The sequence below is a fragment of the Rhizobium sp. 9140 genome (genome assembly GCF_900067135.1).
Taxonomy (GTDB): Bacteria; Pseudomonadota; Alphaproteobacteria; order Rhizobiales; family Rhizobiaceae; genus Ferranicluibacter.
This window is the reverse complement of the sequence record NZ_FJUR01000001.1, coordinates 861,157-917,217: the sequence shown is the minus strand read 5'-3', so window position 1 is coordinate 917,217 and position 56,061 is coordinate 861,157. Positions and strand designations below refer to the sequence as shown.

At 64.7% G+C, this 56,061-nt stretch carries 55 protein-coding genes (1 of these 55 only partly in view); 22 read left to right on the top strand and 33 right to left on the bottom strand.

What is annotated here, in order from left to right; translation table 11 throughout:
* Positions 1-42: 42 nt before the first annotated feature.
* Positions 43-1,563, bottom strand: coding sequence for a glycosyltransferase family 39 protein (locus GA0004734_RS04150; RefSeq protein WP_175386214.1), 1,521 nt, complete (start codon positions 1,561-1,563; stop codon positions 43-45).
* A gap of 1 nt (position 1,564) precedes the next feature.
* Positions 1,565-2,548, bottom strand: coding sequence for a glycosyltransferase family 2 protein (locus GA0004734_RS04145; RefSeq protein ID WP_245292334.1), 984 nt, complete (start codon positions 2,546-2,548; stop codon positions 1,565-1,567).
* A gap of 163 nt (positions 2,549-2,711) precedes the next feature.
* On the opposite strand from GA0004734_RS04145, the gene GA0004734_RS04140 reads away from it, so the two are divergent.
* The 6 genes from GA0004734_RS04140 (at position 2,712) to pheT (ending at position 8,708) form a co-directional block, all read left to right on the top strand.
* Complete coding sequence (locus tag GA0004734_RS04140) at positions 2,712-3,656, top strand: lysylphosphatidylglycerol synthase domain-containing protein (RefSeq protein WP_092931428.1); 945 nt, start codon at positions 2,712-2,714, stop codon at positions 3,654-3,656.
* Between the two features lie 146 nt (positions 3,657-3,802).
* Positions 3,803-4,006 (top strand): 50S ribosomal protein L35, encoded by a 204-nt coding sequence (gene rpmI, locus GA0004734_RS04135; RefSeq protein ID WP_029620731.1) that lies wholly within the window; start codon positions 3,803-3,805, stop codon positions 4,004-4,006.
* A gap of 37 nt (positions 4,007-4,043) precedes the next feature.
* Positions 4,044-4,448 (top strand): 50S ribosomal protein L20, encoded by a 405-nt coding sequence (rplT, locus tag GA0004734_RS04130; RefSeq protein ID WP_062595423.1) that lies wholly within the window; start codon positions 4,044-4,046, stop codon positions 4,446-4,448.
* Between the two features lie 118 nt (positions 4,449-4,566).
* Positions 4,567-5,652, top strand: coding sequence for a phenylalanine--tRNA ligase subunit alpha (gene pheS / locus GA0004734_RS04125; RefSeq protein ID WP_092931426.1), 1,086 nt, complete (start codon positions 4,567-4,569; stop codon positions 5,650-5,652).
* Between the two features lie 269 nt (positions 5,653-5,921).
* Positions 5,922-6,239: a BrnA antitoxin family protein gene (locus GA0004734_RS04115; RefSeq protein WP_092931422.1), complete on the top strand. Its 318-nt coding sequence runs from the start codon at positions 5,922-5,924 to the stop codon at positions 6,237-6,239.
* A 36-nt stretch (positions 6,240-6,275) separates the two neighbouring features.
* Positions 6,276-8,708 (top strand): phenylalanine--tRNA ligase subunit beta, encoded by a 2,433-nt coding sequence (gene pheT, locus GA0004734_RS04110; RefSeq protein WP_092931420.1) that lies wholly within the window; start codon positions 6,276-6,278, stop codon positions 8,706-8,708.
* Between the two features lie 120 nt (positions 8,709-8,828).
* Here pheT and GA0004734_RS04105 read toward each other — a convergent pair whose 3' ends face one another.
* The 4 genes from GA0004734_RS04105 to GA0004734_RS04090 form a co-directional block, all read right to left on the bottom strand.
* Positions 8,829-9,866, bottom strand: coding sequence for a CobW family GTP-binding protein (locus GA0004734_RS04105; RefSeq protein WP_092931418.1), 1,038 nt, complete (start codon positions 9,864-9,866; stop codon positions 8,829-8,831).
* Positions 9,863-10,159 (bottom strand): hypothetical protein, encoded by a 297-nt coding sequence (locus GA0004734_RS04100; RefSeq protein WP_092931416.1) that lies wholly within the window; start codon positions 10,157-10,159, stop codon positions 9,863-9,865. The genes GA0004734_RS04105 and GA0004734_RS04100 overlap by 4 nt, the downstream gene beginning before the upstream one ends.
* 1 nt (position 10,160) lies before the next feature.
* A complete protein-coding gene (locus GA0004734_RS04095; RefSeq protein ID WP_092931414.1) occupies positions 10,161-11,060 on the bottom strand; it encodes a polysaccharide deacetylase family protein in 900 nt (299 codons plus the stop codon).
* 69 nt (positions 11,061-11,129) lie between these two features.
* Complete coding sequence (locus GA0004734_RS04090; RefSeq protein WP_092931412.1) at positions 11,130-12,080, bottom strand: aldo/keto reductase; 951 nt, start codon at positions 12,078-12,080, stop codon at positions 11,130-11,132.
* A 227-nt stretch (positions 12,081-12,307) separates the two neighbouring features.
* Between GA0004734_RS04090 and GA0004734_RS04085 the strand changes: the two genes are divergently transcribed.
* Positions 12,308-13,294, top strand: a complete 987-nt coding sequence (locus GA0004734_RS04085) for a Gfo/Idh/MocA family protein (RefSeq protein ID WP_092931410.1) — start codon at positions 12,308-12,310, stop codon at positions 13,292-13,294.
* Positions 13,295-13,502: 208 nt separating this feature from the next.
* Here GA0004734_RS04085 and GA0004734_RS04080 read toward each other — a convergent pair whose 3' ends face one another.
* The 6 genes from GA0004734_RS04080 to mepA all read right to left on the bottom strand — a co-directional run bounded on the left by GA0004734_RS04080 (position 13,503) and on the right by mepA (position 19,651).
* Complete coding sequence (locus tag GA0004734_RS04080; RefSeq protein WP_092931408.1) at positions 13,503-14,138, bottom strand: 2,3-bisphosphoglycerate-dependent phosphoglycerate mutase; 636 nt, start codon at positions 14,136-14,138, stop codon at positions 13,503-13,505.
* A gap of 64 nt (positions 14,139-14,202) precedes the next feature.
* Positions 14,203-15,024, bottom strand: coding sequence for a 4-hydroxy-tetrahydrodipicolinate reductase (gene dapB, locus GA0004734_RS04075; protein ID WP_092931406.1), 822 nt, complete (start codon positions 15,022-15,024; stop codon positions 14,203-14,205).
* 10 nt (positions 15,025-15,034) lie between these two features.
* Positions 15,035-16,858 carry an ABC transporter ATP-binding protein gene (locus GA0004734_RS04070; protein WP_092931404.1) on the bottom strand — a complete coding sequence of 608 codons (1,824 nt, stop codon included), beginning with the start codon at positions 16,856-16,858 and terminating at the stop codon, positions 15,035-15,037.
* A gap of 100 nt (positions 16,859-16,958) precedes the next feature.
* Positions 16,959-17,984 carry a glucokinase gene (locus GA0004734_RS04065; protein WP_092931402.1) on the bottom strand — a complete coding sequence of 342 codons (1,026 nt, stop codon included), beginning with the start codon at positions 17,982-17,984 and terminating at the stop codon, positions 16,959-16,961.
* Positions 17,985-18,088: 104 nt separating this feature from the next.
* Complete coding sequence (locus GA0004734_RS04060; RefSeq protein WP_092931400.1) at positions 18,089-18,469, bottom strand: methylglyoxal synthase; 381 nt, start codon at positions 18,467-18,469, stop codon at positions 18,089-18,091.
* A 75-nt stretch (positions 18,470-18,544) separates the two neighbouring features.
* A complete protein-coding gene (mepA, locus tag GA0004734_RS04055) occupies positions 18,545-19,651 on the bottom strand; it encodes a penicillin-insensitive murein endopeptidase (protein ID WP_092931398.1) in 1,107 nt (368 codons plus the stop codon).
* A 223-nt stretch (positions 19,652-19,874) separates the two neighbouring features.
* On the opposite strand from mepA, the gene GA0004734_RS04050 reads away from it, so the two are divergent.
* From GA0004734_RS04050 to GA0004734_RS04020, 7 genes are all read left to right on the top strand, one after another.
* The gene (locus GA0004734_RS04050) at positions 19,875-21,782 is read left to right on the top strand and encodes an extracellular solute-binding protein (RefSeq protein ID WP_092935892.1); all 1,908 of its coding nucleotides are present in this window, start codon (positions 19,875-19,877) and stop codon (positions 21,780-21,782) included.
* A gap of 160 nt (positions 21,783-21,942) precedes the next feature.
* On the top strand, positions 21,943-23,034 hold the full coding sequence (locus tag GA0004734_RS04045) for a microcin C ABC transporter permease YejB (RefSeq protein ID WP_092931396.1): 1,092 nt from the start codon (positions 21,943-21,945) through the stop codon (positions 23,032-23,034).
* Positions 23,034-24,176, top strand: a complete 1,143-nt coding sequence (locus GA0004734_RS04040) for an ABC transporter permease (protein WP_092931394.1) — start codon at positions 23,034-23,036, stop codon at positions 24,174-24,176. The genes GA0004734_RS04045 and GA0004734_RS04040 overlap by 1 nt, the downstream gene beginning before the upstream one ends.
* A gap of 94 nt (positions 24,177-24,270) precedes the next feature.
* Positions 24,271-24,510 (top strand): hypothetical protein, encoded by a 240-nt coding sequence (locus GA0004734_RS04035; RefSeq protein ID WP_092931392.1) that lies wholly within the window; start codon positions 24,271-24,273, stop codon positions 24,508-24,510.
* Positions 24,510-25,013, top strand: coding sequence for a type II toxin-antitoxin system VapC family toxin (locus GA0004734_RS04030; RefSeq protein WP_175386211.1), 504 nt, complete (start codon positions 24,510-24,512; stop codon positions 25,011-25,013). The genes GA0004734_RS04035 and GA0004734_RS04030 overlap by 1 nt, the downstream gene beginning before the upstream one ends.
* Complete coding sequence (locus tag GA0004734_RS04025; RefSeq protein ID WP_092931388.1) at positions 25,010-26,638, top strand: ABC transporter ATP-binding protein; 1,629 nt, start codon at positions 25,010-25,012, stop codon at positions 26,636-26,638. Before GA0004734_RS04030 ends, GA0004734_RS04025 begins: the two co-directional genes overlap by 4 nt.
* 33 nt (positions 26,639-26,671) lie before the next feature.
* Entirely contained in the window at positions 26,672-27,634 is a 963-nt protein-coding gene (locus GA0004734_RS04020) for a 2-hydroxyacid dehydrogenase (RefSeq protein WP_092931386.1), read from the top strand.
* Between the two features lie 10 nt (positions 27,635-27,644).
* Here the strand turns inward: GA0004734_RS04020 and GA0004734_RS04015 are convergent, their stop codons facing one another.
* From GA0004734_RS04015 to xseA, 4 genes are all read right to left on the bottom strand, one after another.
* Positions 27,645-28,526, bottom strand: a complete 882-nt coding sequence (locus GA0004734_RS04015; RefSeq protein WP_092931385.1) for a C40 family peptidase — start codon at positions 28,524-28,526, stop codon at positions 27,645-27,647.
* A 34-nt stretch (positions 28,527-28,560) separates the two neighbouring features.
* The gene (locus GA0004734_RS04010; protein WP_092931383.1) at positions 28,561-28,911 is read right to left on the bottom strand and encodes a MarR family transcriptional regulator; all 351 of its coding nucleotides are present in this window, start codon (positions 28,909-28,911) and stop codon (positions 28,561-28,563) included.
* 81 nt (positions 28,912-28,992) lie between these two features.
* A complete protein-coding gene (locus GA0004734_RS04005) occupies positions 28,993-29,589 on the bottom strand; it encodes an NAD(P)H-dependent oxidoreductase (protein WP_092931381.1) in 597 nt (198 codons plus the stop codon).
* Between the two features lie 70 nt (positions 29,590-29,659).
* Positions 29,660-31,228, bottom strand: a complete 1,569-nt coding sequence (gene xseA, locus GA0004734_RS04000) for an exodeoxyribonuclease VII large subunit (RefSeq protein WP_092935890.1) — start codon at positions 31,226-31,228, stop codon at positions 29,660-29,662.
* 161 nt (positions 31,229-31,389) lie between these two features.
* Here xseA and GA0004734_RS03995 point away from each other — a divergent pair, with 161 nt between their 5' ends.
* The gene (locus GA0004734_RS03995; RefSeq protein ID WP_092931379.1) at positions 31,390-31,653 is read left to right on the top strand and encodes a spike base protein, RCAP_Rcc01079 family; all 264 of its coding nucleotides are present in this window, start codon (positions 31,390-31,392) and stop codon (positions 31,651-31,653) included.
* 136 nt (positions 31,654-31,789) lie between these two features.
* On the opposite strand, the gene GA0004734_RS03990 is transcribed toward GA0004734_RS03995, so the two are convergent.
* Entirely contained in the window at positions 31,790-32,662 is an 873-nt protein-coding gene (locus GA0004734_RS03990) for a methylated-DNA--[protein]-cysteine S-methyltransferase (protein ID WP_092931378.1), read from the bottom strand.
* Between the two features lie 112 nt (positions 32,663-32,774).
* The gene (locus tag GA0004734_RS03985) at positions 32,775-33,275 is read right to left on the bottom strand and encodes a DUF2244 domain-containing protein (protein ID WP_092931376.1); all 501 of its coding nucleotides are present in this window, start codon (positions 33,273-33,275) and stop codon (positions 32,775-32,777) included.
* On the opposite strand from GA0004734_RS03985, the gene nth reads away from it, so the two are divergent.
* Positions 33,274-34,104, top strand: a complete 831-nt coding sequence (gene nth, locus GA0004734_RS03980) for an endonuclease III (RefSeq protein ID WP_092931374.1) — start codon at positions 33,274-33,276, stop codon at positions 34,102-34,104. The genes GA0004734_RS03985 and nth overlap by 2 nt on opposite strands.
* Before the next feature lie 3 nt (positions 34,105-34,107).
* Here nth and GA0004734_RS03975 read toward each other — a convergent pair whose 3' ends face one another.
* Positions 34,108-35,319: an MFS transporter gene (locus GA0004734_RS03975; protein WP_092931372.1), complete on the bottom strand. Its 1,212-nt coding sequence runs from the start codon at positions 35,317-35,319 to the stop codon at positions 34,108-34,110.
* A 264-nt stretch (positions 35,320-35,583) separates the two neighbouring features.
* On the opposite strand from GA0004734_RS03975, the gene GA0004734_RS03970 reads away from it, so the two are divergent.
* The gene (locus tag GA0004734_RS03970; RefSeq protein WP_092931370.1) at positions 35,584-36,576 is read left to right on the top strand and encodes an adenosine kinase; all 993 of its coding nucleotides are present in this window, start codon (positions 35,584-35,586) and stop codon (positions 36,574-36,576) included.
* A gap of 9 nt (positions 36,577-36,585) precedes the next feature.
* Here the strand turns inward: GA0004734_RS03970 and GA0004734_RS03965 are convergent, their stop codons facing one another.
* Entirely contained in the window at positions 36,586-37,098 is a 513-nt protein-coding gene (locus GA0004734_RS03965) for an SH3 domain-containing protein (RefSeq protein WP_245292333.1), read from the bottom strand.
* A 299-nt stretch (positions 37,099-37,397) separates the two neighbouring features.
* Between GA0004734_RS03965 and GA0004734_RS03960 the strand changes: the two genes are divergently transcribed.
* A complete protein-coding gene (locus GA0004734_RS03960; RefSeq protein ID WP_092931368.1) occupies positions 37,398-38,402 on the top strand; it encodes a 2-hydroxyacid dehydrogenase in 1,005 nt (334 codons plus the stop codon).
* A 24-nt stretch (positions 38,403-38,426) separates the two neighbouring features.
* On the opposite strand, the gene moeB is transcribed toward GA0004734_RS03960, so the two are convergent.
* The 6 genes from moeB to GA0004734_RS03930 all read right to left on the bottom strand — a co-directional run bounded on the left by moeB (position 38,427) and on the right by GA0004734_RS03930 (position 47,072).
* Positions 38,427-39,191 carry a molybdopterin-synthase adenylyltransferase MoeB gene (gene moeB, locus GA0004734_RS03955; protein ID WP_092931366.1) on the bottom strand — a complete coding sequence of 255 codons (765 nt, stop codon included), beginning with the start codon at positions 39,189-39,191 and terminating at the stop codon, positions 38,427-38,429.
* A 10-nt stretch (positions 39,192-39,201) separates the two neighbouring features.
* A complete protein-coding gene (recF, locus tag GA0004734_RS03950; RefSeq protein ID WP_092931364.1) occupies positions 39,202-40,326 on the bottom strand; it encodes a DNA replication/repair protein RecF in 1,125 nt (374 codons plus the stop codon).
* A 52-nt stretch (positions 40,327-40,378) separates the two neighbouring features.
* On the bottom strand, positions 40,379-41,113 hold the full coding sequence (locus GA0004734_RS03945; protein ID WP_092935886.1) for a glutathione S-transferase: 735 nt from the start codon (positions 41,111-41,113) through the stop codon (positions 40,379-40,381).
* A gap of 145 nt (positions 41,114-41,258) precedes the next feature.
* Entirely contained in the window at positions 41,259-42,392 is a 1,134-nt protein-coding gene (gene dnaJ / locus GA0004734_RS03940) for a molecular chaperone DnaJ (protein ID WP_092931363.1), read from the bottom strand.
* Positions 42,393-42,647: 255 nt separating this feature from the next.
* A complete protein-coding gene (dnaK, locus tag GA0004734_RS03935) occupies positions 42,648-44,567 on the bottom strand; it encodes a molecular chaperone DnaK (RefSeq protein WP_062595454.1) in 1,920 nt (639 codons plus the stop codon).
* 231 nt (positions 44,568-44,798) lie between these two features.
* Positions 44,799-47,072: a transglycosylase domain-containing protein gene (locus tag GA0004734_RS03930; RefSeq protein WP_092931361.1), complete on the bottom strand. Its 2,274-nt coding sequence runs from the start codon at positions 47,070-47,072 to the stop codon at positions 44,799-44,801.
* Between the two features lie 160 nt (positions 47,073-47,232).
* Here GA0004734_RS03930 and GA0004734_RS03925 point away from each other — a divergent pair, with 160 nt between their 5' ends.
* The 3 genes from GA0004734_RS03925 to GA0004734_RS03915 all read left to right on the top strand — a co-directional run bounded on the left by GA0004734_RS03925 (position 47,233) and on the right by GA0004734_RS03915 (position 48,307).
* On the top strand, positions 47,233-47,415 hold the full coding sequence (locus tag GA0004734_RS03925; protein ID WP_139056228.1) for a hypothetical protein: 183 nt from the start codon (positions 47,233-47,235) through the stop codon (positions 47,413-47,415).
* A 267-nt stretch (positions 47,416-47,682) separates the two neighbouring features.
* Positions 47,683-47,946 carry a hypothetical protein gene (locus GA0004734_RS03920; protein ID WP_092931357.1) on the top strand — a complete coding sequence of 88 codons (264 nt, stop codon included), beginning with the start codon at positions 47,683-47,685 and terminating at the stop codon, positions 47,944-47,946.
* Between the two features lie 91 nt (positions 47,947-48,037).
* Positions 48,038-48,307, top strand: a complete 270-nt coding sequence (locus GA0004734_RS03915) for a hypothetical protein (RefSeq protein WP_092931355.1) — start codon at positions 48,038-48,040, stop codon at positions 48,305-48,307.
* 122 nt (positions 48,308-48,429) lie between these two features.
* Here GA0004734_RS03915 and queC read toward each other — a convergent pair whose 3' ends face one another.
* The 4 genes from queC to GA0004734_RS03895 all read right to left on the bottom strand — a co-directional run bounded on the left by queC (position 48,430) and on the right by GA0004734_RS03895 (position 52,626).
* Entirely contained in the window at positions 48,430-49,146 is a 717-nt protein-coding gene (gene queC / locus GA0004734_RS03910) for a 7-cyano-7-deazaguanine synthase QueC (RefSeq protein ID WP_092935884.1), read from the bottom strand.
* Between the two features lie 197 nt (positions 49,147-49,343).
* On the bottom strand, positions 49,344-50,876 hold the full coding sequence (locus GA0004734_RS03905; protein WP_092931353.1) for a YifB family Mg chelatase-like AAA ATPase: 1,533 nt from the start codon (positions 50,874-50,876) through the stop codon (positions 49,344-49,346).
* A 138-nt stretch (positions 50,877-51,014) separates the two neighbouring features.
* Positions 51,015-51,974, bottom strand: coding sequence for a glutathione synthase (gene gshB, locus GA0004734_RS03900; RefSeq protein WP_092931351.1), 960 nt, complete (start codon positions 51,972-51,974; stop codon positions 51,015-51,017).
* Between the two features lie 127 nt (positions 51,975-52,101).
* Positions 52,102-52,626 (bottom strand): cupin domain-containing protein, encoded by a 525-nt coding sequence (locus tag GA0004734_RS03895; protein WP_092931349.1) that lies wholly within the window; start codon positions 52,624-52,626, stop codon positions 52,102-52,104.
* Between the two features lie 184 nt (positions 52,627-52,810).
* On the opposite strand from GA0004734_RS03895, the gene GA0004734_RS03890 reads away from it, so the two are divergent.
* Positions 52,811-53,317 (top strand): hypothetical protein, encoded by a 507-nt coding sequence (locus tag GA0004734_RS03890; protein WP_092931346.1) that lies wholly within the window; start codon positions 52,811-52,813, stop codon positions 53,315-53,317.
* A gap of 72 nt (positions 53,318-53,389) precedes the next feature.
* Here GA0004734_RS03890 and GA0004734_RS03885 read toward each other — a convergent pair whose 3' ends face one another.
* The 3 genes from GA0004734_RS03885 to GA0004734_RS03875 all read right to left on the bottom strand — a co-directional run.
* The gene (locus tag GA0004734_RS03885; protein ID WP_092931344.1) at positions 53,390-54,334 is read right to left on the bottom strand and encodes a lysylphosphatidylglycerol synthase domain-containing protein; all 945 of its coding nucleotides are present in this window, start codon (positions 54,332-54,334) and stop codon (positions 53,390-53,392) included.
* A 147-nt stretch (positions 54,335-54,481) separates the two neighbouring features.
* Positions 54,482-55,900, bottom strand: coding sequence for a dipeptidase (locus tag GA0004734_RS03880; protein WP_092931342.1), 1,419 nt, complete (start codon positions 55,898-55,900; stop codon positions 54,482-54,484).
* A gap of 63 nt (positions 55,901-55,963) precedes the next feature.
* Positions 55,964-56,061 carry the final stretch of a MarR family winged helix-turn-helix transcriptional regulator gene (locus GA0004734_RS03875; protein WP_092931340.1) on the bottom strand. It continues 406 nt past the right edge of the window, so only the last 98 of its 504 coding nucleotides appear in the window; the start codon falls outside the window, past its right edge — the gene reads right to left on this strand; the stop codon is at positions 55,964-55,966.

Genomic DNA, 56,061 nt, shown 5'->3' with positions numbered 1-56,061 from the left:
CGTGCCGGACGGCTTTTTCGTGCCGTTCTTCCGGGCGTGCCCTCATGGCGCCGGCGGATACACCCACGCATAGCGGAAATGATAGAGGTCGCCCGGCCGGCCGTAATGGTAGGGCAGCGCGATGTCATGCGCCTCGATCGGGTTCGGGGTGGCGCCGCCCGCGACGGTGCGGATATAGGCGTCGTGCCAGTCCTGCAACAGCGGCTCCATCGGCGCATCGGCCTTGCCCTCGTCGCGCCAGATCAACAGCAGCGGATGCCCGGCATCGAAGGCCACCGGCTGCTGGAAGGCCTCGTAGCCGGGGATCATGACCGGAATACCCGGCGCGTTGAGACGAAGGTTGCCGGCCATCTGCTGTTCGACGGTCGCGATCAGTGTCGGGCGGTGGCGCCCGGTCGCAAGGATAGCCTCGATCGCCGGCTGATAGGGAACGTTGATCTTCTTGTAGTCGCCGGTCAGCCGGGCCGCCGGCACGCGCGCGAAGAGAATCAGGGGAACGACGACCATGACGAGAAGGGCGATCCGGCCGAACTGTTTCGGCCCTGAACCGAGCGGCTGATCCAGAAGATCGATCTTCAGCGCGAGATAGACCGGCAGCAGGAAGAAGAACGGCGTCAGCCACCGATCCTTGATGTGGGAGGCACCGCCCACCACGACGAGCAGCACGAGCGCGGCGACGAGAATGAGAAGCATATGGCCGATCAGCCGCGACCAGGCGCTTTGCGTGCGCCAGGCGGCGCGCATCTGCCGGCCGAACACGGCGGCGAACACGCCGATCGTGACGAACGAAAAGGCGATCAGCGCCTGCGCAAGCGAGAGCAGACCGTCGCCGATCTGCTCCAGGCGGCTGATGTCGCGGTCCTGCATCAGCTTGCCGAGCGTCCGGTCCGTCGCCGTCTGGAGATGCTCGATGAACCACAGCCCATGCGGTGTCACGATGGCCACGGCGATCACGACCGTCAGAACCAGCCGCACATCGAACAGGCGGCGGCGAAACACGGGATCGCAGAGCACGGCGAGAAGGGCCGCAACGGGAAGCAGAACGAAATTATACTTAGCGATGACGCCAAGCCCGATCGCGAGCCCCGTCAGCGCATAATGGCCGGCGGTCGGCCGCTGCAAGGTCGCAACCAGCGCATAGACGAAAAGACAGGCGGCGAAGAGCACCGCCACCGTATGCGTCAGGTCGCGCTGCGCCTCGAAGACGATCTGCGGCACGGTCAGGAGCCCGAGCACAGCAATGACGACCAGAACAGGATTGCGGATGATCCGCGCTGCCGTCAGGCCCACCAGCCCGTAGCAGGCAAACAGCATCGCATTCTTGAGAAGCGACAGCGCCAGCACGCTATCCCCGAGCAGCTGGACGACACCATATTGCAGCCAGTTGTAGAACGGCGGCTGGCTGTCATAGCCGACGGCCAGCCACTGCGCGAGAAACAGCTGCTGCCCCTCGTCGAGTTCCAGCGAGGACGGCAGGGCCAGCCGGAGCGCGATATTGACGAGGAAATAGAGCGCAAGTAGCCCATAGAGCAGCCCGCGACGGCCCGACAATGCTTCGATCACCTCAGTCGTCCCGGCCGTGAATGCTGCGCACGATATAGTTGGTCTCCCCGACCTGCATCCGCGCCAGCATTTCCGCCACGATGCCGGTGGTGATCATCTGCACGGACGCGATGAAGAGCATGACGGCGGTGATAAACATCGGCCGGGTGCCGATATCCTGCCCCAGCACGAATTTCGCCCAGGCGAGATAGAGGAACATGAGACTGCAGACGGCACCGAAGACGAGGCCGATGGAGCCGAAGAACTGCGCCGGGCGCTGGCGAAAGCGCATGAAGAACAGCACCGACAGGAGATCGAGGAAGACGCGGAACGTACGCGATATCCCGTATTTGGATTCGCCGAACTGGCGCGGATAGTGGTTCACCACCATCTCGCCGATGCGCGATGTCGGTACGACGGTCGCGATCCAGGCGGGAATGAAGCGGTGCATGCCGCCGAGAATGCGGATCTGCCGGAGAATGTCGGTGCGATAGAGCTTCAGGCCGCAGCCGTAATCGTGAATGTGCACGCCGGTGATCTTGCGGATGAGGCGGTTTGCGAACCAGGACGGGATCAGCCGCAGGACCAGCCCGTCCTGACGCGCCTTGCGCCAGCCGCAGAGAAGATCGAGGCCGCGCTCTTCCAGAACGGCGACCATCCGCGGAATATCGTAAGGGTCGTTCTGAAGGTCGCCGTCGAGCGTGACAAGCAGGCGGCCACGCGCCACATCGATGCCCGCCTGCAGGCCTGCGGCCTTGCCGAAATTGCGCTGGAACTCGACGATCCTCAGATCGAGTCCCGGCCGGGCAAATTCCTTGCGGACATTGACGAGCGTCGCATCCGTTGAGCCGTCATCGACGATGATCAACTCCCAGGGCTTGCCGAAATCCTGCATCGCATCGCAGATCTTGTCGAAAAGCGGCGCAATGCTCTCTTCTTCGTTGCAGACCGGAATGAGGATCGACAGCTCGAGCTTGCCTGCGGCCTCGGCATCGCTCTCTGTCACTGACGTGGGTTCCCGCACCTGGCGCTCCGGATATATCTGGTTTTTCCCGCGCTTCCGTTATAGCAGGCGCACGCAGGGAGCAATCCAAAGCGCGCGGCGGCATGTTGCCGCTAAAACGGCCTTGGGGGACGAGAGCGTGCAAACGTCAGGAAAATACAACCCCATGCTGGTGACCACCCTTGGTGTCGTCGGTCTCTATGTCGCCTTTCTCCAGTGGTTTCTGGGATGGGGCGAGATCCTCTCGCGGTGGCGGACCGTCGGGCCTGGGACGGGCACGATGGCACTGGCGCTGCTCGTCGCGACCTATTTCATTCGCACCCACCGCATGCAGGACTATTTTCGCCACGAGACCCGCGGCCGCTTTCTCGCGCTGTTCCGCGTGACGCAGATCCACAATCTCCTCAACATCATGATGCCGCTGCGCACCGGCGAGACCAGCTTTCCCCTGTTGATGCGCTCCGAATTCGGCGTGCCGCTGGCACGCGGTGCCTCGGCGCTCCTCGTCCTGCGCCTGCTCGATCTTCATGCCCTCCTTGCCGCCGGCGGCATGGGGCTGGTCGCGACGTCCGGGCGACCCCTCGTCGCGGGGACGCTATGGGCGCTCTTTCTCGTGCTGCCCCTTCTCCTGTTTCCCTTGCGCAAAAGTGTCGTCAGGCTGGCGAAACGGTATCTTCCGGCAAAACTTGCACGGGTGCCGGCAAAACTTGCACGGGTCATCGACGAGATCGATGCCGGCATCCCCGCCGATCTCGGCGCTTTCGGCCGCGCCTGGTTTCTCACCGTCGTCAACTGGGGCATCAAGGTGGCCGTGCTCGCCTGGGTTCTCGCGCTGATGGGCGTGTGGCCGCTTTCGGCAAGCGTCGGAGGTGCGCTGGGCGGCGAGATCTCCTCGGTTTTGCCCGTCCACGCGCCCGCAGGGGTGGGCACCTACCCGGCGGGCATCGCGGCCGGTGCCGCCGCGCTCGGCGCATCCCGGGCGCCGGATGCGCTGGCGACGCTCGCCAGCGCCAGCGTCAACACGCACCTGTTGATCGTCGTCTCCGCCCTCGTCGGCACCGGGCTCTCGCTGATCCTGCCGTTTCTGGCGGGCGGGCGCCCCCGCGGATGAGAATCCCATGGCCGGACTGTTGCTCTTTGCCCGTCCTGCGGTTATAAGCCGCCGTCCGAACGGTCCGGCAGGGCATGCCGTGGCCGTTCTTTTACGCTCGAGGCGACCTCGTCAGTCACCTCACATAATCAGAATGGAGTAGCAAAATGCCCAAGATGAAGACGAAGTCCTCTGCCAAGAAGCGGTTCAAGATCACCGCGACCGGCAAGGTCGTAGCAGCTGCCGCCGGCAAGCGCCACGGCATGATCAAGCGGTCCAACAAGTTCATTCGCGACGCCCGCGGCACGATGGTTCTGGCCGAGCCCGATGGCAAGAAGGTCATCAAGAACTACCTGCCCAACGGTCTCTGAGACGTCTGGCACTATTGGATTTTAAGGAGATCATACCATGGCACGTGTAAAGCGCGGCGTAGCCGCTCACGCAAAGCATAAAAAAGTCCTCAAGGCAGCCAAGGGTTTCTACGGCCGCCGCAAGAACACGATCCGTGCAGCCAAGGCTGCCGTCGATCGTTCCAAGCAGTTCGCTTACCGCGACCGCAAGGTCAACAAGCGCAATTTCCGCGCGCTCTGGATCCAGCGTATCAACGCTGCCGTCCGCGAGCATGGCTTGACCTACGGCCGCTTCATCGACGGCCTGAACAAGGCCGGTATCGAAGTCGACCGCAAGGTCCTGTCGGACATGGCCATCCATGAAGCCGCCGCTTTCGGCGCGCTCATCGAAGCCTCCAAGAACGCCCTGTCCTACCTCAAGGACGCCGGCACGAAGAACGAGTTTGAAAGCGCGGTCAAGTAAGCCAGCGCTTCCCTGACGACTGAAGACTTTGGGAAACCCGCGCTGGCAGGCTAGCGCGGGTTTTTTCCGTTTTTGAACACGCCCCATCGACAAGCCAGAAGACGAAGGCAGAAGACGAATGAGCGACCTCGACACTTTGCAAAGCACTCTTCTCGGCGAGATCGCCTCTGCCGGCAGCGAGGCCGCGATCGAGGCGGTGCGCCTCTCCGCGCTCGGCAAGAAGGGCTCGATTTCCGAACTGCTGAAGACGCTGGGTACGATGACGCCGGAGGAGCGCCAGACGCGCGGCGCGGCCATCAACGCGCTGAAGGGCGTGATCGGCGAGGCGATCTCGGCCCGCAAGGCGGACCTCAAGGATGCGGCGATTGCCGAGCGTCTCGCCCGCGAAACCGTGGATGTGACCCTGCCGGTGCGCGCTTCGCCTGCCGAGCGCGGCCGGATCCATCCGATCAGCCAGATCACCGACGAGATCACCGCGATCTTCGCCGATATGGGTTTCTCGATTGCCGAAGGACCCGATATCGAGACGGACTATTACAATTTCACCGCGCTGAATTTCCCGGAAGGCCATCCCGCCCGCGAAATGCACGACACGTTCTTCTTCCCCCCGGATGAAACCGGTGCGCGAAAAGTGCTGCGCACGCATACCTCGCCCGTGCAGGTGCGCACGATGGAGGCGCAAAAGCCGCCGATCCGGATCATCATTCCCGGCAAGACCTACCGTCAGGATTCCGACGCGACCCATTCGCCGATGTTCCATCAGGTCGAAGGCCTCGTGGTCGACACCAAGGCGAACGTCGCCAACCTGCGCTGGGTGCTGGAGGAGTTCTGCAAGGCCTTCTTCGAGGTCGACAGCGTCACCATGCGCTTCCGCCCCTCCTTCTTCCCCTTCACCGAGCCGAGCTTCGAGGTCGATATCCAGTGCGACCGTTCGTCGGGGCCGATCGTCAAGTTCGGCGAGGGCACCGACTGGATGGAAATCCTCGGCTGCGGCATGGTGCATCCGAACGTGCTGCGCGCGGGCGGTCTCGATCCCGACGTCTACCAGGGCTTTGCCTGGGGCATGGGCCTCGACCGCATCGCCATGCTGAAATACGGCATGCCCGACCTGCGCAACTTCTTCGACGCCGACGTCCGCTGGATGTCCCATTACGGCTTCCGCCCGCTCGACATGCCGACGCTGTTCGGCGGGTTAAGCGGCTGATTTAATCGTGGCCACAAACTGATATGTGTGATAAGATATGGAACTGGAGTGGGACGAGGAAAAGCGACAGAAGAACCTGCGGGAGCGGGGAATCGATTTCGCGTCCGCGGCTGCGATGGATCCGTCATCGGCTCTTACCGCCATCGACAGCCGCTCCGATTACGGCGAGATGCGCTTCCTCGTCTTTGGGTTCATCGAGGCGCGCCTTCATGTTCTCTGCTGGACGCCGAGAGACGGCAGGATGCGGGTCATATCTTTAAGGAAAGCCAATGAGCGTGAACAGAAAGCCTATTTCGACGCTTCCGGACCACCTTCCGCCTCTCACTGACAAAGACGGCGAGGTTCGCGAGATCACGGCCGAAGACCTGCAGCATTTCCGCCCCATGAAGGACGCCTTACCGGACATTCTCGATGCTCTGGAACGATCTCGCGGCCATCGGGGACCGCAGAAGGAGCCGGTAAAGGAACGTATCGGGCTCAGGCTCGATCACGCTGTGGTCGAGCATTTTCGCCGGACCGGACCGGGCTGGCAGAGCCGGATCAATGCCGTGCTGGCGGCGCATGTGAAGGCAGACAAGAATTCTTGATATCCGGGCCGGGACCGGCCGCGAAGGAAACATGGCATGAAATTCACACTCTCCTGGCTCAAGGACCACCTTGATACCGACGCCTCGCTCGACGAGATCTGCACGCGGCTGACGGCCATCGGGCTTGAGGTCGAGGATATCGATGACAAGGCGGCGTTCCGGCCCTTCGTCATCGCCAGGGTCCTGTCGGCCGAAAAGCATCCCCAAGCCGACAAGCTGAAGGTGCTGATGGTCGATATCGGCACGGAAAAGCCCGTGCAGGTCGTCTGCGGCGCGCCGAATGCGCGCGAGGGGCTCATCGGGGCTTTCGCAGCACCCGGCGCCTATGTTCCCGGCATCGACGTGACGCTGTCCGTCGGTAATATTCGCGGCGTGGAAAGCCGGGGCATGATGTGCTCGGAGCGTGAGTTGCAGATGTCCGACAGTCATGACGGCATCATCGATCTGCCGGCGGATGCGCCGGTCGGCTCGAGCTTTGCCGCCTATGCCGGGCTCGACGATCCGGTCATCGAGATCAACCTGACGCCCAACCGGCCGGATTGCACCAGCATTCACGGCATCGCCCGCGATCTCGCAGCGTCGGGCCTCGGCACGCTCAAAGCTCGGCCGGCACCCACCTTTTCTACCGATGGCGAAACGCCGGTCGAGGTCCGCCTCGACCTCGGCGCGGACGCCCATCTCTGCCCCGGCTTCTCGCTGCGGCTCGTGCGCGGCTTGAAGAACGGGCCGAGCCCGGCCTGGATGCAGAAGCGGCTGCTCGCCATCGGCCTGCGCCCCATCAACGCGCTGGTCGATATCACCAACTACATGACCTTCGACATGGGCCGGCCGATGCACGTCTTCGATGCCGCCAAGGTGAAGGGCGATCTCGTGGTGCGTCGCGCGGTGGAGGGCGAGACCATTCTCGCGCTCGACCAGCGGACCTATACGCTGACGCCGAACACGGTCGTCATTGCCGACGAGAACGGTCTGGAATCCATCGGCGGCATCATGGGCGGCGAGCATTCCGGCTGCGACGAGACCACCACGGACGTGCTGATCGAGTCGGCCCTCTGGGACCCGATGAACATCGCCCGCACCGGCCGTAGCCTCGGGATCATCACCGATGCGCGCTATCGTTTCGAGCGCGGCGTCGATCCGGCCTATATGGTGCCGGGGCTCGACCGCACGACGGAACTGGTGCTGGAACTGTGCGGCGGCACGCCGGCAGAGGCGCGTATCGTCGAGGGGTCGAAAACGGCTCCGAAGACCATCGATTTCCCGGTGTCCGAGGTCAAGCGCCTGACGGGGCTGGATGTCGGCACGCAGGAGAGCGTCGCCATCCTGCGCGGCCTCGGCTTCACCGTCGAGACCGGCGCGGAAGACGGACGGTTCAGCGTGACGGTTCCCTCCTGGCGTCCCGATGTGGATGGCAAGGCGGATCTGGTCGAGGAGGTCATGCGCATCCACGGGGTCGATCATATCAAGCCAGTCCCGCTCGAACGCGACGTCTCGGTCAACACGCGCATCCTCACCCCGTTGCAGATCCGCACGCGGCTGGCCAAGCGGGCGCTGGCCGCCCGCGGCATGCTGGAGGCCGTCACGTGGTCGTTCATTCCGAAGGCGCAGGCGACCCTGTTCGGCGGCGGCGCTCCGGCGCTCGCCCTGTCGAACCCGATTGCGGCGGATATGTCGGACATGCGGCCCTCGCTGCTGCCCGGCCTGCTGACGGCGGCCCAGCGCAATGCCGACAAGGGCTATGGCGACGTCGCGATCTTCGAGGTGTCCGGCACCTATGAAAACGACCGGCCCGAGGGGCAGCGTCGCGTGGCGGGCGGCATTCGTCGCGGCACGGCGAGCCTTGCCGGTGCCGGCCGCGCCTGGTCGAATGCCGGCCGCGGCGGCGGCAAGCCGGTGGATGTCTACGACGCCAAGGCCGATGCGCTGGCGGTGCTCGAAGCCTGCGGCGTGCCGATGGCCAATGTGCAGATCGAGGCGGGCGCACCCGGCTGGTTCCATCCGGGCCGCTCCGGCACCATCAAGTATGGCCCGAAGATCACGCTCGGCCACTTCGGCGAATTCCACCCGAAGACGCTGGAAGCGCTGGATGTCTCAGGCGCGCTCGCCGGCTTCGAGGTGTTCGTGGATGCCCTGCCCGAGCCGAAGAAGAAGGCGACCCGCACCAAGCCCGCGCTCGAACTGTCGCCGTTTCAGGCCGTAAAGCGCGACTTCGCCTTCGTGGTGGATCGCACGGTCGAGGCGGCGTCTATCGTGAAGGCGGCGTCGGGCGCCGATCGCAAGCTGGTGACGGGCGTCACCGTCTTCGACGTCTTCGAGGGCGCATCCCTCGGCGAAGCGAAGAAATCGGTCGCCGTCGAGGTCGTCATCCAACCGGCAGACCGGACGCTGACGGACGAGGATTTCGAGGCCCTGACCGCCAAGATCGTCGCCAATGTCACGAAGACCACGGGCGGCGTGCTGCGCGGATAAGCACGGTGCCACAGCGCGGTCGCCAACCCGCCGTTATGCTCGGGACAAGCCCGAGCCTGACGAGAGAGGGCGAATGGTTGCCAGAGATAGAGGCCCGGCGTCCATCCATCGGAAACGGCGTTACACGCTCGCCGGAATGCCGAGACGGGCTTCAGCCTGCGCGCCCATGAATGCGCTGAAGGATCGCTGGAGATCGCCCAGGTCGCCATCGGTGATCAGCACCAGCAGGCTCGACCTTTCGCATGGCCATTCGGCCAGATGAAAGGGCGGATGGATGAGGTGCTGGACGCCGTGCACCACGACGGGGGACGCCGCACCCTCCACGTCGAGGATGCCCTTCAGCCGCAGGATGCGGGTGCCGTGGCGGTGGACCAGCAGCGACAGCCAGAGCGAGAAACGCGCCCAGGCGATGGGGCGATCTATCGTCAGCGACAGAGCGCGGATATCGCCGTGCCGGTTGCGGTCCGGGCTGTCGTGGAGATGATCGCCATGCCGGGCGGAGGCCACCCATTGCCGCGCCTCGGCCGGCCGGGAGGCGAGGTCGTGAATATCCTGCGTCAGCAGTCCGGCAGCCGCACCGTTTTCGTCGCTCAGAGTGACGATGGCGGCCGGGTTGATCGCCGTCACGACCGCGCGCAACGCCGCGCAATCGTCGTCCGTCGCAAGATCGGTCTTGGTGAGGACGATGCGGTCGGCCAGCGCCACCTGACGGGCGGCTTCCTCGAAGGTCTGGAGATTGTGCAGGCCGCTCGGCACGTCGATGACCGTGACGACATTGCCGATGGCGAAATGATATTTGAGCATCATATCGGCGGCGAGCGTCGCGATGATCGGCGCGGGATCGGCAAGCCCCGTCGTTTCGATGACGAGACGGCGGAAGGGCTGAATATCGCCACGTGCACGGCGCTCGAACAGCGCGAGCACGGCATCCTTCAGATCGCCGCGCACCGTGCAGCAGACGCAGCCGCTCTTCAGCAGCACGATATCCCCATCGACCTTTTCCACCAGAAGATGATCGAGACCGATATCGCCGAATTCGTTGATGATAACGGCGGTGTCGCCGAGGTCCGGCCCTGATAGCAGCCGGTTGAGCAGCGTCGTCTTGCCGGCGCCCAGAAAACCGGTCAGCACATTGGCGGTGATCAGGTCGCGCGTCATTGCGCGTCCTCCAGCCGCGCCATCAAGACAGGGTCAAGCGGATCGACGTGGCCGCCGAGACTGTCTGCCGCCGGCCATAAGGCGCCGAGGTGATCGACCACGACGCTCTTGCCCGTCGGCCCCCGCAGCACGAAACGGTCGGCCCAGACCGACAGCTTCAGGCCACGGGCGCTCAGCACCCGGTTGGCGGCAGCCGCCTGCCGCATGCGCTCGGCTGCCGGCATAACGAGCGCCACGTCTCCGCCCTGGCTCCAGTGGTCGGCATTCGCGAAGGCACCGCAGAGGCCACACATGTCAGGGCTGCGGTCGCTCCGTTCCGGAACGTGGGAAGCGCGTGGCGAAATCCTGCGCGATCTCCTCCATCGTCACGAATTTCACCCCCGCATAGCCCTTCAGCGTTTCGAACAGGCGCTCGTGCATCTTCAGCACATGGGGCCGGCCGGAGACGTCGGGGTGAATGGTGATCGGGAAGACGGCGTAGTCGTAATTCTCGTAGACCCATTCGAACTGGTCGAGCCATTGCTGTTCCAGATCGCGCGGGCTGACGAAGCCGTGGCTGTTGGGCGCCGCCTTGATGAACATCATCGGCGGGAGATCGTCGAGATTCCAGGAGGCGGGAATCTCGATCAGGTCGGTCTCCGGCCCCGCCACATAGGGCTTCATCCAGGTCGAGGGGTGCTGCGAATAGTCGATCTTCGTCCACTCGTCACCCACGGTGACATAATAGGGGAAGTGATCGTTGTGCATCAGGGAGTGGTCGTAGAGAATGCCCTTCTCCTTCAGAAGGGCATTGGTCTTGGAGCCGAACTCCCACCACGGCGCGACATAGCCGCGCGGCGGCTTGCCGGAGAGCTGCGTGATCAGATCGACGCATTTGTCGAAGATTGCTTCTTCCTGCTCCGGCGTCATGGCGATCGGGTTTTCGTGGCTGTAGCCATGCATGCCGATCTCGTGGCCGGCATCGGCCACCGCCTTCATCTCGTCCCAGAAGGTCTCGATGGAGTGGCCGGGAATGAACCAGGTGGTCTTGATGCCCCATTTCTCGAACATCTTCAGAAGACGGACGCTCCCCACCTTGCCCGCAAAGACGCCACGCGAGATGTCGCAGGGGCTGTCCTCGCCACCATAGGAGCCGAGCCAGCCGGCCACCGCATCCACATCGATGCCGTAGGAAACGAAGATCTCTTTCGCCATTGCGTTTTCCTCATCAAAAGCGCGTCGAAAGCATCAGCTTAGACAGACGGGTTTTCACGTCAACGGTTTCTATTCGCTCGCCTCGTTGAGCCGCCGGCAATCCTCCTCGGAGAGATCGATATCGGCCGCTCTCATCAGGCTCTGCAGCTGTTCAAGGCTCGTGGCGCTCGCAATCGGCGCTGTCACCCCGCGGCGGGCCATGATCCAGGCCAGCGCGATTTCCGCCGGCGTCGCCTGCTTCTCCGCCGCAATCTCGTCCAGCGCGCCGAGAATGCGCATGCCGCGGCCATCGAGATACTTTTCGACACCCTTCCCGCGTGCCTTGCCTTCGAGGTCCTTGTGCGAGCGGTACTTGCCCGAGAGGAAGCCGGAGGCGAGGCTGAAATAGGTGATGACGCCGATCTCCTCCGCGATGCAGAGATTGCGCAGCGCGCCGTCGAAGCTCGCGCGGTCGTAGAGATTGTATTCCGGCTGGAGCACGTCGTAGCGCGGCAGGCCGTTTTCCGCAGCCACGTCGAGCGACTGGCGCAGCTGGCCCGCATCGAGATTGGACGCGCCGATGGCGCGCACCTTGCCCTGCTTCACCAGCGCATCATAGGCGCCCAGCGTTTCCTCATAGGGCGTCTCGGCATCCGGCCAGTGCGAGAGGTAGAGATCGATGTGATCGGTGTTCAGGCGCAGCAGCGAATCGTCCACGGCCTTGCGGATCCATTTTTCCGAAAGGCCCTTCTGCCCCTCGCCCATGTCGGAGCCGACCTTGGTGATGATGACGATCTCGTCGCGCGGGCGCTTCGTCTGGCGCAGCCATTTGCCGATGATCGTCTCGGACTCGCCGCCCGTGTTGCCGGGCGCCCAGGCGGAGTAGACGTCGGCCGTGTCGATGGCATTGAACCCGGCATCGAAGAAGGCGTCGAGAAGTCGGAACGACGTCGTCTCGTCCGCGGTCCAGCCGAAGACATTGCCCCCGAACACCAGCGGCGCGATGGAAAGCCCTGTACGGCCCAGCTGTCTCTTTTCCATGAAAACTCTCCGGTTTAGTCTCGGATCGGACGGTTCGGGCAGCAGCCCAGCCTTCGACATAGGGGCGCGCGGCGCCGCCTGACAGGGTCGGAACGGCAAAAGGCACGACGGGGCATCGGGAAGCGGAACCAGAAACATGGGGGAAGCGCGGACATCCAAGGGGCTTGGCACAGACAGTCCGCCGCGCTCATGGCATAGTCCCGCGCACCATCAGGGAGAAGCATTGCATGTTGAGATTCGGAATTCTGTCGACCGCCAAGATCGGTCGCGATGCGGTCGTTCCCGCTATCCAGGACGCGGAAAACTGCGTCGTCACCGCCATTGCCAGCCGCGACAGCGCCCGCGCCCGCGCCATGGCCGACCGGTTTTCCGTACCGCACGCCTTCGGCAGCTACGAGGAAATGCTGGCCTCCGACGTGATCGATGCCGTCTACATCCCCCTGCCCACCGCCCAGCATGCGGAGTGGTCGATCCGCGCGGCGGAAGCCGGCAAGCATGTGCTCTGCGAAAAGCCGATCGCCCTGAAGGCGCAGGAGATCGACCGGCTGATCGAGGCGCGCGACCGCACCGGCGTGCTGATCTCGGAAGCCTATATGATCACCTACAGCCCCGTGTGGCACAAGGTGCGGGCGCTGCTGGCCGAAGGCGCCATTGGTCGGCTGCGGCATGTGCAGGGCGCGTTCACCTATTTCAATCGCGACCCGGCGAACATGCGCAACATTCCGGAACTCGGCGGCGGCGGCCTACCCGATATCGGCGTCTACCCGACCATGGCGACGCGATTCTCGACCGGCGTCGAGCCGCAGCGGGTGCAGGCGACGACGGAGCGCGATCCGACATTCGGCACCGACATTTATTCGAGCGTCCGGGCCGATTTCGGCACGTTCGAGTTGTCCTTCTATATCTCCACCCAGCTTGCGGCACGCCAGGTCATGGTGTTCCACGGTGACGAGGGCGTGATCGAGGTGACCTCACCCTTCAATGCCGAGCGCTATGGGCGCCAGGAAGTGGCTTTGACCAACCAGAACCACAGCCAGTCGCAGCTTTTCCGCTTTCAGGATACGCGCCAGTACAAGCTTCAGGCCGAAGCCTTTTCGCGCGCGGCCACCGGCGGAGAGGATGCCGTGGTGACGCTCGAGAACTCGCGCGCCAACCAGGCCTTCATCGACGCGATCTATCGCGCCAGCGAGAAGGACGGCTGGGAAGCCGTCTGAGACGTCCTATAAAGGTTTCCGGCCATTAAGGTTTCCGGACATGAACCGCTTCCTCGGCATTGTGCCGAGGATCTGCCAACATCAACCAAAACAAGATGTTGCAGATGCCAGGGACAAGCCTTGGGGATGACGGACGTGAGGAAGGGCGCTGGACGCCCCAAGACGACCGGACGCGGACGGCCCCTTGGTGAGGCCGTCATCCCTCCTGTCAGTGCGCGCCGGACATGTCGCCCAGAACCTCTTTCGACGCGACGGTCGAATCGGCATTGAGCGTGTAGACCATGGGAACGCCGGTTGCGAGGTTGAGCTTCAGGATCTCTTCCTTGGTCAGCCGGTCGAGCACCATCACCAGCGCGCGCAGCGAATTGCCGTGCGCGGCGACGAGAACCGTCTGGCCCTTCAGCACGCGCGGCAGGATTTCGGTGAGGTAATAGGGCCAGACGCGGGCGCCGGTGTCGCGCAGGCTTTCGCCGCCCGGAGGAGGAACGTCGTAGGAGCGGCGCCAGATGTGCACCTGTTCCTCGCCCCACTTGGCGCGCGCGTCGTCCTTGTTGAGGCCGGAGAGGTCGCCATAGTCGCGCTCGTTGAGCGCCTGATCGCGGATCGTCTCAAGTTCTGGCTGACCGACGGCGTCGAGAATGATCTTCAGCGTCTTCTGCGCGCGCGTCAGGTCGGAGGTGAAGGCGATGTCGTATTTGAGGCCGGTGGCCGCGAGCGCCTTGCCGCCGGTTTCGGCTTCCTCGATACCGAGCGGGGTCAGGTCGGGGTCCTTCCAGCCGGTGAAGAGGTTCTTCAGGTTCCATTCGCTCTGGCCGTGACGCACCAGGACAAGCGTGCCGCTCATGATCGTTCATTCCTCATTGTGTGTTTCAGTCGGGCAAAAGGGCAGACGAAGGAAGGCAAAAGGCTCAGGCGGTGAGCCCCAGCACGTCCAGCATGGTGTAGTAACCGGGCTTCTGCGACCGCGCCCAGAGGGCTGCCGTCACGGCGCCGCGTGCGAAGATCGACCGGTCGGTGGCCGAATGGGACAGCGTCACGCTCTCGCCCTCGCCGGCGAGGATGACCGAGTGTTCGCCGATGACCGAGCCGCCGCGCAGTGTCGCAAAGCCGATCGTGCCTTCGGGACGCGCCCCGGTATGGCCGTCGCGCACGCGCACGGACCGGCTTTGAAGGTCGATGCCGCGACCACGCGCGGCCGCTTCGCCGAGAAGCAGCGCCGTACCGGACGGTGCGTCCACCTTGTGCTTGTGGTGCATTTCCAGAATTTCGAGATCCCATCCGGCGGCGGGAAGCGCCCGGGCGGCCTGCTGCACGAGAACGCCCAGCAGATTGACGCCGAGACTCATATTGCCGGATTTGACCACGCGCGCATGGCGGGCAGCCGCCTCGAAACGCGCTTCGTCGGCGGCCGAGCATCCCGTCGTACCGATGACGTGGACGATGCGGGCCTGTGCGGCGAGCCCGGAAAATTCGACGCTGGCAGCCGGTGCCGTGAAATCGAGGACGCCTTCAGCCTCGACGAAGGCGCGCAGCGGATCGTCCGTGACGAGGATGCCGGTGGGGCCGAGGCCCGCGATTTCGCCGGCATCCCGCCCGATGAAGGCCGAGCCCGAACGCTCCACGGCGGCCGACAGGGTGACGCCCGGCATGGCGTGGATCGTGCGGATCAGCGTCTGGCCCATGCGGCCCGCCGCGCCCACGACGACGAGTTTCATGTCCGTATCGCTCATGTCGTAGGGCTCATGTCGTCGTTTCCGTGCTGTCGACCAGATCGTCAAGAGTGGCGGCCGGCTGGCTGCCCTGGAGATTGTGAAGGCGAGCGTAAAGCCCGTCCTTGCGTTCCGCAAGCTCCGTATGCGTGCCTTCCTCGACCACGAGCCCATCGCGCATGACGATGATCTTGTCGGCATTGACGATGGTGGAGAGCCGGTGCGCGATGACCACGACGGTACGGCCGTCCATGGCGTGGTCGAGCGCCTTCTGAACGGCGGATTCCGATTCGGTATCGAGCGAGGACGTGGCTTCGTCGAGAAGCAGGATCGGCGCGCGCCGCACGAGCGCGCGGGCGATCGAGAGCCGCTGGCGCTGACCGCCGGAGAGGGTCACGCCGTTTTCGCCGACCGGTGTATCGTAGCCCTGCGGCTGGGCGAGAATGAAGTCGTGCGCATAGGCGAGCCGCGCGGCCTCGTAGACCTCTTCGTCGGTCGCCTCCGGCCGGCCGTAGCGAATGTTGTCGCCGATCGAGCCTTCGAACAGGTAGGGCTGCTGCGAGACATAGGCCAGCCCGTTGCGCAGCGACAGCTTCGTGATGTGGGCGATGTCCTGCCCGTCGATGAGGATCTCGCCGACGGCGGGATCGTAGAAGCGCGGAATGAGGCTGATGACGGTCGATTTGCCGGCGCCGGAGGGGCCGACCAGCGCCGTGGTCTTGCCGCCTTCGGCAACGAAGCTGACGCCCTTGAGGATCTCCTCGCCATTGCCATAGGCGAAGTGCACATTGTTGAACGTGATCGTCGCCGAGGACACCGCGAGCGACTTCGCATCCGGCTGGTCGCGCTGGTGCGGCACCGTGTCGAGCACCTCGTAGATCATCCGCGCATTGACGGCGGCGCGCTCCAGCGACACCTGCAGCCGCGCGAGGCGACGCGCTGGATCATAGGCCATCAGCAGAGCGGTGACGAAGGAGAAGAAGGCGCCGGGCGGCACGTTGTCGTAGATCGAGCGGAAGGCGGCATAGCCGAGAACGCTGGCGATGGCGAAGCCCGCAAAGGTTTCCGTCATCGGCGCGGTGCGCTCGGAGAGGCGGGCAATCCGGTTCGCGCGGTTCTCCGCACGCTGGATGATCGCCTCGACCTTCCCCTTCAGCTGCTCCTCCATGGTGAAGGCCTTGACGATCGTGATGCCCTGGATCGTCTCCTGCATGGCGCCGAGAACATGGCTGTTGATCTCGACCGATTCGCGCGTCGCGTTGCGCAGGCGGCGCGACACGTAGCGAAGGCCGATCAGCAGCGGCGGCGCGATGAGGAAGACGATGATCGTCAGCACCCAGTCCTTGCCGAGCATGACGCCGATCAGCGCGATCAGCGTCAGCAGATCGCGCGCGATCGAGGTGACCGTCATGTTGAGCACGTCGCGGATGCCGGACACGTTCTGGCTGATCTTGGCGGAGATGCGGGCGGAGCGGGCATCGGTGAAATAGCCGACGCTGAGCGCCATCAGGTGCGAATACAGCCGACGCTGATAGCTGGCGACGATGTTGTTGCCGATCTTCGACAGGGCGACAGCCTGCCCGTAGGTGGCAAAGCCGCGCACGACGAAGGCGACGAAGATGGCGGCGCAGATGATAAGCACCATGTCGGCGCGCTTGTTGGCGAAGGCCTCGTTGACGACGGCTTCCATGATCCAGGCCGTGAACGCCGTCGAGGCCGCGACCAGCGCGAGGCAGGCGATGGCGAACAGGTAGCCCTTGATATGTGCCCGCCCGTTCTCCCGCGCGACCCGCTTGAGCACGCTGGTGATCGTCTCGGCGTCCACTGGCGTGTGCTTCTTCTTCTGATCTTTCAAAAGCTCTTTCCCTGACCGGGCGGTCCTTATCGGATGCTTGCGCCGCGCTCTATAGTGCCTCCGGAGCCGTTTGGCGAGTCTCGGCCCTTTTCGGTTCCGGTCAGGCCTTCCAGTGACGCCCGGTGGTGGCCACGCCGAAGCGGGCCGGGGTCTGCGCAAAGGCCGCAAGGCCGGCAAGGGCTGCGAAGGGATGGGTGACCACATAGGTCGGGATCGAGCGCATCAGCGCCGAATGCGGCGCCTTGTCCTCGAAGGCCGCCCGGAATTCCGGCTGCTGCAAGGCGGGCAGGATCTTCTGGGAAATGCCGCCGGCGAGATAGACGCCGCCCCGGGCCATGAAGATCAGCGCCATGTCGCCCGCCACGCGGCCGAGATAGCGGGCAAAGAGCGACAGCGTCTCGACGCAGGCCCTGTCGGTGTCGGCAAGGGCTGCCGACGTCACGTCGGCCGGGTCGGTCAGCTCGGGCGTGAGCCCGTCCGTGCGGCAGACCGCCTGGTAGATATTGACGATGCCGCGGCCGCAGAGCAGCTGCTCGGCCGAAATCCGGCCCTCGATCGTCTCCAGATGCGGCCAGATCGCCGTATCGCGCGGCGTGCGCGGGCCGATATCCACATGGCCGCCTTCGCCGGGCACCGGAAAATAGGTGGAATGCGTATGCAGAAGACCGGCAACGCCAAGGCCCGTGCCCGGCCCGAGAACGGCGCAGGAGGCGCTTTCCAGCGGCTCGCCGGTACCGATCTGCGCGCAGTCGCTCTTGGCGATGGCGGCCACCGCCAGCGCCTGCGCCTCGAAATCGTTGAGAACGAGAACGTCCGACAGACCGAGCGTCGCGATCATATCGGCCGGCGTGATGACCCAGCCGGCATTGGTCAGCGGGATCTCGTCACCCTTGACCGGGGCGGCGACCGCGATGATGGCCGAGCGCGGGCGGAGGGCGGCTTGCGGGAGAATGCTGGTTTCGAGCGCGGCCTGAATGCTCGGATAGCCCCCGGTCGGCACCACGGGAAACACCACCGGCTCCGAGGTCTCGTCGTTCAGCAGCGCAAAACGGGCATTGGTGCCGCCGATATCGCCGATCAGGATGGGAAAGGCGAGACCGGGAACCGTTTCTGCAGACGCGGACATGAAACCTCCTGGATTGGATCAGCGGGCGGGCGGGAAGCGCTTCGCATGTTTTGCAAGGCCGCTCCAGTGCAAAAGTCGAAAAGGCGAGATATCGACGCCGGTGCTCAGAGCGGCCGGAAATCCACCAGGCGCTCGGCCGTCGCGCGGTTGAGCGCCATGGGGATGTCGTAGACGGTCGCCAGTCGTGTCAGGGCCTTCACATCGACATCGTGCGGCAGCGCCGTCAGCGGATCGATGAAGAAGATGAGGAGATCGACGTCGCCGGTCGCGATCAGCGCGCCGATCTGCTGGTCGCCGCCGAGCGGCCCGCTTTTCAGCCGCGTCACGTCGAGGCCGGGGCAGGCCTCCTGCACGCGACCGCCCGTGGTGCCGGTGGCGACGATCCGCCATTCCGCCAGCACGCTCTGGTGCGCCTTGGCGAATTCCGCCATGTCCTGCTTCTTCAGGTCATGCGCGATCAGCGCCATGCATTTGCGAGCCGTCATTGCGTCCTCCGCGTGGGTCCTCTTCGCTCATATTTCCTGGAACCTAAATCGATTCAAGAGGAAAGTGAGGATGGATCACTGCGCGGAGTCCGCAGCCGGCCGGCGTGTGGGAACGGGAACAGAGGGATCGGCAATCGCCGCCGGAGGCATGATCGCGTCGGGTGCGGCGGGAACGGAGGCCGAGACTGGCGCAGAGACCGGCGCAGAGACCGGTACCGGGCCGCCGAAGGTGGACGCCGCTTCCGACGAGGATGGCGCCGCCAGAACGCCGCTGCACGCCTGCGGCAGGTCGGACAGCATGACGAAGCGCGGCTTGACCGGCTTGGCATTGGGGTTCGGCTTCGGCTTTGCCCAGGGCTCCTGCGTGAACCACCAGGCGAGCGATTTGTCGCAGCCATCACCGGGCGCCACGGCCGCCTGCGGCTTGCAGCCGGGCGAATCGGCCGGGCACTTGATGCGGATATGAAAATGCTCGTCGTGACCGTAGATCGGCCGGATCTTGCCCATCGACGTCCGGTCGCCGGTCCAGGTGTCGCACAGCTTCTTCTTGATCGCCGGGTTGACGAACACCCGGTCGACCTCCGGCTCGGCCGCCGCCCGCATGATGAGCCGCGCATGGGTGGGCGTCCAGCGCTGCGGGTTGACGGTGAGGAATTTGGTCTTGTCCAGCATGGACACGAAGGGCTTGCTCTCGCGTTCCGAAACGCTCATCGCCCGCGCGGGCTTGGGCTGGAACCAGATGTCCGCATCGAGCCCGATCTGGTGGGAGGCATGGCCGGTCAGCATCGGCCCGCCGCGCGGCTGCGAGATATCGCCGAGCAGGATGCCCGAACCCCAGCCGATCTCGGCCGCATCGCGCGAGAAGCGCTCCAGAAACGCGATCATGTGCGGATTGCCCCAGCGCCGGTTGCGCGAGAGGCGCATGGCCTGCCAGGTCGGCCCGTCGGCCGGCAGCGCGACCGCGCCCGACAGGCATCCCTTGGCGTAGGAGCCGAAGGAGGCGGGCGCCGTCTGGCTGGGAAGCGTCATGCCGCCGAACAGCTGCTTGGCCGGCTGCGGCTCTGCCGACACGGCGGGCTGGAGGCCGAGCGGCAGGACGAGAGCCGCCGCGATGAAAGCTCGGGTCGCCCATCCTGTCGAGACGCTGGCGCCGGCGGAAGATCCTGTGAGAGAAGATGTCATGCGGGTGTGTCCGGTGCTGTCGTGGTCGGGCGTGGGCCTATTCAGGCTTGGGCGTATTCAGGCTTGGGGTCGTAGAGCGGCAACTGTCTCACACGGTCTTTGTGTCAGACTTGCGGTCAAGCCGATGTGAAGGCGGATTTCAGGCCCTGTCCGGAGCCCCGCCTGTCAATCGGCCGCATTTCGCCTATTGTGTGCCTGACACGCGACCATGGAGACGAACCGCATGCGGCAGAAGACGAGCAGGACGACACCGGCACTGACCTTTGGCACCCTGGCCCTCATCGCCACCGCCCTCCTCGCTCCTTGCGTCTTTACAAGTCCCGTGCAGGCGCAGGATCCCCAGTGGCGCCACGGCATGTCGACCGTTGGAGAACTGAAATATCCGCAAGGTTTCAAGCAGTTCGACTATGTGAACGCGCAGGCGCCGAAGGGGGGCGAGGTCCGGCTGGCCACCATGGGAACGTTCGACACGTTCAACCCGGTGCTGGCCAAAGGCGAGATGGCCGCAGGCGTGGTCGGTCCCGTTTCCAGCGCCTCCGGCATGTCCGTCGGGCTGGTGTTCGAAACGCTGATGAAGCCCTCCATGGACGAGGTTCTCACGGATTACGGCCTGCTGGCCGAAGCGGTCGCCTTTCCCGATGATTTTGCCTGGGCGAAGTTTCGTCTTCGCCCGGAGGCGACCTGGGCCGATGGCAAGCCGGTGACGCCGGAGGACGTGATCTTCAGCTTCGACAAGGCCAAGGAACTCGATCCCAAGGCGGCATCCTATTACGGCCATATCACCAAGGTGGAGAAGACGGGCGAACGGGAGGTGACCTTCTCCTTCGACGAGGTCGGAAACCGGGAATTGCCGAAGGTGGCCGGCAGCCTCCTCATCGTGCCCAAACACTGGTGGGAAGGAAAGGACGCGGACGGACAGCCGCGCGATATCGCGCGCACGACGCTCGAAATGCCCATGGGCTCCGGTCCTTACAAGATGACGTCCATGAAAGCCGGTTCGAACGTCCGTTACGAACGGCGGGACGACTACTGGGGGAAGAACCTGAACGTCAATGTCGGGCAGAACAACTTCGGAGCGATCAGCTTTACGTATTATGCAGACCTCGACGTCGCGTTCGAGGCCTTCCGGTCGGGCAATGCGAACTACCGGTGGGAGAATTCGGCCAGACGCTGGGCGACCTCCTACGATTTTCCCGCGGTCAAGGACGGCCGGATCAAGCTCGAGCGGCTGGAGAACGACAGCCGGGACAGCGGCGTCATGGTGGGGTTCATTCTCAACCTGCGGCGCGATGCGTTCAAGGATGTCAGGGTGCGGGAGGCTCTGAACTATGCCTTCGATTTCGAGGAGTTGAAGCGGACAATCTTCTACAACGAGTATGATCGCATCGACAGCTTCTTCTTCCCGACCGAACTGGCATCATCTGGGCTTCCGGAGGGGCGTGAGCTGGAGATCCTGACGGAGCTGAAGGACAAGGTTCCGCCGACCGTTTTCACCAAGCCGTACACAAATCCGGTTGGCGGAGATCCGGCAAAGCTGCGGGATAATCTGCGAAAGGCGATCGGCCTGCTGAAGGAAGCGGGCTATGAACTGAAGAGCAACAGGATGATCGAGACAAAGACGGGCAAGCCGCTGACCTTCGAGATCCTGCTCGACGGCACGACGATCGAACGGGTCGCCTTGCCCTTCAGCCAGAACCTGCGGAAGATCGGCATCGAGGCACGCGTTCGCACCGTCGACAGCTCGCAATACACCAATCGCTGGCGATCCAAGGACTTCGACGCCATCTACCTCGGCTGGGCGCAGTCTCTCAATCCGGGCAACGAGCAGACGGAATATTGGGGCACGACGGCCGCGACGCGCGAAGGATCGCAGAATTATTCCGGTCTTGCCGATCCGGGTGTCGATGCGCTGATCCGCAAGGTGATCTTCGCGAAAGATCGCGACGACCTGGTGGCTGCGACGAAAGCGCTCGACCGGGTGCTGCTGGCCAAGCAGATCGTCATTCCGACCTACGCCTCGCGCGACATGCGGATCGCCTATTCCAAGGACCTGACCCATCCCGAAAACCTGCCGGAATATGCCGTCGGCTTTCCAGCGATCTGGTGGTCGGCCGCCGCGAAAGCTCCATGAAAGCCTTGCACGTCAGACTGGCCTGCTTTTCATAAGGCAGACCGCGAATCAGGAACGGGAACGTCAGCGCATTGATCGGACATCGGAAAATCGGAGTGAACGATAAAAGGGGCCGGGGCGGCGTCATCATGACGAAAGTCCGGGCCGGAGTGCGGGTCTGATGGGCGGCTATATTCTCCGCCGCCTCTTCCTGATGATCCCGACGATCATCGGCATCATGGCCATCTCCTTTGCCGTCGTCCAGTTCGCGCCCGGGGGTCCGGTCGAGCAGGTCATCGCCGACCTCACCGGGCCGAACCAGGGCGGTGACCGCCTGTCGGGAGGCGGCGGCGATCTTGCGGGCGCCTCCGGCGGCGACCAGAGCGGCGGGAGCTATCGCGGCGCGCAGGGGCTCGATCCCGACTTCATCGCCAAGCTCGAAAAGCAGTTCGGCTTCGACAAGCCGCCGCTGGAGCGCTTCCTGACGATGATGTGGAACTATGCCCGCTTCGACTTCGGCGAGAGCTTCTTCCGCAACACATCGGTCATCGACCTCATCCTCGACAAGATGCCGGTGTCGATCTCGCTCGGCCTGTGGATCCTGATCCTCTCCTACGCGATCTCCATTCCGCTCGGCATCAGGAAGGCCGTATCGGACGGCTCGCGCTTCGACGTCTGGACGTCGGGCATCGTCATCGTCGGCTATGCCGTGCCGGGCTTCCTGTTCGGCATCCTGCTGATCGTGCTCTTTGCCGGCGGCTCCTTTTTCGACTGGTTTCCGCTGCGCGGCCTCGTCTCGGACAATTTCAGCCAGCTCAACTGGTGGCAGAAGATCCTCGATTATCTCTGGCACATGACGCTGCCGCTGATCACCCTGCTGCTGTCGGCCTTCGCCACCACGACGCTGCTCACCAAAAACTCCTTCATCGACGAGATCCGCAAGCAATATGTCGTCACCGCCCGTGCCAAGGGGCTGGCGGAGCGGCAGGTGCTCTATCGCCACGTCTTTCGCAATGCCATGCTGATCATCATCGCCGGCTTCCCCGCCGCCTTCATCTCCGCCTTCTTCACGGGCTCGCTTTTGACCGAATACATCTTCTCGCTCGATGGCCTCGGCCGTCTCGGCTACGACGCCGTCGTCAAGCGGGATTACCCGATCGTCTTCGGCACGCTCTTCATCTTCTCGCTGATGGGGCTCGTCGTCAGCCTGCTGTCGGATCTCATCTACACCTGGGTCGATCCGCGCATCGACTTCGAGCGGAGGGACGTCTGATGACGGATATCGCCGCGAACCCTGATATCGCGACCGTTGCCAGACCCGGCCGGCTGTCGCCCGTCGCAAGGCGGCGCTGGGAGAACTTCAAAGCCAACCGGCGCGGCTACTGGTCGTTCTGGATCTTCCTCGCGCTCTTCGGCTTCAGCCTCTGCGCCGAGTTCATCGCCAATGACCGCCCGATCCTCGTTTCCTACAAGGGCGAACTGCTCGTGCCCGTGCTGGTCAACTATCCCGAGGAAACGTTCGGCGGTTTTCTGGCCGAGACCGATTATGCCTCCGACTTCATCCGAGAGGAGATCGAGGCGAATGGCTGGATGGTCTGGCCGCCGATCCGCTATTCCTACCGCAGCGCCAATTCCAATATCCCGCACTCCGCGCCCACAGCGCCCTTCTGGACGATGAGCGCGGCCGAGCGCTGCTCCGGCTATCCCCAGGGGGAGGCGGATCGCGGCTGCACGCTCGGCAATTTCAACTGGCTCGGCACCGACGATCAGGCGCGCGACGTCGCCGCCCGCACGATCTATGGTTTTCGCATCTCGGTGCTCTTCGGCCTCGCGCTCACCATCGCGTCGGCCATCGTCGGCGTTACCGCCGGCGCGATCCAGGGCTATTTCGGCGGATGGACCGACCTGTTGATGCAGCGCTTCATCGAGATCTGGTCGTCCATGCCGGTGCTCTACATCCTCCTGATCATCGCGGCGATCCTGCCGCCGGGCTTCTTCGTGCTGCTCGGCATCATGCTGCTCTTCTCCTGGGTCGGCTTCGTCGGGGTCGTTCGGGCCGAGTTCCTGCGGGCGCGCAATTTCGAATATGTCCGCGCCGCCCAGGCGCTCGGCGTCGGCAACGCCACGATCATGTGGCGGCATCTCCTGCCCAACGCGATGGTGGCCACGCTCACCTTCCTGCCCTTCATCCTCTCGGGCTCCATCACCACGCTCACCTCGCTCGACTTCCTCGGCTTCGGCATGCCCCCCGGCTCGCCCTCGCTCGGCGAACTGATCGCGCAGGGCAAGTCCAACCTCCAGGCCCCCTGGCTCGGCCTCACCGCCTTTCTGGTGATGTCGGTCATGCTGTCGCTGCTGATCTTCATTGGCGAGGCCGCGCGCGACGCATTCGATCCGCGCAAGACGTTTGGGTGAGGCGTCTCTCGCAAGGCCACGGGAAATGGCGTAATCTTCCCGTCATCCGGCCAATCCCGACGGCTGGCCAGTTCCGAAAGAAGGAGCAAGCGACATGAATACGATTGTCAGGCACGACTATCCTGCTGCCAATCTTCCGGACGACCTGCGGGAGGGGTTGCCCGTGGATGCAAAGGTCCGGATCGTTATCGAGGACGTGACCGATCGCATGCCGATGACGGGCGCCGAGTTTCTGGAAAGCATCCGGAAATTCAAGGCCACGCGAACGGAACCTTTCGATGCCGACGAGGCCGTTGCGCGGATTCGCGCTTTGCGGGACGAATGGGACGATTGATGGCTGATTCGGATGGGCCTATCTATCTCGATACCAACGTCTTCATTTTCGCCTCCGAAGAAACGTCGGAACAGAGCGACCTTCTCAATCGGCTTTTCTCCTTGTCCTTCGGAAGACCCGTTCCTGCTTTTGCGACCAGCGAGTTGACGATCGCCGAACTCCTGGTGCATCCCTTCAAGCGTCAGGATGCCCATCTGATCGAGCACTATCAGCAGATTGTCAGGTCGAGCCAATGGCTGATGGTTGTGCCGGTCGATCGCGAGATTCTCGAACAATCCGCGCGCCTTCGCGCGGAAGGACGGAAGCTCAAATTGCCGGACGCGATCCACGTGGCAACAGCCCACGCCGCCAAGGCGCGCCGTATCCTGACCGCCGACGAGGGCATTCGCTTTCAAGGCGATGGAGTCGATGCCGCGACGTCCCCAGGCACAGATGAAGCCGACAGACTTCTGCGCCCCGACATCCCCACACTCACCACCCTTCTGGAATCCCTTTCCCCATGACCGAACCGCTCCTTTCCGTGCGCGATCTCTCCGTGGCCTTCCATCAGGGTGGCAAGACGTCCCTGGCGGTCGATCGGGTGTCGTTCGATATCGCCAAGGGCGAAGTGGTGGCGCTTGTGGGGGAGTCCGGTTCGGGCAAGTCGGTGTCGGCGAATTCGATCCTGAAGCTTCTGCCCTATCCCGCCGCCAGCCATCCGGGGGGTGAGATCCTGTTCAACGGGCGCGATCTGCTGACGATCGGCGATGCCGAGCTTCGGGGCGTGCGCGGCAACGATATCACGATGATCTTCCAGGAGCCGATGACGTCGCTCAATCCGCTCCATTCGATCGAGCGGCAGATCGCGGAAATCCTCGATCTTCACCAGGGCATCAAGCCGGCGCAGGCGCGGCCGCGCGTGCTGGAGCTTCTGCGGCAGGTCGGAATCCGCGAGCCGGAAAAGCGCCTGAAAGCCTATCCGCACGAACTGTCCGGCGGACAGCGCCAGCGCGTGATGATCGCCATGGCGCTCGCCAACCGGCCGGAACTGCTGATCGCCGACGAGCCGACAACGGCGCTCGACGTGACCGTGCAGGCGCAGATCCTCGAGCTTCTCAAGCAGTTGAAGGACGAGCATGGCATGTCCATGCTGTTCATCACCCATGACCTCGGCATCGTCCGCAAGATCGCCGACCGCGTCTGCGTCATGACGAAGGGAAAGATCGTGGAAACCGGGCCGACGGCCGAGATCTTCGACAATCCGCAGCACGCCTATACCCGCCATCTGCTCGCCTCCGAGCCGCGCGGCAGGCCGCCTGTGTCAGACGAGACGAAGCCCATCGTCATCGAGGCGAAGGACATGAAGGTCTGGTTTCCGATCAAGGCCGGCTTTCTGCGCAAGACCGTGGATCACGTGAAGGCGGTCGACGGCATCGATCTGACGCTGCGCGCCGGGCAGACGCTCGGCGTCGTCGGCGAGTCCGGTTCCGGCAAGACCACGCTCGGTCTTGCGTTGACCCGGCTCATCGGGTCGCAGGGGCGCATCGGCTTCGAGGGCCAGAATATCGAGCGCTACTCCTTCAGCCAGATGCGGCCGCTGCGCCGGCGCATGCAGATCGTCTTTCAGGATCCCTTCGGCTCGCTCAGCCCGCGCATGGCCGTCTCCGACATCATCGGGGAAGGGTTGCAGGTGCACGAACCGTCCCTTTCGGCACGGGAGCGCGATGCGCGTGTGGCCGAAGCATTGGAAGAGGTGGGGCTGGACGCTGCCACGCGGTGGCGCTACCCGCACGAGTTCTCCGGCGGCCAGCGCCAGCGCATCGCCATCGCCCGCGCCATGGTGCTCAAACCCCAATTCGTGATGCTGGACGAGCCGACCTCGGCGCTCGATATGAGCGTGCAGGCGCAGGTGGTCGATCTCCTGCGCGATTTGCAGGTCCGGCATGGCCTCGCCTATCTCTTCATCAGCCACGATCTGAAGGTCGTGCGGGCGCTGGCCAACGACATGATCGTCATGCGGCTCGGCAAGGTGGTGGAGAAGGGGCCGGCCGACGCCATCTTCACGGCGCCGCGCGAGGACTACACCAAGGCCCTGATGGCCGCCGCCTTCGACCTTGAGGCCGTGCCCGTGCCGGCCGTGCGCCAGTAGCCGCAACCGCCAAGCCATAGACCGAGAATCAGCATGCCCTCCGTTAAAGCGCCCATCGTCATCGACCTGAAGTTCAACGCGGACGAGGTTCGGTCAGCCCTCGTCCATGCCTTTCCCGGCCGCGAGGTCGTCAACCGTGCCGACCCCGCCCATGCGGCGCGCGATCTCTCGCAGGCCCGCTATGCCGTGGTCTGGAAGTCGCAGCCCGACCTCTTCGACCGTGCGCCCAATCTCGAAGCGGTATTTTCCGGCGGTGCCGGCGTCGATCATGTGCTGACGCTGCCGGGACTGCCGGATGTGCCGCTGATCCGCTTCGTCGATCCGACGCTGACGACCCGCATGAGCGAGTGGGTGGTGCTGCAATGCCTGCTGCATCTGCGCCAGCATGTCGCCTATGAGGAACAGGCCCGGCAGGGCATCTGGGCAGAACGTCCCCAGCCGGAGGCGCGCGAACTGACCGTCGGCGTCATGGGGCTCGGCGTGCTGGGCCAGGATGCGGCCCGCAAGCTGGCGACGATGGGGTTCACCGTCATCGGCTGGTCGCGCCGGCAGAAGACGATCGAGGGGATAGAGACCTATGACGAGAACGGCCTCGACGCCTTTCTCGCACGCACCGACATCCTCGTCGGCCTGCTGCCGCTGACGGCGCAGACGCGGGGCTTGTTCGATACGGCGCTCTTTGCGAAACTGAGCCGCAGGGGACCGTTCAGTGCGCCCGTCTTCATCAATGCCGGGCGCGGTGGCAGCCAGGTGGAGGCCGATATCGTCGCCTCCGTCCGCTCGGGCGTGCTGCATGGCGCCTCGCTGGATGTCTTTTCCACCGAGCCGCTGGACGCCGATAGTCCGCTATGGACGCTGCCGAACGTCATCGTGACGCCGCATGCGGCTGCGGCATCGGATGTCCGCGCGCTCTTCCGTCACGTGGAAACGCAGATCGAGCGCCACGAATCGGGCCTGCCCTTCGAGCATCTGGTGGATCGAACAGCCGGCTATTGATCGGCTCGCATCACAGGCTCCCCACGGCGAGGCTCTCCAAGGGTCGGCGGAAGGCGGTGGGCTGTTCGTAAAGCCAGCCGATCCGCTCGATGGCCTCGTTCAGCCCTTCGCGCGCCACCGTCATCGTGTTCCCATTGGCGTGGATGAGGGTCGCCTCATCCTCCATGATGGCGACATGGCCTTTCCAGAAGACGAGGTCGCCGCGCCGAAGATCCTCGCGGGCGATCTCCCGGCCGAGAGACGCGGCCTGCATGTCGGTGTCGCGCGGCGCGGCGACGCCGGTCATCATCAGCGACAGCTGCACGAGACCCGAGCAATCGATGCCGAAGCCGGAGCGGCCGCCCCAGAGATAGGGCGTCTCGATGAAGCGCGCCGCGATGGAGACGTAATCGCCCCGCGCTGGTTCGCCGACGGGTGCGCAATGGCCAGCGACGACGGCCTGTCCGTTCTCCAGCAGGAAATAGCGCGTGCCACGTGTGCCGCGCTCGTCGATGGCGGTGATGCGGCTGCCCATCGACAGCGCCTGCACGGTGGGAAAGCGTAGGTCCGGCCCCGAATAGACGAATGTGCGCGGTGCCGTGACGATGTGCGTCGGGCTCTTCTGGATGCTGACGACCGCGAAATCCGGGATATAGCCGACATAGCTGTCGGCATCCGCCTTGACCCAGGCCCAGCCATGCGAGGTGTCGAGAACGCGCACGGTTTCGCCGATCAACAGTTCCGTATCGGTGCCGCAGCCGAGATCGGGCTCGGCCCGAAGCGGCATCACGGGTACGCAGCAGATGGCAGAGGCGCCGGCGGTATAGGCAAGCGCATCCACATGGCCGCGCAGGCTCTCTTCCGCGAGATCCGGGCGAAAGGCATGCAGCCTGCGGTCGAAGGAATGGGTCATTACGCTCACAGGAAAGGAGGTTTGGGAAAGAGGATCAGAGCGATAGTCTACGGCCGCGATCAATGATCAGATCGCCGAACTTTTCAAGATAGAGCGCGCCGGTGACGGTGCGTTTGATGACGACGTTGCGCCGGTCGCGCTCGTCCCGCACCCGCTCCACCAGTCCGCGCTCGCCCATCGTGTCCAGCGCCCGCGTGATCACGGGCTTGGTGACGCCGAGCGTGGCGGCAAGGCCGCGCACCGTGTGCGGCGGCGGCACGAGGTAGATATGGAGCAGAATGGCCATCTGCCGCAGCGTCAGATCGCCGGTCTCGATGCGCACCTGATCGAGCGAGACCGTGTGCCAGAGCGTCAGCGCCTGCGTTGCGGACAGTTCGACCGGCATGATCCCTCGGGGTTTCTCGGATAACAGGATCCAGTTGTCCCGGAAAATCGTTACGGAAGCGTTTTCACGTTTCCTTTCCCGTCAGGGACCGATCCGGTGCAGGCGCCGCGCGATACGGTCGAGATGGGCGCGGCGTCGGGCGTCCGTCGCCCGGTCCATGTCGTGCAGCGACAGCATCCGGAAGTCCACGCCCTTGGCGCAGAACGGCGCGATACCGCGCCGCAGCAGGCGGCGAACCGGATCGCCCATGACAAGACGCGCGACCCACCAGGGCGAGCCGGTGGTCGTATAGGCATGCAACAGGCGGATATGGGTCAGCTTGCGCACGATCCGCCCGCGTGCCGCGTCATGGGTGAAGGCGATGCCCGGTGCGAAGACACGGTCGAAGAAACCCTTGAGAATGGCCGGGAAATTGAACCACCATTGCGGAAAGACGAGGATCAGCCCCTCGGCCGCAGACAGTCTCTCCACGATGGGGCCGACGCCGGTGGCGTCGTAGGGGTCGTTGAAATAGCCGCTTCGCTCTGCCCGGCTCAGGCGCGGGTCGAAATCCTCCGCATAGAGATCGAGACGATCGACAGTGTGGCCATTGGCCTCCAGCGCCCGTGTCGCGGTGTCGGCGACGGCGCCGGCGAAGCTATCCGGCAGCGGATGCGCGAGCACGAGAAGGATATGCATCGGATACCCCTGAACGGTTGGCGGTCGCATCGACTGCGGGACGTCACGTCCCATAGCCGCCTCACGAGCCTTAAAAGAGACTGCCCTGTTTTGCCGGCTCCGCGCTGCCGCGTTTGCGTGTCTTCGGCGGCGCTCCCTCGGTGGTGATCGCACCGACCGTGCCGTCGGCAAATTGCAGCGCCACGTTCTGACCGGCGGAGAGGGCGGCGGCGGCCTTGACCGGTGCGCCGTCCGCATCCCGGACGATCGCGTAGCCGCGGGCGAGCACGTTCTGGTAGGACAGCGACTGCAGCACGCGGTCCTGCGCCGTAACGGCGCTGCGGGCGCGGCGCAGCTCGGCGATGACGGCGGCATCCGCGCGGCCCGACAGGCCGTGCAGCCGGTCGGCCGAGCGGTGAATCTGCGAGAGCAGCCGCGCGGGCAGGCCACGCAGCGCCGCATCCGCCGAGGTGACGCGGGTGCCGGCGCGGGCGATCATCCGCTCGACATGGCGTTCCGCCCGCACCATCCGTTCGAGAAGCCGCTGGCGGCGGTCGTTGATCCGGGCGGTGAGGACATCCGGGCGCAGATGCGCGCCGACGCGCTCGAAGCTGCGGCGCTTGCCGGCGGTGTTGCCGACGAGCCCGCGAACGAGCCCGGAGGCCGCCTCGTCGAAACGGCGGCGGGGAAGCGCGAGCACCTGATCGAGCGAGGGCAGCGCGCGCGCGAGCGCCCGCAGAGATTGCCGGCGATTGTCCATGTGCCGGCCGGCAGCACTGCGCAGGCGCGCCGTCAGCGCGGAGAGCGTGGCCTCGAGATCGGCGCGCACCGGCACCGCCATTTCCGCCGCACCCGTGGGTGTGGGTGCACGCCGGTCGGCCGCGTGGTCGATCAGCGTCCAGTCCGTCTCATGCCCGACGGCCGAGATCAGCGGGATATCGGAGGCGGCCGCAGCCCGCACCACGGCCTCGTCGTTGAAGCCCCAGAGATCTTCGAGACTGCCGCCGCCGCGCGCGACGATCAGCACATCCGGCCTTGCGATCGGCCCGCCGGGCTCCAGTGCGTTGAAGCCGCGAATGGCGGCCGCCACCTCGTCGCCCGAGCCTTCGCCCTGAACCTTGACCGGCCAGACGACGACATGCACGGGGAAACGATCGGCGATGCGGTGGAGAATATCGCGGATGACGGCGCCGGTCGGCGAGGTCACGACGCCGATGACGCGCGGCATGAAGGGCAGGAGCTGCTTGCGGCTTTCCTCGAACAGGCCTTCGGCGGCGAGCTTGCGCCGGCGTTCCTCCAGCAGCGCCATCAGGGCGCCGGCGCCGGCCGGCTCCAGCGTCTCGATCATGATCTGGTATTTGGACGAGCCGGGGAAGGTGGTGATCTTGCCGACCGCGATCACCTCCATGCCCTCTTCGGGCTTGAAGCGCAGTTTGCCCATCGTACCCTTCCAGACGACGGCGTCGATACGGGCGCGTTCGTCCTTCAGCCCGAAATAGGCGTGACCCGAGGAATGCGGACCGCGATAGCCGCAGATCTCGCCGCGCACGCGCACCTGGTCGAAGGCCTGTTCCATCGTCCGCTTGATCGAGCCGGACAGCTCGGAAACGGAATATTCCCACAGGTTGGACGGCGAATCGGCATCGAAGGAAAAGCTCATGCCGCCATTCTGACGCGCGCCCGCACAGAAGACCAGATGCACCGATGACCGGACGCGGCGTTCAGGTGGAGATTATCGTCTTCGTTTTTCCCCGCCGTCTCGTCCTGCGGCATCCTGTCGGCGAAAGACCGACGTGAACCCGAGAGAAGGACGATAGAACCATGACCGACCGTTTCGCCCACACGGCAGGCTCCCTTTCGAGCCCCGCCACACACGCTTTCGCCATCACGCCCGCCGATGGCACCGACCTGCCGGAGACCACACGGGCGATCTATGTGGGTGCCGGCGGCGCGATCGCGCTGCGCATGCAGTCCGGTGCCCTGGTCACGCTGTCCGGCGTTCCACAGGGCACGCTTCTGCCGCTGCGGGCCGACCGCATCCTTGCAACCGGCACCACGGCATCAAGCCTCGTCGGGCTCGTCTAGCCTTCTGTTTCTGCTGCCTTGTCCAACACCGGCCAGACGAGCGTCACGCCGGCGGTAGAGGCATCTCCACCAGATCCTCGGGACAAGCCCGAGGATAACGGAAGCGAGCGGGCCAGCCTGGAAGCCTTTCCACAGCCTATACCTTCCCCGCCTCCCAGCCGAGCATGGCGCGCTTGCGCGTCAGGCCCCAGTGGTAGCCGGTCAGCGCGCCGCTCTTGCCGAGAGCGCGATGGCAGGGGACGACGAAGGAGATGGGGTTGCGGCCGATGGCAGCGCCGACGGCGCGTGATGCCTTGGGCTGGCCGATCCGCCCGGCGATGGCCGAATACGTCTCGGCCCGGCCCATGGGAATGTCGAGCAGAGCCTGCCAGACCCGCACCTGAAAATCCGAGCCGATCAGCACGACCCTGAGCGGCTGCTCGGCTTCCCAGCGCTCGGCCTCAAAAATCCGCGCGGCATAGGGCGTGGTGGCCACGATGTCCTCGACATAGGTCGCATTGGGCCAGCGCCCGGCCATATCCGCAAAACTCTCCCGCTCCTGCCCCGCATCGTTGAAGGCGAGACCGGCAAGACCGCGCTCCGTCACCATGATCAGCGCCGTGCCGAAGGGCGACGGGTGGAAGCCGTAGCGGATGGTCAGGCCCCCGCCCCGCAGCTTCCATTCGCCGGGCGACATCGCCTCATGCGTCACGAACAGGTCGTGCAGCCGCCCCGGGCCGGACAGCCCGAGTTCCAGGCTCGCCTCAAGGAGCGGCAGGCCTTCCTGGCCCAGCAGACGCTTGGCGTGGTCGAGCGTCACGGCCTGCAGGAAGGCTTTCGGCGAGAGGCCCGCCCAGCGGGTAAAGGTCCGCTGGAGATGCGTCGGCGATTGTCCGAGCCGCGCGGCGATGTCGTCGAGGCACGGCTGATCGCGGTAATCGTCGGTCAGCAGTTCCACCACGCGGCAGACGGTTTCGTAGTCGGTGCCCTCGGGCGTGATTTCCGTCGTCAGGCGCGGCATGATCGTCATCGTCGTCTCCTCCTCCGCCCTCAAATCCGCCGCCCTCTGATCGGCGGCGCGCACGAAAGCGCGTGGCCGAGACCATCACATCCGGGCCGCAGCCGCCACCCGATTTCCGATCTCATCCCCGCCGCTTCACCGTCGCCAGTGCGCCGGAAAAGGCGGTGGCGAAGGTTTCGCGGTCGTCGCGATTGAGGAAGGAGCCGATATCGGTCGCGCGAAGCCGGTCGCGCACATGCATGGAGACAATGCCGATCTCGTCATGACGGGCGACATCGAAGCGGGTCCAGAACGGATTGAACCGGTGCTCGGTCATGCGGCCGCTGGCTGCGAACTTGCGCACGGCGACATCGTCCCTGCTGATGCTGACCTCCTCACGCATCCGGGCTGCGCGGTTGTTCAGCCAGAAGGCGCCGAACAGGCCCAGGAAATCCAGCCCGAAGAAGAAAACGACGGGCCAGGCGCCGATGACGAGGAACACGAAGACATGGACGAGGCTCATCAGCGCGGCGATGAGGAAGACGACGCGCAAGCCCTTGGCGCCGAGCGAGCGATAGGGCGTCAGCTCGGCTGCAAAAACCGGCTTGTCAGCAGTGCGCATGTCGGCGTTGCCATCGTTCATGGCACGCCAGTATAGAGAAGACATGAAAGAGCCGAAACCGAAATCCGTGAAGCTTGCGGCCCTCCAGCCAGCGGCAAAGCCGCGCATGCCCCAAGCGACGGCAAAGCCGCGCAGTCTCAAGCCAACGGCAAGGCCGCGCAAGCCGAAGAGCGCCTATTCCACCGAGGAGGTCGAGGAGATCTTCCGCCGCTTCTCCGTGCAGCGGCCGGAGCCGAAGGGCGAGCTGAAGTACGTCAACCCGTTCACGCTGGTGGTCGCGGTGGCGCTGTCGGCACAGGCGACGGATGTGGGGGTCAACAAGGCGACGAAGGCGCTTTTTGCCATTGCCGACACGCCGGAAAAGATGCTGGCGCTCGGCGAGGATGCGGTGCGCGAGCATATCCGCACCATCGGGCTTTATCGCAACAAGGCGAAGAACGTCATCGCGCTCAGCCGCATGCTGGTCGAGGATTTCGGCGGGCAGGTGCCGCGCGACCGGGACGAACTGGTGAAGCTTCCCGGCGTCGGGCGCAAGACCGCCAATGTCGTGCTCTCCATGGCTTTCGGTCAGGCGACGATCGCGGTGGATACGCATATCTTCCGCATCGCCAACCGCATCGGCCTTGCGCCAGGCAAGACGCCGGATCAGGTGGAGGATCACCTCGTCCGGGTGATACCCAATCATTACCTTTACCACGCGCATCACTGGCTGATCCTGCACGGGCGCTATACCTGCAAGGCGCGCCGTCCCGAATGCGAGCACTGTATCATCGCGGATCTCTGCAAGGCGGCGGAGAAGACGAACACCATTCCCGCGCCGCTGGTTGCGTTGCCGCCGCAGGTGTTCTGACCCTTATCGCCGCTCTGTGAGGCTGTAGAGCAGGGCTGCGGCCGGCAGGGCGAAGCCGAGAAGCGAGGCGCCCCACCAGCCGTAATGCGCGTAGAGCCACGCACCGGCTGCCGAGCCCACCGCGCCGCCGAGGAACGACGTCGCCATGTAGAGGCCGTTCAGCCGGCTGCGATGCACGTCGCCAAGCACGTAGATCGCCCGCTGTCCGAGAACGAGGGTCGTGGACACCGCGAAATCGAGGCCGAAGGCAGCAAGCGTCAGCACGACGAGCGCGACCGCCGAGCCTTGCGGGGCGAGATGCGTGACGAGAAAGGCGCAGGCACCGCCGACCAGCGCAATGCGGGTCGCCGCAAAGCTCAAGCCCCTGTCGGCAAGGCGCCCGGCAATGGGGGCTGCCAGCGCGCCGGCCGCACCCGCAAGCGCGAAGAGCGCGATGCCGACCTGCGACAGGCCGAAGGCCGGGCTTGCCAGCAGCAGCGGCGTCACCGTCCAGAAGACGCTGAAGGCCGCGAACATGCAGCCCTGATAGGCCGCGCGACGGCGCAGCACGGGTTGCGTCGCAAACAGCCGCGGCAGCGAGCCGATCAGCGCGCCATAGCCGAGGCGGGACGCCGGCATGCGGCGCGGCAGGACGCGGGCGAGGAAGAGCGCAAGGCCGGACATGGCCAGCGCCGACAGCACGAAGACCATGTGCCACGGCAGGAAGGCCGCGATGAAGCTCGAAACCGGGCGGGCGAGCATGATGCCGACCATAAGGCCGCTCATGACGTTGCCGACCGCGCGCCCGCGCTCCGCCGCCGGCACCATCTGCGCTGCATAGGGAACGATGATCTGGACGGCCACGCAGCAGAGGCCGATGGCGAAGGCCGCCGAAAGGAAGGCCACCGCCTGCGTCAGGAGACCCGCCGACAGCACGGCCAGAATGGACAGGCCGAGCATGACGAGGATCAGCTTGCGGTTCTCGAAGAGATCGCCGAGCGGCACGATCAGCAGCAGCCCGAGGCCATAGCCGAGCTGCGTCAGCATGACGATCAGCCCTGCTGCATCCGGCGAGAGGCCGAGCGAGGCGCCGATCGGCCCCACGAGCGGCTGGGCATAATAGAGGTTCGCGACGATGAGGCCGCAGGCCGCCGCAAGAACGAGGTTCAGGCGCGCCGAAAGTCCGGTCGCCTCTGGTTCCCCCGTCACGTCTGGCTCCGATATCGTGGCCGTCATGAACGCTCTCCGTTTCCCCCGGCTCCATTCCCAAGCCGCATGTCGAAAAAGCCCTTCTCCCGAGAGCCTGTCTCCCGCGACCGAAAGGTGGCATCCTGCGGGGGACAGGCGACCGATATGCCATGCTTACCGTGCGGTCCGCAACGCGGCATTTGCACGCGGAAAGCACCGCGCGGGAGAGGTCGAAGGCCGATAAGATCTTCCAAAGCGCGAGAATTCGCGTAAGACCGAACCCCGGCCACAGAGTTTTTCCAGGCGGGGTTCATGACCACATTCGACGTCCTGACGATCGGCAATGCCATCGTCGATATCATTGCACGCTGTGAAGAGCGATTTCTCACCGATAACGGCATCATCAAGAGCGCGATGAACCTGATCGACGCCGAGCGCGCCGAGCTGCTGTATTCCCGCATGGGGCCGGCGCTCGAAGCGTCCGGCGGCAGCGCCGGCAATACGGCGGCCGGCATTGCGAGCCTTGGCGGCAAGGCTGCCTATTTCGGCAAGATCGCCAACGATCAGCTGGGCGACATCTTCACCCACGACATCCAGGCGCAGGGCGTGCATTTCCGCACGCAGCCGCTCGACACGTTTCCGCCGACGGCGCGCTCGATGATCTTCGTGACCGAGGACGGCGAGCGCTCGATGAACACCTATCTCGGCGCCTGCGTCGAGCTCGGCCCCGAAGACGTGGAGCCCGACATCGTCGCCAATGCCGCCGTCACCTATTTCGAAGGCTATCTCTGGGATCCGCCGCGCGCCAAGGAGGCGATTCGCGATGCCGCGCGCATCGCGCATGAAAACGGCCGCGAGGTCTCCATGACCCTGTCGGACAGTTTTTGCGTCAATCGCTATCGGGCCGAATTTCTGGAGCTGATGACGAGCGGCACGGTGGATATCGTGTTCGCCAACCGGGCCGAGGCGCTGGCGCTCTACGAGACGGAGGATTTCTCCGACGCGCTAAGCCGGCTCTCGCGGGACTGCCGCCTGGCGGCGGTGACGATGAGCGAGGAAGGCTCGATCATCGTGCGGGGCGAGGAGCGGATCAAGATCGAGGCGACCAAGGTGTCGCGCGTCGTGGATACGACGGGTGCCGGCGATCTCTATGCCGCAGGCTTCCTGTTCGGCTACACCGCTGGCAAGCCGCTCGACATCTGCGGCAAGCTCGGCAGCCTTGCCGCCGGCATCGTCATCGAGCAGATCGGCCCCCGCCCGATGGTGTCGCTGAAGGACGCGGCCGCCAAAGCGGGCCTGCTGTAGCGTTGCAGGTTATTTGAACGCCTCGCCGGGGTAGGCACCCCAGATCTCGGTCTGGACGATCCAGCCTTCCGCCCCTTGCGCTTCGGCCTTGCACCATTCGCCGGTGCACTGGCCAATGTGCAGCATCACGCCCGGCTCGATGCGAGCGACGATGTTGGCGTTCGATTGCGGCTCGCGGCGCATGTTGACCAGCACGCCCTGGCCCTTACCGCGCATCCACGGGGCGGCCAGCGCCGTGCGGGCGCCGGAAAGAAGCGCCTGATTGACCCAGCCCTCCGTGCCGTCCGCATCGCGTACGCGCCGCCAGTTGTCGTATTCCTGAATGATCTCGACCGGCACGCCGGGCTTTAGGTAGCGCCACGACACGGCATAATCGACGCTCGGGCCGACGCGCAGGTTGACGCTTTTCGATTTCAGGCTGACGAAGCGCGGCAGCGGCAGGCCGCTCGCCCCCTTGGCCGCCTGCGCCCATGCCGGGTCGGCGATGCCGGATATGGTGAAGGCCGCAAGAAGAGCGATCATGAGGCCGCGCCTCGCATTCACACGAAACTGCGCGATCATACTGAGATGGAACTGGCGCATGGCGAAATCCGTTTTCCAAACCGGTCGAACAATTTGCGCATCGTCAGCGGAGCGCTCCGAGACGTCCAGCCTGCATGGTATCGAGAACCTCCGGTCATCCCGGTCGCTTCGAAGGCAGGCTGTGTTGGTCTTCCCGTGCGTCTCTGCTAGATAACGCTCTGGGACACGATCCATCATCTTGGTTAAGAAGCCGTCAACGCGATGGTCTGCCTGGCGCGGATCGGGGGAGAGATTTGACGATGACGCAGAGACAGAAGCCGACGGTCTACATCACCCGCAAGCTGCCCGACATCGTGGAGACCCGCATGCGCGAACTCTTCGATGCGGAGCTGAACATCGACGATACCCCGCGCAGCCAGGAGGCGCTGGCCGCCGCCATGGCCCATGCCGACGTGCTGGTGCCCACCGTCACCGACCGCATCGACGCTGCCCTGATCGAAGAGGCCGGGCCGAAGCTCAAGCTGATCGCGAGCTTTTCCAACGGCGTCGACAATATCGATGTGGACGCCGCCGCGCGCCGCGGCATCACGGTGACGAACACGCCCGCCGTGCTCACCGAGGACACGGCCGACATGACGCTGGCGCTCATTCTCGCCGTTCCCCGGCGGCTCGTGGAAGGCGCCGCGATTCTCGCCGACCGCCGCCACGACTGGGCCGGCTGGTCGCCCAACTGGATGCTGGGCCGCCGGATTTCCGGCAAGCGCATCGGCATCGTCGGCATGGGCCGCATCGGCACCGCGGTTGCCCGCCGCGCCAAGGCCTTCGGCCTCTCCATCCACTATCACAACCGTCACCGCGTGAGCGCCGAGACGGAGGCATCGCTGGAGGCGACCTACTGGGACAGCCTCGACCAGATGCTCGCCCGTGTCGATTTCGTATCGGTCAACTGCCCCTCGACGCCCGCGACCTATCACCTGCTCTCGGCGCGCCGGCTGCAACTGATGCAGCCCACGAGCTACCTCGTGAACACCGCGCGCGGCGGCATCGTGGACGAGGCCGCGCTGATCAAGTGCCTGCGGGAGGGCCGTATCGCCGGCGCGGGGCTCGACGTCTACGAGAACGAGCCGGCGATCAACCCGAAGCTCGTCAAGCTTGCCTCCGAAGGCAAGGTGGTGCTGCTGCCGCATATGGGCTCGGCAACGCTCGAAAGCCGTGTCGACATGGGCGAGAAGGTCATCATCAACATCCGCACCTTCTTCGACGGTCACCGCCCGCCGGACAGGGTGCTGCCGGGGCGCAACTGACCGCCGTTAATATCCGGCCCGCACTCAACGATCCGCATGGCGACGCCTGTAGCGGATGGTGTCGAAACGGGCCGCCAGCGCGTCGTAGAGCAGCAGGCGGCCGACGAGGGGGTCTCCGGCGCCCGTCACCAGCTTGACCACTTCCATGGCCTGCAATGTGCCGATGACGCCAGTCAGCGCGCCGATAATGCCCGCTTCCGCGCAGGACGGTACCGTACCGGGCGGCGGCGGCTCGGGGAAGAGATCGCGGTAGCGCGGCGCCTGCCGGCCCGACGCGTCTGTCGTCCAGGGCATGAGAACCGTCAGCGAGCCGTCGAAACGGCCGACAGCGCCGGTGACGAGGGGGATGCGCCGGGTCTCGGCCGCCTCCGCAACCAGATAGCGCGTATCGAAATTGTCGGAGCCATCGACCACGATGTCGTAGCCGGCGAGCGTTTCGGAAACGGTGTCGCGCGTGAGGCGGAACGGCAGCGGGCAAACGGTCACGTGCGGGTTCAGCCGCGCCACTGCACCTTGCGCGCTGTCCACCTTGCGCGTGCCGATGGCTGCGGTCTGGTGCACCACCTGGCGCTGGAGGTTGGAGAGCGACACAACATCGTCATCGACGATCCCGAGCGTGCCGATGCCGGCGGCCGCGAGATAGAGGATAACAGGCGCGCCGAGGCCGCCCGCGCCGATCACCAGCACACGCGCCGCTTTCAGCGCCTGCTGCCCCTGCCCGCCGATTTCCGGCAGCAGGATGTGGCGGGAATAGCGGTCAATTTCCTGGGGTGTCAGTGTTTCGGCCATGCCCCGACACTCACTCGAAAACCTGCCCGTTGGCAACCGTCAGGAACTGCGCGCGGTCGCCGAGCGCCGAAAACATAGCCCGGTCGGTGCCGGTCATGAAGGCCTGCCCGCCGAGATCGTCGACGATATCGAACAGCGCCGCCCGGCGTCCGGCATCGAGATGCGCGGCGATTTCATCCAGCAGCAGCACCGGCGCGTGGCCGGTGAGGTCGGCCACCAGCCGCGCATGCGCCAGCACCAGGCCGACGAGCAGCGCCTTCTGTTCCCCCGTCGAGCAGCGTTCGGCCTCGATATTCTTCGCCCGATGGCGGATCAGGAGATCGCTGCGGTGCGGACCTTCGAGCGTGCGCCCCGCCGCCCCGTCGCGCCAGCGGCCGGTGCGCAGGCGCTCCAGATAATCCTCCTCCAGATCGAAGGCCGGGCGGTGCCATTCGCCATCGAGAAAGCCCGACAGTGCGAGATCCGCCTTTGGAAACCTGCCGTCGTCCGGGCTGCGATCGATCAGCGCTGCCAGAAGCCCGAGCATTTCGTTGCGGGCGAGCGCCATGGCGATGCCGAGTTCGGCCAGCTGGCGCTCCAGCCCGGTCAGCCAGACCGGATCGGCACCGGGCTCGGACAGCAGCTTGTTGCGGCTGCGCATGGCGCGCTCGAAATCGGTTGCCCGTCGTCCGTGCTCGGGATCGAGCGAGAGGACGAGCCGGTCGAGGAAACGCCGCCGGTCGCCGGACGCCCCCGTGAACAGCCCGTCCATGGCCGGCGTCAGCCAGAGCACGCGCAGATGGTCGAGAAGCTCGTCGATGGCCTTCGCATTGGTGCCGTTGAGACGCAGGCGCCGCGCCTGCCCCTCCTCGGTCCCGAACGTCCCGGTGCCAATCTCGACATCGCCCTGCATGCCCTCGATGGCGGCGAAGATCGAGAACCCGGCCTCCGCGCCGAGACGCGGCACATCGGCGTAGGCCGCGCGCCGCAGACCCCGCCCCGGCGAGAGGAAGGAGACCGCCTCCATGAGATTGGTCTTGCCCGCGCCGTTCTCCCCCGTGAGCACGACATGACGCGCGTCGAGATCGAGCGAAAGCGCCGCATAATTGCGGAAATCGCCGAGCTTCAGACGGGACAGGGAAACTTTTTGCGGCATGCCGTCCGGCTCTAAGCCCTCTTGCGATGCCTGACAAGCATCGTCTGGTCCATCAATCCTCGTCGCCTGTCTCGATGCCGTCGAGCTCGGGGTAATGGCGGAAGATGCCGGACTCGTTGAAAGGGATGCGGCGGTCGGACGCGCGATAGGCGGCGATGTTGGGCAGGCTTGCCACATGGGTGCGCACCGCATCGAGATGCGGCCAGCGGTTGCCATAGGCCTTCATGGCTTTCGGGAAGGCGTAGCGCAGGCCCTCGAGCAGATGGTGGAGCGAGAGGTCGCCATAAGTCAGAGCCTTGCCGACGAGATGCGTCGGCCCCTCGGGATTTGTGGAGAGCACCCGCTCGAAGTAATCGAGGAATTTCGGAATGCGCGCCGTGCGAAAATCGGCGGCGCGGCGTGTCGCTTCCGGCTTCTGGTCCTCGTAATAGAGCCCCGTCGCCACGGGATGATGGGTGTCGTGCGTCTCTGCCACCATGTCGGCCATCGTCATCTGCAAGCCATTCAGGCGATGACGCTCGTATTCGTCTGCCGGCGCAAGGCCGAGACGCGGTCCGAGATAGAAGAGAATATTGGCCGTCTGCGAGACGATCCGGTCGCCGTCCTTCAGGAATGGCGGCGCGAACGGCGCATCCCCCCTGTTATCCTCCAGGATCTCCAGCATCCGGTCGGTACCGTCTTGGCCGCGGGCGACATCGATATAGTCGGCCCCCGCCTGCTCCAGCGCCAGCCGCACGAACTCGCCGCGACCGGGCAGACCGTCCCAGTAGTAAAGCGCATAGGTCATGGCGGACATCCTCTCGTCTGACGCATCGATCATCGTGTCGAGGTTCAAGAGATGGAGCGGTTCGCAGGCATGGCAATGATTCTGCTCTCATGAAAAAGGCCGGAAACATTCCTGCTTCCGGCCTTGTCGATGCGGATCGCGGCGATCAGCCCTCGAAGAATTCCTTCATCCGGGCGAAGAAGCCGGCGGATTCCGGGTTGTTGTCCTTCGAGGAAATCTCGGCGAATTCCTCCAGCAGTTCGCGCTGGCGCTTGGTCAGCTTCTGCGGCGTTTCGATGCCGATCTGGATGTAGAGATCGCCCACCTGCGTCGAGCGCAGCACCGGCATGCCCTTGCCCTTCAGGCGGAACTGCTTGCCCGCCTGCGTTCCCTCGGGAACCGTGACGCGCGACTTGGTGCCGTCGAGCGTCTGCACGTCGAACTTGCCGCCGAGCGTCGCCGTCGTCATGGAGATCGGCACGCTGCAATAGAGGTCGGCGCCGTCGCGCTGGTAGAACTCATGCGGCTTGACCGAGAGGAAGATGTAGAGATCGCCCGAAGGACCGCCGCGAAGACCGGCCTCGCCCTCGCCCGACAGGCGGATGCGGGTGCCGTCCTCGATACCAGCGGGGATGTTAACGGACAGCGAGCGCTCTTCGGTGATACGGCCCTGGCCGTGGCACTTGGTGCAGGGATCGGGAATGATGGTGCCGCGACCCTGGCAGGTTGGGCAGGTCCGCTCGATGGAAAAGAAGCCTTGCGCCGCGCGCACCCGGCCGGAGCCCTGGCAGGTGCCGCAGGTCGTCGGCTTCGTGCCGGGCTTGGCGCCCGATCCGGAACAGACGTCGCAGGTGATCGAGGTGGGGACGCGGATCTGCGCGGTCTTGCCGGCATAGGCCTCCTCCAGCGTGATCTCCATGTTGTAGCGGAGATCGGCGCCGCGCTCGCGCCCGCCAGACGAGCGCTGGCGCTGGCGTCCGCCGCCCATCATCTCGCCGAAAATGTCCTCGAAGATATCGGAGAAGCCCGCGGCGCCACCGCCCATGCCGGCACCGCCGCCGCCACCCATGCCGCCCTGTTCGAAGGCGGCGTGGCCGTAACGGTCGTAGGCGGCCCGCTTCTGCGGGTCCTTCAGCGTCTCATAGGCCTGGTTGATCTCTTTGAAGGTCTTTTCCGATTCCGCATCGCCCGGATTCTTGTCCGGGTGGTATTTCATCGCCAGCTTGCGGAAGGCGCTTTTCAGCTCCTTCTCGTCGGCTGTTTTCGCAACACCGAGTGTTTCGTAAAGATCACGTTTCATGTGGTCGCGCATATCCCGTTGAACCGCGGCGACAGGACCGGCCGTCGGTCGTCGCCAGATTTCATTGAGCCGAATTTCGTTGATAAGGATTTAGGAAATCCCGCACGCCGATACCATAGCGAATCCGCACGGGTTTCGGCTTTTTCGACGAAAAGAAGGCAAACTGACAAGCCTGTCGCATTTTTCGGCAATCTACCAAAAAAAGGCCCGGAACGGTTGCTCCGGGCCTTTTCGATGGCGTCAGGCCTTCACGCCTTACGCAGACTTCTTGCGATCGTCTTCGTCGCTGACGTCTTCGTAGTCGGCATCGACGACGTTGTCGCGGGCAGCGTCCGCTGCGGCGTCTGCGTTTGCCGCATCGGTCTGCTGCGACTCATACATCGCCTGACCGAGCTTCATGGAAGCTTCCAGAAGCGTCTGCGTCTTCGCCTTGATGTCCTCGGCGTCCGGCTCGGAAGCCTCGACCGATGTCTTCAGCGCGGCAATCGCGTCGGAGATGGCAGTGCGGTCGGCTTCGGTGACCTTGTCGCCATATTCCTTCAGCGACTTCTCGGACGAATGGATCAGGCTTTCGGCCTGGTTCTTCGCCTCGACGCCGTCACGACGTTTCTTGTCGTTCTCGGCATTGGCCTCCGCGTCCTTGACCATCTTCTCGATATCGGCGTCCGACAGCCCGCCCGATGCCTGAATGCGGATCTGGTGCTCCTTGCCGGTGCCCTTGTCCTTGGCCGAGACGTTGACGATACCGTTGGCATCGATGTCGAAGGTGACTTCGATCTGCGGAATGCCGCGCGGTGCCGGGGGAATGCCGACGAGGTCGAACTGGCCGAGCAGCTTGTTGTCCTGCGCCATTTCGCGCTCGCCCTGGCTGACGCGGATGGTGACGGCCGACTGGCTGTCTTCCGCGGTCGAGAAGGTCTGGCTCTTCTTCGTCGGGATCGTCGTGTTGCGTTCGATCAGACGGGTGAAGACGCCACCGAGCGTTTCGATGCCGAGCGACAGCGGGGTCACGTCGAGGAGCAGAACGTCCTTGACGTCGCCCTGGAGAACGCCGGCCTGGATGGCGGCGCCGAGTGCGACGACTTCATCCGGGTTGACGCCCTTGTGCGGCTCCTTGCCGAACAGCTGCTTGACGACTTCCTGCACCTTCGGCATGCGGCTCATGCCGCCGACGAGCACGACTTCATCGATTTCGGAAGCCGAAACGCCGGCATCCTTCAGCGCCGCCTTGCAGGGCGCGATCGTGCGCTGGACGAGGTCGTCCACGAGCGCTTCGAACTTCGCGCGCGTCAGCTTCAGCGTCAGGTGCTTCGGGCCGGAAGCATCCGCCGTGATGAACGGCAGGTTGATTTCCGTCTGCTGCGAGGAGGACAGCTCGATCTTGGCCTTTTCGGCCGCTTCCTTGAGGCGCTGAAGAGCGAGCTTGTCGTTCTTCAGGTCGATGCCCTGGTCCTTCTTGAACTCGCCTGCGAGATATTCGACGAGACGCATGTCGAAGTCTTCGCCGCCGAGGAAGGTGTCGCCATTGGTCGACTTCACTTCGAAGACGCCGTCGCCGATTTCCAGAACCGAGACGTCGAACGTGCCGCCGCCAAGGTCGTAGACAGCGATCGTCTTGCCTTCGGTCTTGTCGAGGCCGTAGGCGAGCGCTGCTGCCGTCGGCTCGTTGATGATGCGCAGGACGTCGAGACCGGCAATGCGGCCCGCATCCTTGGTGGCCTGACGCTGGGCGTCATTGAAGTAGGCGGGAACGGTGATGACGGCCTGGGTGACCTTTTCGCCGAGGTAGGATTCGGCGGTTTCCTTCATCTTCTGAAGGATCATGGCCGAGACCTGCGACGGAGACTGGTTCTTGCCACCGGCCTTGACCCATGCGTCGCCATTGTCGCCCTTGACGATTTCGAACGGCACGAGGGCCTTGTCCTTCGTCACGGTCGGGTCTTCGTAGCGGCGGCCGATGAGGCGCTTCACGGCGAAGAGGGTGTTTTCCGGATTGGTGACGGCCTGACGCTTGGCCGGCTGGCCGACGAGGCGTTCGCCATCATCCGAGAAGGCAACCATGGAGGGCGTCGTGCGCGCGCCTTCCGCATTTTCGATGACCTTCGCGTCCTTGCCGTCCATCACGGCGACGCAGGAGTTGGTCGTTCCCAGATCGATACCGATTACTTTTGCCATGTCGTTCTCTCCTTGCAGCGGACTGTCGGAACCCGGTCAGGCATTCGTGCGACAGCCCCTAGGGATGCTCTTGTCGTGTTGTGCCGCGGCCCGGAAGCCTTGGACGTGCGGCGTATATAAGGACGGGTTTTTTGCTGTGCAAGGCGTCGCAAGCCCTGAAGACGGTGAAAAGAAATGCGGAGGCGAAAGAGTTTAGATCCCTTTCCGCACCCGCATGCTTAACCGCCGCCGTCAACCCCCGGTCAGGATGTCGAACAGGGTCGTGCGGCGCGTCTGCGGTGTCCCGCTGGTGGTCTGCCCGACATCGGCCGGCGGCACCAGACCGCCTTCCGCGGCATCCACCGAGCTGCCCTGCCCCCGGGGTGTTTCGGACGGCGGCATTTCGGCATCGGCCACCGGCGCATCCGGGTAGACATCCGCAGGCTTTTCGCCGAAAGCGCCGGAGATGACGTCGCCGATGGTGCGCTGGATGCCGGGATCGTCGAAGGACGGCTGGATGCCCTTGGTACCGAAGATCGGCGAGGGTGTCAGGCCTTCGTGCGCTTCGGTCATATAGGTGTGCCAGGCCTTCGCCGGCAGCCCCCCGCCCGTCACCTTCTTCATCGAGGTGCCGTCGTCATTGCCGAACCAGACGCCCGTCGTCAGGTTGTTGGTGAAGCCGACGAACAGTGCATCGCGGAAGGACTGGGTGGTGCCGGACTTGCCGGCGGCCTGCCAGCCCTTGAGCCTGGCGTTCTTGCCCGTGCCGCGCTCCACCACGCCCACCATCATCTGGTTCATCTCCGAGACGATCTCGGGATCGAGCACGCGCGGCGGGTTGTCATAGGTGTTCTCGTAGAGAACCTTGCCTTCCGCCGTCGTCACCCGCTTGACGATGTGCGGCGTCGCCTTGAAGCCACCGTTCATGAAAGGAGCATAGGCAGACGTGAGTTCCAGAAGGCTGACTTCCGATGTCCCGAGCGCGATGGAGGCATTCGCCTGCAGCTCCGATTCGATGCCGAGGCGATGGGCGAGCTTTGCCACCTGCGGCGGCCCAACCTCCATGACGAGTTGGGCCGCGATGGTATTGAGCGAATTGGCCAGCGCGTCGGCGAGCGACACCTCGCCGCGATATTTCTGGTCGTAATTCTCCGGCGTCCATTTGCCGATGCGCACCGGCGCATCGTTGCGGATCGACATGGGCGTGCGGCCGATCTCCATGGCTGCGGCATAGACGAAAGGCTTGAAGGCCGAGCCCGGCTGGCGCTTGGCCTTGACCGCACGGTCGAACTGGCTTTCGGCATAGTCCCGCCCGCCGACCAGCGCCCGGATGGCACCCGTCGCATCCACCGACACGAGTGCCGCCTGCGAGGCACGGGATTTCGCGCCGCTTTCCTTCAGCATATCGGACAGCGTCTTTTCGGCCTTGGCTTCGAGATCGAGATCGAGCGTGGTTTCCACGATCATATCCTGCTTCACAGGCCCGACGAGGCTCGGGAGCTGGTCCATGACCAGATCGGCCGCATAATATTGCGCGCCGGACCAGAAGCTCTTCGCCTTGGTCGGCGGCTGCGACATCGCGGTCTTCACCTCGTCGTCGGTGATCAGCCCCTCTTCGCGCATGGCGCCCAGCACCACCTGCGCCCGCTCCTCGGCCGCCTTCGGATCGCGGGCCGGCGACAGGCGCGACGGCGCTTTCAGCAGACCGGCGAGAAGGGCTGCTTCCCCGAGGTTCACGTCACGCGCCGACTTGTTGAAGTAGCGCTGCGACGCGGCTTCGACGCCATAGGCATTCGAGCCGAAGAAGACGCGGTTGAGATACATCGCAAGGATCTGGTCCTTGGAATATTTCTGCTCCAGCCAGAAGGCGAGCAGCACTTCCTGCACCTTGCGCTCCAGCGTGCGCTCGGGCGACAGAAACAGGTTCTTGGCCAGCTGCTGCGTCAGCGTGGAGCCGCCCTGCACCATGCGGCCCGTGGTCACATTGGTGATCATGGCGCGCGCCAGACCCAGCGGATCGACGCCGAAATGCGAATAGAAGCGCCGATCCTCGATGGCCATGACGGCTTGCGGAATGAAGGGCGACATATCTTCGAGCGCGATGGCCTCGCCGCCGGTCGCACCGCGATTGGCGAGCGTGTCGCCGTTGACCGCCAGGATCTTCACGTTCGGCGGACGCTCCGGAATGGTCCAGCTGGTCGCGTTCGGCATGCGCGAGCCGTAATAGAGCACGAGACCGCCGACCCCCATCGCCCCCCAGATGCCGGCGACGATGCACCAGTACACGAAGGCCCTGATGAAACCGAACAGGCCGCCACTGCCGCCGCCCCGCCTGCCGCCGCGCCCCTTCAGGGACCGGCGTGCGGACTTGCCGCTGCTCTTTGCCTTGGCGGGTTTGGAGCCGGAAGATTTGGAAGCCGTCGGTCGTCCGCTCACGCGGTCACTCGCATCAACACGGAATCCCTCGTCGTCACCGCTCGAAAAGGACGGATCGATGCGGGGACGTGAACGCGATTTGCCTGCCATACCGGGATGTGACCGCTCCGTGTGTGCGCTGAAGGAAAGGCGGCCGGCAAGCCGCCCAAGCCGTCGCAGGGTGCGGTGAACTGTAAATGCGGCGATTTAAGGGGGCGTTAACGACATGCTCTTGCCACCCGGATGCATCGTTGCCGCAACGAAAGCGTTCGTGGCGGCAACGAGCGGGGATGCGGCCCGCATCCTGCCGCCGGAGCGTGCAAAATGGAACGAAACCCGGAATCACGCGTTCGTTACATGTCAAACAAGGGAACCCGTCATGAACAATATCATCTATATCGTCGGACTGGTCGTCGTCGTTCTCGCCGTCCTCTCGTTCTTCGGACTGCGCTGAGCAGGTATCGACCCGTCTGAAAGCCTGAAAGCCCCGCTTGCCGGGGCTTTTTGACGTTCTACCGGTAAACGACTTTCGGACCGTCTGACGTGACGACGCCCCCTTCGGCCGTCATGACAGGAGATTTTCATCGGGCGATGTTTCCTGAAATCGATTCCGGTTTCGGGAATTATGCAGTAGTGTTTCGGACCAGAGCCGCCTGACGCGGCATGGACCACGGTAGACCAGAGTGACATCAACCACAGACCTTTCGATCGGTGCGCCTTTGTGAAAACACACGAAGATCTGACGGCCGCCGTTCGGCGCATGCAGCAGCAATATGAAAAGGGACGGACGGACCGCGACATCCTGCGCGGATGGGTTCTGGGTCTTCCGTCCTATCCGCAGCCGCATGGCGGTGCTGTCGATGCGTTGAAGGCGTGGTTCTCGATCCGGCAAAGCGAGGTCACGCCGGAGATCCGGACCCGCGACATCGAGATGCTGGCGGCGGTTGCCGATCCGTCGATCGCGACGGTGCCGGGCGGCATTTGACATATGGATGTCCCGAAGGACATACGCGGCAGCATATCCTTCCCGCGACGTTGCGGTAGGATGATGACAGGATTGAGAGTGGCGAGGACCGATGTCGAACGATAATGAACCGGAAATGGAGTATTCGGAACTGTCCGGCGAGTTCACCGAAGACGGCGTGACCGTTCTGGTCGATATCTCGCGACCGGCCGGCACGAATCTCGACTGGCAGATGCTGGTGCTGACGCAGGAAGAGGACGTGACCGAGTGGGAAGACCCCTTCCCGACCGACCGCGAAGCCTTCGACGAGTTTCTCGCGACCGTCGCCCGCGAAGGCATCCGCTCCTTCTTCGGAGACGACGAGCCGCCGACGCTTCAGTGATCCGACCCGAGACGACGGGGCGGGAACGGCATCACTGCGGTTCCCGTTTTGACGGGCGCAGTTGTTTTGCCGCATCGTCCGACGCCGAAGCGATCCCGCTTCGGCCGGAAATTCTCCGAACGTCAGCGGACCTCTTGCGCCACGAACCGCCCGACCCCGCAGGCCTCTCGCCAGAAATCGGCATCCTCGTAGGGCGTGGGGTCCGCGACGCCGGCAAGATGAAAGGCTTCGCGTCGTTCCACGCAGGTGCCGCACCGACCGCAATGCACCTCCCCGCCCTTGTAGCAGGACCATGTCCGCGCGAACGGCGTGCCGTTTTCGGCACCGTCCGTCACGATGTCGGCTTTCGAGCGTTCGACATAGGGTGCGTAGAGCGTCACCGCGGCATAGCCGTCCAGCGCGTGGTTCTGCATGGTCTGGAACGACCGGATGAAATCGGGCCGGCAATCGGGGTAGATGAAGTGGTCGCCGCCATGCACCGCGACCGCGACGGCATCGAGCTTCTGTGCCGCAGCGAGGCCGAAGGCGATCGTGAGCATGATGGCATTGCGGTTCGGCACCACCGTCGCCTTCATCGTCTCCTCTGCATAATGCCCGTCCGGCACCGCGATATCGTCCGTCAGCGCCGAGCCGGTCAGATGCGCGCCGATCGGCCCGATGTCGATGAGATGATGGGGCACATCGAGCCGCCGCGCCGCCTCGGCCGCGAAGTCCAGCTCCCGGCGATGACGCTGGCCATAGTCGAAGGACACGAGACCGGCGAGATGATGGTTGCGCGCCACGTGATGGGCGAGCGTGACGGAATCCAGTCCGCCGGAGCAGACGACGAGCGTTTTCATGAAAAGCGTTCCCTTGTTTTGACCGGGTGGGGCTGCGACCGGCATTGGACGTGGCGCAACTGCGCTGTCCTCGACAAGCGTACACTGCCGCATTTTCCCGCGGGGATAAAGTTCGCGCGTCTCATGTTTTTCCAAGGCCTGCGTTCTTGAATGGCATTCCGGTCACTGAAACGATCCCGCTGCCGCCGCCGCTCTCCTCACGCGGCACTGGTCATGCGATCTCCGGCGATACGGTAGGAGATGGCTTCGGCGATGTGGATGCGGCCGACCGTCGGGCGGGCGTCGAGGTCGGCCAGCGTCCGGGCGACCTTGAGGACGCGGTGGTAGGCGCGTGCGGAAAACGTCATCCGTTCGGCCGCCTCGCGCAGAAGCTGGAGGCCGCCGGCATCGGGTTCGGCCAGCGTCTCGATCATCGACGTGGTACAGCGCGCGTTGGAGGTGATCTTCGGCATGCCGAAGGCGATGAAGCGGTCGATCTGGAGCGCCCGCGCATGGGCCACGCGCGCCGCGACGACAGCACTGGTTTCGGCCGTCGCCGGGCGGATCAGGTCGGCTGCGGACACCGCGGGAACATGGATGCGGATGTCAATCCGGTCCATCAGCGGGCCGGAGATGCGGGCCTGATAATCGCCGGCGCAACGCGGCCCGCGCGCGCAGCTGTGGCCCGGCTCCCCCGCCATGCCGCAGCGGCACGGGTTCATGGCGGCGACCAGCTGGATAGAGGCGGGATAGCTGACGCGGTGATTGGCGCGCGCGATGATGCACTCGCCGGTTTCGAGCGGCTGGCGCAGCGCGTCCAGCGCCTGCGGCGTGAACTCCGGGAACTCGTCGAGGAACAGCACGCCGTTATGGGCGAGCGACGCTTCGCCCGGCCGGGCGCGCAGCCCGCCGCCGACAAGCGCCGCCATGGTGGCGGAGTGATGCGGGGTGCGGAACGGGCGGCGATCCGATAGCTTGCCGCCCGGCAACTGCCCGGCGATGGAGTGGATCATCGAGACCTCCAGCAGCTCGCCTGGCGACAGCGGCGGCAGGATGGAGGGCAGGCGCGATGCCAGCATCGACTTGCCCGAGCCGGGCGGGCCGACCATCAGCAAATTGTGGTTTCCGGCCGCCGCCACTTCCAGCGCGCGCTTGGCGCTCTCCTGCCCCTTGATGTCGGCGAGATCGGCCAAGTTGGCCGCCGTCGCGCGGATGGCCGGTTCCGGCCGGGTGAGCACCTGCGTGCCGCGAAAATGGTTGGCAAGCGCGATCAGGCTGCGGGGCGCGAGAATATCGATCCCGGCACCGGCCCAGGCCGCTTCCGGCCCGCTATCGGCCGGGCAGATAAGGCCCTTGCCGATGGCGTTCGCAGCGATGGCGGCGGGCAGCGCGCCGGCAACGGCCGCGATCGTGCCGTCGAGGTTCAGTTCGCCGATGACGACGTAGTCCGCCAGCGCATCCGACGGAATGGCGCCGAGCGCCGCCATCAGCCCGAGCGCGATCGCGAGGTCGAAATGGCTGCCCTCCTTCGGCAGGTCGGCGGGGGCGAGATTGATCGTCACGCGTTTGGGCGGCAGCGACAGGCCGGAAGCGTGAAGGGCCGCGTGCACCCGTTCCCGGCTTTCGGCCACAGCCTTGTCCGGCAGGCCGACGATCTGAACACCGACCTTGCCGGGCGCGACCATGACCTGCACATCGACCAGAACGCCCTCGATGCCCTGGAACGCCACCGTGCTGACCCGTGCCACCATATTCCCGCCACTCCAATCGATGCCCTTATGAGACTTTCCTCACATACAACAGCGGTCGGAATAAAACAAGAACATTGGCGGAACGATTGCAATCGACCATGTCGGCGTGGTTGCAAACATTGCAACCCGGCCGGTTTATCAGCCGCGCTTGCGCTCGATCGCGTCCCAGAGCAGGCCGGCGATATTGGCGCCACCGAAGTTCCTGACCTCGCGGATGCCGGTCGGAGACGTCACGTTGATCTCGGTCATGACGTCGCCGATGACGTCGATGCCCACGAGGAGAAAGCCGCGTTCGCGCAGGGCCGGGCTGATGCGGGCGCAGATCTCCCTCTCGCGTGCCGTCAGTTCGGTCGGCTCGGGCTTGCCGCCCGCATGCATGTTGGAGCGGGCATCGTGTTCGGCCGGCACGCGGTTGATGGCGCCGACGGGTTCGCCATCGACGAGAATGATGCGCTTGTCGCCCTTGCGCACCGCCGGCAGGTATTCCTGCGCGATGAAGGGTTCGCGGAACATCTGCCCGAACATTTCGAGAAGCGAGGACATGTTGCGGTCGTCGCGGGTGGAGTGGAACACGCCGGCGCCGCCATTGCCGTAAAGCGGCTTCAGGATGATATCGCCCATCTCCTCGCGGAATTTCGCGATCTCGGCCGGGTCGCGCGTGATCAGCGTCTTCGGCATCAGGTCCGGAAATTCGGTGACGAAGATCTTTTCCGGCGAGTTGCGCACCCAGGCGGGGTCGTTCACCACCAGCGTCTTCGGGTGAATGCGCTCCAGCAGATGCGTCGAGGTGATGTAGGCCATGTCGAAGGGCGGATCCTGCCGCAGGAGCACCACGTCCATGGTGGAAAGATCCAGCCGCTCGGGCTCGCCGAGCGTGAAATGATCGCCCTTCACATCGCGCAGGGTCATCTGTTGCGCGGTGGCGTAAACCTGCCCGTCCCGCAGGGACAGCCGGTCCGGCGTGTAGTGAAACAGCCTGTAGCCGCGGTTCTGCGCCTCGAGGCTCATCGCAAAGGTCGAATCGCCCGCAATATTGATGGTGGAGACGTGGTCCATCTGAACCGCGACATTCCGGAGTGCCGTCCTGGTGGCTGCCATTGTCTTCCCTCGGTCATCGACCCGCCTCTTCTCCGGCGGGCCTCATGACGTAAGACGCCGGCTGGCCAAACGCAACGGCAGAACGCCGCGCATTTCTGCGAAAGTCGCCGTGTTCGAGACGCCTGCCTCAGGCGGCAAGCGCCGCCTTGGGGGCTTCGCCACGCAGCATGTCGCGCAGGCGGTAGGCCATGACGACGGGCTCGGGGAACTTCTTGCGGCAAAAGGCGATCTTGCGGACATAGGTCTCGATGCGCCAGTTCGCCCAGGTGCCGCCGTTGAAGAAGCCGATGTCGCCGGCGCGCAGCACCGTTTCGGTGCCGTCCTCGGCCGTCACATGCACCTCGCCTTCTAGGATGACGACCGTCTCGTCCCAGCCGAAATACCAGTTGAACTCGCCGGCCGTGCAGTCCCACATGGCGGTCACGGCGGCATCGTCATGGCTGCGCGAATGTTCTGCCAGACGGGCGACGGGCGCGCCGGCGACGATCCAGTCCGGATTGATCGGAGCCGGCAGCATGGGCAGGTCCATCGCGGGCGATGCGACCATCGCTTGCTTGCGGGCCACCTGTTTCACCGGCAAGAGCCTCGGCGCAGCGGGCGTGATCCGCACGGCTACCGCCATCAATTCCGCAAAAAGCATCTTCAGCGCCATGTCATCCCCTCGGGTATCGATCCTGTCCTGAAAGGGACATTAGCGAAAAGACACGAAGACAGAATTGAAGGGATTGCTTGCATTTGAGCGATTGCAAACAGGTCGTCGTCAATTTGCCGCATGTCGATGGCTTAAAGATGCGGCATCATCCATTGATGATGCGACATCGTCACGGGGACCCTCCATGCATCACAGCGCCTTCGCCTCCCTCGCCCTTTCCGCCGCTTTGCTCACCGGAACCTTCACGTTGCCGCCGGCCGCATTCGCGCAGGACGCACCCTATGTGGACGATCGTTCGGACGGCGCGAAACTCGTCCGGTCGCTCTACAACGCGATCGAGCGGAAGGAATTTGCGCGCGCCTATGCCTATTTCGGCGACAAGCCGCCGGCCGGCGACTATGCGAGCTTCGTGCAGGGCTACAGGAACACGGTCGAGGTCGAGGTGACGACGGGCGTCGTGACGCAGGAAGGTGCGGCGGGCAGCCTCTACGCGCCGGTTCCCGTCGCCGTCCGCTCGGTGGACAAGGACGGCAAGGAGCGCGTCTTTGCCGGATGCTACGTGACGCGCATCGTCAATGCGGCCATCCAGGAACCGCCGTTCATGCCGCTGCACATCGAGAGCGCGGAACTCGGCGAGGTCAAGACGCCGTTTGCCGACGCCGTGCCGAAGGTCTGCCATTCACCGTCGTAGGAGCAAATCCAGCATAAGTGCGAAGCGGTTTTGCGTCCGGAGTTGCGTGAAAAGAGACCAGACCTTCCCGGATCAGGTCCCCGCGCGGCGGCGCTCCAGGAACTGACGGCGCTCGAACACAACGACCACCACGAGCGCCATCAGGAACGGGATGACGAGGTAGAACAGCCGGAAGATGACGAGTGCGGCCAGCACCGATGCCGGATCGATCTCGGGCAGGGCGGCGATGAAGATCAGCTCGAGCACGCCGATGCCGCCTGGCGCATGGCTGAGAAGCGCTGCCGAGAACGAGGCGAGGAAGACCCCGAGCACGACCATATAGCCGGGGTTGCCCGCCTCCGGCAGCGCGAAATAGATGATTGCGGCCGCGCCGATCAGCTCCACCGGGGCGATCATCAACTGCCGGACAGCAAGCGTCGGCCGCGGATATTCCAGCTGAAACCACCGCGTGCGGATGGGCTTGAAGCCGATGAGACTTCCGAGCAGATAAAGGCCGATCAGCACGAGGATGGCGATCGCCGTGGAGATCGAGGCTCCAAGCGGAATGACGTCGGAGAAGCGATCGACGATCTCCGGCTCGATCAGAAGCACGATCGCCGAGAGCGTCAGCGTTCCCAGCGCGAAGGTCAGCGAACAGAAGGCGACGAGAATGCCCGTTTCGCTGACACTCAACCCTTTGGAGCCATAGGCCCGGTAGCGCACGACGGCGCCCGAGAACACGGAAGCGCCGATGGTGTGCGACAGGGCATAGGCGGTGAAGGAGCAGACGGTGATGAAGGTCAGCGAAAGCCGCCGCCCGAGATGTTCGAGCGCCAGATGATCGTAGGCGGCGAGAGCCGCATAGGCCACCAGCGTGGCGCCTGCGGCGAGCAGCCAGCTCTTCAGCGGCACGGCCTGAAAGCTCGTCAGGAACTGGTCGAGCGAAAGCCCCCGCAGCTCATGATAAAGGCCGTAGAGCGAAAACAGGATAGCCGCCAGCCCGACGGCCGGCCAGATCAGGGCGCGGATCGTCTTCATGCAGGTCTTTTTCGGTCCGGCGGAGGCAGTCTCGACGTCATATGGGTCATGAGACCATTGCCATCCGGCCGGGTCAAGGGCAACCCGGCCGGCGGCGTCTTCACAATATCTTGAAATTTCAACGCGTCAGCGCGACGGTTGTACGCATCAGCGAGCCGTCGCCAGCGCGTCGAGGATGCGAACCCAGGAACGGATGCCCTTGTGGAAGGACTGGAGATCATACTTTTCATTGGGCGAATGGATGCGGTCGTCCGACAGGCCGAACCCGACCAGCAGCGATTCCATGCCCAGCATCTTCTGGAAGTCGCCGACGATCGGAATGGAGCCGCCCATGCCGATGATAACGGCCGCCTTCGGCCATTCCTCCGACAAAGCCGACTTTGCCGTGTTGAGCAGCGGCGAATCATAAGGGAGCTGGATGGCCGGCGAACCGCCATGCTCGTGAAATTCGACCGAGCAATCGGCCGGGATCTGCGCCCGGACATAGTCGCGGAAGGCCGAGCGGATGGCGGCCGGGTCCTGCTGGCCGACGAGGCGGAACGAAATCTTCGCGGACGCCTTAGAGGCGATGACGGTCTTGAAGCCCTCGCCCGAATAGCCGCCGGTGATGCCGTTGACCTCGGCCGTCGGCCGCGCCCAGGTGAGTTCGAGAACCGACCGGCCCTGTTCGCCTGAGGGGATGGAAAGGCCGATCTCGCCGAGCATCTTTTCGGCCGTCTGGCCGAGCGTTTCCCATGCGGCCTTGATCTGCGTCGGCGTCTCCTCGACGCCGTCATAGAAGCCGTTCAGCGTCACCCGGCCGGTCTCGTCGTGAAGGCCGGCGAGAATGCGGGACAGGATGTGGATCGGGTTGGCGGCAGCGCCGCCGAACATGCCGGAATGCAGATCGCGGTCGGCGGCGGTCACCACGACCTCCTCGCCCACGAGACCGCGCAGGCCGGCGGAGATGGCGGGCGTCTCGCTGTCCCACATGCCGGTGTCGCAGACCAGCGCGTAGTCGGCCGTCAGCTCCTGCGCATTGGCGGTCAGGAAGGGCTTGAGCGATGGCGAGCCGGACTCTTCCTCGCCTTCGAACAGCACCGTGACGCGGCACGGCAGGCTGCCATGGGTGTCCTTATAGGCGCGGCAGGCTTCCACGAAGGTCATCAGCTGACCCTTATCGTCGGAGGTGCCGCGACCGGTGATGACCTTGCGGCCAGGGGTGCGGCCAGGGGTGCGGTCAGGCGACAGCTCGCGCACGGACGGCGTGAAGGGATCCGTCTCCCAGAGCGACAGCGGATCGACCGGCTGGACGTCGTAATGGCCGTAGAACAGCACGTGCGGCGCGTCAGGGGTGGCACCGTCATGATGCGCGACGACCATGGGATGACCGGGCGTATCGCGCACCGAGGCCGTGAAGCCCAGGCTTTGAAGGTCCGAAACCAGCCATTCCGCAGCCTTGCGGCAGGCGTCCCTGTAGGCCGGATCGGTGGAGATGGAGGGGATGCGCACGAGGTCGAAGAGCCGTTCCAGGCTGGCGTCGAGATTGGTGTCCGCCTTGGCGAGAACGCCGGTGATATCGGTCATTGCACTGCTCCTTGATGTCGGCGCGACCCTACTCAAAAATTCCGGCTTGGGAAGGCCCGGATATCAACGTGGGCTGTCGGGGCCGTGTTCCCCGCCGGGATCGGTCTCCGCGTCGCGGTGCGCGGAGATATCTGCGGGCGCACACGCGGAATTGGCGATGG

Coding starts and splice junctions, on each gene's coding strand:
- GA0004734_RS03970 (WP_092931370.1), top strand. CDS start 35,584: ATGACCACATTCGACGTCCTGACGATCGGCAATGCCATCGTCGATATC.
- pheT (WP_092931420.1), top strand. CDS start 6,276: ATGAAATTCACACTCTCCTGGCTCAAGGACCACCTTGATACCGACGCC.
- GA0004734_RS04045 (WP_092931396.1), top strand. CDS start 21,943: ATGGGCGGCTATATTCTCCGCCGCCTCTTCCTGATGATCCCGACGATC.
- moeB (WP_092931366.1), bottom strand. CDS start 39,191: ATGGCCGAAACACTGACACCCCAGGAAATTGACCGCTATTCCCGCCAC.
- GA0004734_RS03975 (WP_092931372.1), bottom strand. CDS start 35,319: ATGACGGCCACGATATCGGAGCCAGACGTGACGGGGGAACCAGAGGCG.
- GA0004734_RS04015 (WP_092931385.1), bottom strand. CDS start 28,526: ATGACCCATTCCTTCGACCGCAGGCTGCATGCCTTTCGCCCGGATCTC.
- GA0004734_RS04030 (WP_175386211.1), top strand. CDS start 24,510: ATGGCTGATTCGGATGGGCCTATCTATCTCGATACCAACGTCTTCATT.
- GA0004734_RS03930 (WP_092931361.1), bottom strand. CDS start 47,072: ATGGCAGGCAAATCGCGTTCACGTCCCCGCATCGATCCGTCCTTTTCG.
- GA0004734_RS04035 (WP_092931392.1), top strand. CDS start 24,271: ATGAATACGATTGTCAGGCACGACTATCCTGCTGCCAATCTTCCGGAC.
- dnaK (WP_062595454.1), bottom strand. CDS start 44,567: ATGGCAAAAGTAATCGGTATCGATCTGGGAACGACCAACTCCTGCGTC.
- GA0004734_RS04005 (WP_092931381.1), bottom strand. CDS start 29,589: ATGCATATCCTTCTCGTGCTCGCGCATCCGCTGCCGGATAGCTTCGCC.
- dapB (WP_092931406.1), bottom strand. CDS start 15,024: ATGAGCGATACGGACATGAAACTCGTCGTCGTGGGCGCGGCGGGCCGC.
- GA0004734_RS04105 (WP_092931418.1), bottom strand. CDS start 9,866: ATGACGCGCGACCTGATCACCGCCAATGTGCTGACCGGTTTTCTGGGC.
- GA0004734_RS04050 (WP_092935892.1), top strand. CDS start 19,875: ATGCGGCAGAAGACGAGCAGGACGACACCGGCACTGACCTTTGGCACC.
- nth (WP_092931374.1), top strand. CDS start 33,274: ATGGCACGCCAGTATAGAGAAGACATGAAAGAGCCGAAACCGAAATCC.
- GA0004734_RS03985 (WP_092931376.1), bottom strand. CDS start 33,275: ATGAACGATGGCAACGCCGACATGCGCACTGCTGACAAGCCGGTTTTT.
- GA0004734_RS04010 (WP_092931383.1), bottom strand. CDS start 28,911: ATGCCGGTCGAACTGTCCGCAACGCAGGCGCTGACGCTCTGGCACACG.
- GA0004734_RS03995 (WP_092931379.1), top strand. CDS start 31,390: ATGACCGACCGTTTCGCCCACACGGCAGGCTCCCTTTCGAGCCCCGCC.
- pheS (WP_092931426.1), top strand. CDS start 4,567: ATGAGCGACCTCGACACTTTGCAAAGCACTCTTCTCGGCGAGATCGCC.
- GA0004734_RS04095 (WP_092931414.1), bottom strand. CDS start 11,060: ATGGCGAAAGAGATCTTCGTTTCCTACGGCATCGATGTGGATGCGGTG.
- GA0004734_RS03895 (WP_092931349.1), bottom strand. CDS start 52,626: ATGGCGCTGAAGATGCTTTTTGCGGAATTGATGGCGGTAGCCGTGCGG.
- GA0004734_RS04025 (WP_092931388.1), top strand. CDS start 25,010: ATGACCGAACCGCTCCTTTCCGTGCGCGATCTCTCCGTGGCCTTCCAT.
- GA0004734_RS04020 (WP_092931386.1), top strand. CDS start 26,672: ATGCCCTCCGTTAAAGCGCCCATCGTCATCGACCTGAAGTTCAACGCG.
- GA0004734_RS03905 (WP_092931353.1), bottom strand. CDS start 50,876: ATGGTGGCACGGGTCAGCACGGTGGCGTTCCAGGGCATCGAGGGCGTT.
- gshB (WP_092931351.1), bottom strand. CDS start 51,974: ATGGCAGCCACCAGGACGGCACTCCGGAATGTCGCGGTTCAGATGGAC.
- GA0004734_RS03965 (WP_245292333.1), bottom strand. CDS start 37,098: ATGATCGCTCTTCTTGCGGCCTTCACCATATCCGGCATCGCCGACCCG.
- rpmI (WP_029620731.1), top strand. CDS start 3,803: ATGCCCAAGATGAAGACGAAGTCCTCTGCCAAGAAGCGGTTCAAGATC.
- GA0004734_RS04115 (WP_092931422.1), top strand. CDS start 5,922: ATGAGCGTGAACAGAAAGCCTATTTCGACGCTTCCGGACCACCTTCCG.
- GA0004734_RS03885 (WP_092931344.1), bottom strand. CDS start 54,334: ATGAAGACGATCCGCGCCCTGATCTGGCCGGCCGTCGGGCTGGCGGCT.
- GA0004734_RS03915 (WP_092931355.1), top strand. CDS start 48,038: ATGTCGAACGATAATGAACCGGAAATGGAGTATTCGGAACTGTCCGGC.
- GA0004734_RS04100 (WP_092931416.1), bottom strand. CDS start 10,159: ATGTGTGGCCTCTGCGGTGCCTTCGCGAATGCCGACCACTGGAGCCAG.
- queC (WP_092935884.1), bottom strand. CDS start 49,146: ATGAAAACGCTCGTCGTCTGCTCCGGCGGACTGGATTCCGTCACGCTC.
- dnaJ (WP_092931363.1), bottom strand. CDS start 42,392: ATGAAACGTGATCTTTACGAAACACTCGGTGTTGCGAAAACAGCCGAC.
- GA0004734_RS03890 (WP_092931346.1), top strand. CDS start 52,811: ATGCATCACAGCGCCTTCGCCTCCCTCGCCCTTTCCGCCGCTTTGCTC.
- GA0004734_RS04065 (WP_092931402.1), bottom strand. CDS start 17,984: ATGTCCGCGTCTGCAGAAACGGTTCCCGGTCTCGCCTTTCCCATCCTG.
- xseA (WP_092935890.1), bottom strand. CDS start 31,228: ATGAGCTTTTCCTTCGATGCCGATTCGCCGTCCAACCTGTGGGAATAT.
- recF (WP_092931364.1), bottom strand. CDS start 40,326: ATGCCGCAAAAAGTTTCCCTGTCCCGTCTGAAGCTCGGCGATTTCCGC.
- GA0004734_RS04140 (WP_092931428.1), top strand. CDS start 2,712: ATGCTGGTGACCACCCTTGGTGTCGTCGGTCTCTATGTCGCCTTTCTC.
- mepA (WP_092931398.1), bottom strand. CDS start 19,651: ATGACATCTTCTCTCACAGGATCTTCCGCCGGCGCCAGCGTCTCGACA.
- GA0004734_RS04040 (WP_092931394.1), top strand. CDS start 23,034: ATGACGGATATCGCCGCGAACCCTGATATCGCGACCGTTGCCAGACCC.
- GA0004734_RS04060 (WP_092931400.1), bottom strand. CDS start 18,469: ATGACGGCTCGCAAATGCATGGCGCTGATCGCGCATGACCTGAAGAAG.
- GA0004734_RS03945 (WP_092935886.1), bottom strand. CDS start 41,113: ATGACCTATGCGCTTTACTACTGGGACGGTCTGCCCGGTCGCGGCGAG.
- GA0004734_RS03990 (WP_092931378.1), bottom strand. CDS start 32,662: ATGACGATCATGCCGCGCCTGACGACGGAAATCACGCCCGAGGGCACC.
- rplT (WP_062595423.1), top strand. CDS start 4,044: ATGGCACGTGTAAAGCGCGGCGTAGCCGCTCACGCAAAGCATAAAAAA.
- GA0004734_RS04090 (WP_092931412.1), bottom strand. CDS start 12,080: ATGGAAAAGAGACAGCTGGGCCGTACAGGGCTTTCCATCGCGCCGCTG.
- GA0004734_RS03880 (WP_092931342.1), bottom strand. CDS start 55,900: ATGACCGATATCACCGGCGTTCTCGCCAAGGCGGACACCAATCTCGAC.
- GA0004734_RS04085 (WP_092931410.1), top strand. CDS start 12,308: ATGTTGAGATTCGGAATTCTGTCGACCGCCAAGATCGGTCGCGATGCG.
- GA0004734_RS03960 (WP_092931368.1), top strand. CDS start 37,398: ATGACGCAGAGACAGAAGCCGACGGTCTACATCACCCGCAAGCTGCCC.
- GA0004734_RS04080 (WP_092931408.1), bottom strand. CDS start 14,138: ATGAGCGGCACGCTTGTCCTGGTGCGTCACGGCCAGAGCGAATGGAAC.